Source organism: Paenibacillus sp. FSL L8-0435 (assembly GCF_037965655.1).
Classification (GTDB): Bacteria; Bacillota; Bacilli; order Paenibacillales; family Paenibacillaceae; genus Paenibacillus.
In genome coordinates, this window is record NZ_CP150185.1 from 5,305,276 (window position 1) to 5,362,946 (window position 57,671).

The following is a 57,671-nucleotide window of genomic DNA, read 5'->3' on the forward strand; positions in this document are numbered from 1 at the left end:
ACCTCTCTTTATTTCATGGTTTTATAGGTTCAATTGTACTGGTTTTCAGTAGATTGTACAGCGTTGCTTACAGAGCTTTTATTGACTTTTCCACTTGAATTTAAACCTTAATAACAACAAAGACCATCCTGTTAGATGGCCTATCATTTAATCCAATCTCATCTAATAATTTTCAATCGACAGTTCACCATACCCATAGTAAAATAATGGAATGCCTATTGCCATAATTCCAACATATGAAAGGATGATTTAAATGAGAGAGTACACAGTCGTTCCAGGTCCCAAAAATGTTCAAGTAAACCGAGGTGATACTCAGGCTGCTGTTAATTTATTTGCTGATATCATCAATCACAAAGCACAATCCGGATGGATCTATCAATCGATGGAGTCGCTAGCTGTCACCGAGAAGCCCGGTTGTCTCCAGCAACCTGTTACAACGCATCATTATATGCTGATTTTCTACAGAGAGATTTAATAATAGTACAACAATCATGAGAAACTCAGAATCTGAGGAACTGATATTTAATAACATGCCATCCGAAGAAGAACTTATTAGACTCTTACATACACATCATGAAGAAAACGACCCTCGAAGCAGTTTCTATATAAGAACTCATGTTATTCCAGAAATCGATTGGTTGAAGTCTTTGCTTAACGTTACACTTGCATTATTCGCAGGTCTAATCATCTCTATGATCTGTTTCTATCTCTTGAATCCATTCATTCCAGTATATGCTTTGCTAAGTGCCCAGATTGTTTTCATAGCAAGTATGTTATTCATAGTTCTACGACGTGTTAGAGTGATCCTGATATGGAGTATTAGAATTTATCAACGTTTTGCCCCCATTGAAGTGAGGAATAAATGTCGTTTTGAACCAAGCTGTTCTGTGTATATGATTCAAGTTATTGAGAAATACGGGGCGATTAAAGGTCTTTCCTTGGGCATTCGTCGTCTTCGTAAATGTAATATCAACGGTGGAGGATATGATTATCCATAAAGCCAAAAGGTCCATAGACAATCTATGGGCCTTTTGCTTTGGTTAACATTTCTGGCTTAAGCTAATATCCAGTAGTGACTGTGTCTCATCTTCCAACATGGAGGAAGCTATCATCCTGAAGTCTTCAGCCCCAATCTCAAAGTGACCTTTACGAAATGGAAACCCCCAATTGCGATTCCCGCGTGTAAAACTGAGTTGATCTAACAACGTTGCGATCTTTACTTCTCGACACGGAAGATAACGAAGATCTCGGCGAAAGGGTACAAATGATTCCGACATCTGATATTGGTATATCCTGTCATCGGTAATTTGACCAATAGCGGTAAAAGCCTGAAGTGGCTTGCCTGTTGATATGTCTGTGCGTGGAGAATAGTATATCATCCAGTCACCCGCGGACATTTGTCGCAACAGTGCTGACTTGCCATGGCACAGCTGCGCAAACCCTCCCTCTACGGCTACATTTACATGAGAAGCAGATACAACACCAATCCAATATCTGCTGTCCTGATTTGGTTTCATGAATACATCCCATTCCCTTCTCTCGTTTACATCTCCAGATTCGATATCAATCGATCCAATTGTAAAAAATGATGTCTGTAGTGCATCTCTATCAACAAAAACCACTCCTGAGCGTTTAGAGCGCCAAGCCTTGGATGACGTATTTTGTTGTTTACGGACGCTTGGTGTAGAACAGCTGCCGTGCTTCTCATCCGGTCCACTACCTCGTGAAGCCCATCGGTCAAGGACTCCATGCTCTCGGGTGGTTGCGGGGTGTACTGCGGGGAAGCAGGAACCTTAATTGGAACGGGAGGGAATTGTCCTAATTCGAACACTTTCCTACCCGGTTCTGTTTTTTCCTCCCCCAAGTTTAACGTCGAATCCCCGCTGTTCAAACACTGCTCAATATTATGCAGATGCAAGAAAAGCGCTGATTGAATCAAATGTACATACATCTGTCCAATGGACCATTCCTCTTCACTCTGTTTTTTATGTAAGCTCCCCATATCCAATTTGTTCAGTTCTGCCAAATATCGTTCTACTGCCGTTTCAAATGATGTCAATACTTCCGTTGTACTTCTCATCCTTCAACCCACTCCTCTTGATCTGTGATATATCAAAGTATAAAAAAACACTACTGACAGGTGTATGTCAGTAGTGTTTTAAGATGTTTTTGGCTACTTCCTTCATTCGGAAGCGTAAAGACTCCGGCTCCAAGACCTCGATATCTCCACCCCAGCCAAGTAAATAATGCAATATTTCTTCCGGGTAGCGGACACGAAAATGAAAAATGACACCTTCCTCTTGCTCCTCAAATGCATCCATATAAAAATGCAGGGCCTCCATAACTTTGTCAGCAATTTCAGGATTAGCCCGAATTAATACTTGTTCGTTACGGTCGTCAGGAGGTCGATAACTGTTCAGATCAAAATCTGGCGGCAACAGGAAGTGATCCTCCAGCACGGAAAGTTCAGTCATACGTGACAAACGAAAATGACGAATGTCTTGTCGCATATCGCAACGTGCGATCAACACCCAATTCTCCTGAACAAGTGAGAGGCCATATGGAGAAACCTCACGCATGTTATACCGATTGCCATCCGTTCCCGGCATTTTTTTCAGGTACATAAAACTGATTTTACGTTGATCCAGAATGGCATTACGTATCTGGTTAAGGTATGTTTTCACCCGCGCTCGGGTTAAAGGTTCAACCGTATGAAGCAGTCGCATCGTTTCCCGAACACGTGTGGATTCGTTACGAACGGATTCAGGTAAAATCGCTTCAATTTTGCGTTGAGCCGACTTAGCCTCCATCGCGTATTCTGTATCCAATCTCTGTTCGATAAAATCAGCTCCCATGAGCAGGGATACGGCCTCTTCCGCTGTGAAGCTTACCGGGGGCAAAAAATATCCTTCCATAAGGGAATACCCATGACCCGGAGCACCCATAATCGGAACACCAGCCTCACTTAATGCCTGAATATCTCTATATATTGTACGTACACTTGTCTCAAATTGAGCCGCTAAATCTTCTGCTCGTAACATCTTTCTTCGCTGCAACTCAAGCGTAATCGCAAGTTGCCGCTCCGTTTTGTTCATTTTCTAGCCCCCACCGTTTCATCATCCAAACCTAACTCATTCTATCACAGTAACTTGCCCTTTCGTTTCGTGAATTAAAGCTATGGAACGTCTTAAATACCATCCAAGATGAGATATTCTTAATCCAAAAAAAACTGATACCCCAAAAGGATATCAGTTTTTTTATCTGCTTTATATCTACTTTATCTGCTTTATATACGGTTAATTCTATTCGTTACTCCTTACACGTACATGGCCAGCAACAAGTTATAGATCATCGTCGCAGCTTCCGCTCGGGTCGTTTCACTTCCTGCACGAACCGTATGGTCCGTATATCCGCTCACAATCTTGGCCTGCACCGCTACATCCAGTGCTTCTTGTGCCCAAGATGGTGTCTGCGATGCATCGGTGAAACTTGGTTTAACGGATGTATTGTCAGACATTCCGGCTTGTGCATCTGAACTTATTTTCAGCGCATTCGCCATCATAACAGCCATCTCGGCACGCGTAATGGTCCGATCAGGCTTAAATGTGTTATCACCATAGCCTTTCACAATTCCGGCTTGCACGGCTGCGGCAATATCACCTTTTGCCCAGTCTGGCAGACTACCTTGATCTGCAAATGTCAGATCCGAATCCACGGACTTCAATGCCAGTGCCTTACTGAGCAACGTAACAAACTCTGCCCGTGTGATCTTCTTCGATGGTTGGAACGTACCATCTGTGTAACCTTGAATCACGTTCATGCCCAACAAACGATCTGCATAGTCGGAAGCCCAGTGTCCATTCAGGTCAGACAGATTCACCGGTGTGTAACTGGACACAACGAATGTACCCAGATGATTAACATTGGCCGTTATGCTTCCTGCTGCATTCATCTTGCCACCGATAAATACCCAGCTCTGACGAGCTTCATTATAATAGTAGATTGCAGGTTGGGTACCGTTAGGCAGATCTCCCGAATCCATATTCAGGCTCAATGCCGCCTGATCATTCAATGTTCTTCCGCCACTGCGGCTGATCTGTACAGCTTGTCCAAGTACATTCAGGGAAGCTGTATTCTGCAACTTGTCCTTGGCAACCACAGACACTTGCAGTGTATCCTTGGAACCAATGGCTCCCGATGGAACATTGAAATGCACGATGTCTTTCAAACCCGTTTGGACCGGCTGATTCGCTTCCACCTCTACCTTCACTTCAGTGGATGAATCTGACCCCGTTTCCGGATTGGTTGGTGTGGTTGGAACGGTAGGCGTTGTTGGAACGGTAGGCGTTGTTGGCACACTTGGTGTACTTCCTCCAGAACTCCCACCAGAGTTGCCTCCATTACCTCCACCTGAACCTCCGCCACCATTGTCTGAGCGGGCTTGTACAGTAACGGTACGGATAACTTCCTGAGCTGCATTACCAGCGATATCCTTTACGTTATACCGAAGGGTGTAGATCCCTGCTGCTTGTGTGTTCACCGTGCCATCCACCTGCACGGAACCAAGGATGCCGACATTATCAGAAGCCTGTGCTCCAGGCTCGTTGTATGTGTCTCCCACCTTCAGCGTCATCTGGCTGCTACCTTGCAGGGTGATGACGGGAATCTCACGGTCTATTTTAATGACCATAGGTAAAGTATACGTTTGTTCCAGATCGTCTGTTGCTCGGAATAAAAGGTTGTGCTCTCCCGGGTCCGTTACCTCCAAAGGTGTATTCTCTGTATATAGTTCGTACGTCTGCCCTCCATCACGAGACAACTCGATGATCGCGGAAGTAGCAGGCGCGTATACTGCGCTGGTTACACTAACCGTTACGGACTGGTTCGTCCATGTATCCGTGTGATACGGCTGGCCGTCAGCGGTTGTCATGTTGCTTTTTAACACCAGCGCCTGATTATTCGTGCCTTCCACAATGACAGTGAACGTTTTGGGTTGAGACTCCGTGCCACGTTGCACGGTTGCTGTCAGTTCCAATCGCTCATTATTGTCCGGTTGCGTTAGCAGCTTGCCCTCGTTATTCATTAGTTCCGGCTTGGAGCTGGACCAGCTAATCGTTGCACCATGTTTCCCTTCGACAGGAAGGGTGAGATCGGAATGGACCGCGTTCAGATCGCCCAGATCAATTGCTTGGAGCGTATCGGTTACAGCCTGTGCGTCACTGTAAGGTGTGGCACTCATGAAGATTGGGTTGGAGTAGAACCACAGATCGCGATAGTTGCTATCGTTAATTTGATTAAAACGGGTCGTTGCATCAGCTGTCGTATTTTTCGGATCAAGTTGTGGTTCACCATTTACAGTCTCACCTGTCACGTTCATGCCCAGATTCGTACCGCGCAGGCGGAAATACTTGTCCTGGTCTGTGGCTTTGATCTTGGTTGTGATGACATTATAACCTTCGGCGTCTGTCGTCCAATCGTTGGACGTGAAGGTAGCCAGCACTTTGGTAGTGTCGTTGGTGTCTTTGTTATATGCGGCTGTACCCTTCTGGGCCTTGGCTGTCACATCCCCAGCGATGAGATCGATGTGATCCACCACGGGTACTTGTCCAGCGGACGTGCCACTGTTGATTGGTTTTTCATAATTGTTGCTCGTGGTTGGACTCTTGAAGCGGATCTTCAACTCTACTTCATCGCCTTGGGTCACATGAAGGTCTCCGCCCATCTCAACCTGAGCACCCGCTCCGGAAGCTGTGAAGTCCAGTGCGTTGATCAGATCACCGAATACGGAAAATGATTTTCCCGAACGCAGTCCATCCAGTACTGCCTGCATGCCTGTGCCCTCAACCCACGAATAGGTCTTAGCATATTCGCCCGGAAAATAACCACTGGAATTCGTGCCAATCGTCTTAAAGTGGTAATCCGAATTGCCATAGTTCCAGAAGTGACGTCCTTCTCCCAGCAATGCATCCCATAGTCCGCCAACCTTGGCGACCATATAGTCTACACCGCCGTATGTGCGGTATTTGTATCCATCATCTGCGGTCGGATTAGCTACATTGTAGCTTGTGTTGTACCCTCCACGATCCGGTTCCATCTGGTTACCCAGCATACCTTCGATACCAAATACCACTTGTGGAGCCAGATCGTTGAACTCACGGAAGTCCGCGACGGTATATTTGTTTTTGCCGCGTGAAGGGTGGTTGATCATCGCATAACTTGTCGTTGGATAGTTCGTTGCGAGCCAATTGATAGCGGTTAGCGCATCCTGATGAGTCGTGTACGCACGCGCTCCGTTCTGATCCCATTTTGTTACGTCCGCCGCATTAAACAGGTTCGCAGCGCGATTCGTGAAACGGTATTCGAATTCCTTGGCAGCGTTCAGCGCTTCGGTTGAGTTTGGTTCATCCGTAAGAATCCCCACCCCAACGTGTTCATGTGTCGGCATGTCCCATTCGAAACCGGAGAAGATCGTTTTTCCTGCGTATTTGCCTGCATCCTGAAGGGCCTTGATCTGTGGTACCTGATATTCATTCATCCCTTGGGACATGGGTATTGGTCCACCCGAAATCTCTTTCCCGTTGTGATCTCGCTTGGATAACCGCAAATGATCCGTAAGCGCGATCCAGTCCAGCCCATATTTGGTTAAACCCGCGTCGAGCACGTTCTCCAGTGAAACCTGTGCATCATCGGACTCAAACGTATGTACATGCAAATCTCCCGTTTGCCAAGAACCTGTTGCCGAGCTGTTGATCGATGTGTTGTCCCCAGCATCTGCATACGTTATCGCAGCAGGGAAAGCCCCCATGACCATCCCTGTAGCCAAGGGTATAAGTGTAAGCATAGCGAGCACTTTCTTGCCTTTATTAATGAACAAAATCATCCCACCACCCGTTCTGAGTTGTTGTGTCGGGAGTAAATATAAGAGACTTTTGGGGGCAGGGTCAACGGCCTGGAAGCATGTATTTAAAATTTTACATATACCTGCATTCTTTCATATTCCGTTAAAGGTTTCTCAAGCTTTTTCTAACAGAGCCATGCTCTGTACTGCTCCAAATTAGGATATTGAATCTAGGATAATGCTGCAAATAGGAGGCGATACAAAATTCAGAGATTGTTCACGATTCAGGAAAGTTCCACCACTGCTGTGGATCATTAGGAGGAGAACTGGTGTAGCGGAATGATGAGATGGAGTAGATAGTGGATTTTGTAAAAAGATCAGGGTTGCGCATACGCTGAGTATAGAAAAAAGTACCCACGAACTACAGGCATAATATGCCATGAAGCCGCAGCTACTTTGGGTTAAGTGGGATTTTGTATCAGCCTTTACATCTTTACTTTTGTGAACTGGGGACGAGTTGTTTGTGAAATCCAAGTTATCTCCACTTTATATTCATACTGGAAAAATACGACACATAAGCCGATAATGTTGAAGATAGCTAACAACGCAAGGATCATTATTCATTGAAGGAGTTGCACACTTTTGAAAAGATTCTATCTAGGTTTTGGATTAACGATCATCATTATCATTGTACTATTATCAAGCACTACTCCAACAGAAGCAGCATCGAAGAAAGTAACCTTAAAATTATCAGATGGAGCGACGTACTATGGTGAAGTTTTAAACGGGAAACCTCATGGTAAAGGAACCGCGAGATGGGGAAAAACCGAAGTTTACTCTGGAGATTGGGTGAGTGGTACACGGCAAGGAAAAGGCAAGTATACATATACATTAGTTGAAGGTGGAGGTATCCCCTTTGAGGATTACAATGAATCTAATATGGGCCATGGAACAGGTGAATTCACTACAAAAACCTACACCGGATCATGGATTAATGGTACATATCATGGTAAAGGAAAAGAAATTACGCAATGGTTAGAAGTACAGTATCTTACTTCTGATGGCAAGGTTTACCCTGTACATGACCGTTACAACAACACCATTAACGATGGAACATTCAATCAGGGCAAGATGTCTCAGGGATATTACGCAATCCACTCTTCAGATACTGTCTCACTAGGATATACCGATCATACAACTACGATTGCTCTCAAAAATGATTATTTCAACGAAAAGTTAACCGGGGATAAGGACTTTTTTGACACGATTATCAATTATAAAAAGAAACACGGTTCTTCTGAAAAATATATTGGGATTAAACCATCCGAATTCTCCAAAGGTACATTAACTAGTGGCAAATTCTCGGGGGTTACGCATCTAATCGATTATAGTAATTCAGTTAGTTATTCTAAACAAGTCATAATGAACGATAACGTATTAAAAGAGAATCACATAACATCTGCCGTCTTTAATAAGGATCGCAAGAAAATCATTCATGAATTCCTGCAAGCTATTAGGCCCTATTCAGTCAAAATCAATACCATCTCTGACGAGATTATGTCATTAAAAGACATTAACTACGAGGAAATGATTCCCTAGGTAGTGGAGGTCACAAAATGAGAAAAAAGCGATGGATTGTGAGCATAGTCATTTTGATTATCATACTTTTCATGAGCGAATTGATGATGTTGTCCTCAGGAAAGGTTGGCGTTCTCAACATAACGCAGAGAGTCATTTCAGGTGCACCTCATGTTATCGTTCAAGGGCAGACACTGTCTTACCACGGTAAGGTTCATTGGGAGGATATCCAAAGTAGTATCGAAGAATATTCCGCAAGCGATGAAGGAACGGTCTTGTATAAAGCACTAGGCACCCCTGTCCCACCACCTTGGATATATGTGAGAACAGGAAACCATCAGGGTTTCCGATATAAAATCCCGCAGCTTCCCTGGAAACTATAAAATGATCTGGGAACTTCACGAGCGGACATCACCCAGATGTCCGCTTTTGCTATGAATTTATAGTCTCACTCGCTCAATGGTGACATGTCCTATGGTTCAGGTATCAAATACAATCCACACTATTGTTCCTCTCACTTTTCTTCCAATCCATTAAACTGCCTGAGCATGGCGGTGAAACGCCCCAGTTCCTTATCATCCCATCTGGATATACGGTCATAAAAAGCTGACTCCTTCTCCTTGAGGGCAGCGATCGTCGATTGTTGACCAAGTTCCGTAAGAGATAGTAACACCCCACGCCGATCTTCGGGGTCTGGCTCTTTGCTAACATATCCCGACTTTTCGAGTTGTTTGATTAATCGGCTGACCGAGCTGCGGTCCATTGCAGTCGCTTCTGCCAAAGCTGCGGCGCTTGTTGGGCCATAGGAGTACAGCCACCGAACCAGGTGAAAAGCGGCAGGTTGCAAGTCCGCATCAAAACGCTCGGCAGATCGAACGTTAAGCGCATGCGAAGCACTGATCAGTGCATGAATCTGCTCACCCAGCGCTAGCTCCAAGGTTGCTCTATCTTTGGTTTTGACTGGATTTTCACTCATTATTGTTAACTCCCTCTCCTCGATACATGAAAGTAGGCTTCCAGAAATATAGTTGACAAATATCAATTAATATTTATAGTTGATTTATGTCCATTATATATTTTCGAATCTATTCGTGTCAAAAGGAGATCTTCTTATGAAAACTAAACATCCCATTATTGTAATTACCGGAGCAACAAGCGGTTTAGGGCAGCTTGCTGCCATGGACCTCGCCAAACGCGGGGCACATCTTATACTCACAGCCCGAAGCAAGGAACGCGCTGAGGCTACCAGGTACAAAATCAAGAAAATCATGCCTTCTGCCAAAATCGAATTTTTCTATGGAGACTTGTCCTTACTGAGCGATGTAAAACGTATTGGGTTAGAGATTGCAGCCGCTTATCCGCGTATAGACGTACTTTTGAATAATGCCGGACTTCATGCTTTTGAACAGCGAGTCACTACCGAAGGATATGCCGAGATGATTGCCGTGAATTATTTGGCACCTTGGCTGTTAACGCACACCTTGCAGTCTTCCCTGATTCAATCCGGCCATGCCCGAGTCGTCAATGTTGCATCTGAAGCTTCGCGGAATCATGGCACACTGGTGTTGCCAGATGACTTAAGGGATATCACTCCTTTTACTGCACGCGGTTCCTCTCCAATCTATGGCAAAACCAAACTGCTCAATATTATGTTTACTGGTGAACTCGCCAGACAATGGCGCGGAACCGGAATTCGCGTAAATGCCTTGAACCCTGGCTTTAATGTTACGGGTCTTGGACGAGAGCTATGGTTTGCAAGTATGCTTGAACGCATGTTAACCTTTTTGCACATCGGCGACCCGCGCCGGGGTGCGGATATCATTACTCGGTTGGCTGTGGAATCGAAGTATGGCGAGGTTTCGGGAGGATATTTCAATGTGGGAACTGGAGCATCTATTGTTCCTATACATCCTGGCGGAGATGAGGCCATGCAAACCAGACTATGGATCGTTACGAAACAACTGATGAAAGATCACGGCGTGCTGGATTAATTGAACAAGAACAGGGGTGTTCCATAAGCCATAAACACAGCTAGGAACACCCCCTCCTTTTTTCAGTAACTTAGATTGCTGCAAATACCTTGTCAAAACCCGCTTTCGACTTAGCCAATATTTCACTCAAACTTAGATTCGATGCCGGTGCCAGTACTTCCTGAGCCACCACACCATTGTAACCAATCGCCTGCAGATTTCTCAGAAATCCACCCAGATCAATAACCCCTTCTCCGGGGTACAAACGCTCATAATCCAGTAATTCCTCGATCGGCAAATCATAAGCATCGTTGATATGCACATGAACAATCTGCTCTTTCTTCAGCTTCAAGAGATCTTCCATCGGTAAACCATTCGTATGCCAGTGATAGGAATCTACCAGTAAACCTACGTTAGGCGCATGGATCGTCTCAATCCAGTCCAGCGTATCTTCCACACGCCAGATAAACGGATTCTTCCATTGCGTCCGCAAATGATGGCAGCCCACAAACTCCAGACCCAACTTAATCCCGTAAGCATCCAAGATATCTGCACAGAGTCTCAAGCGTTTCGTAGCCGCCGCCATAAATTGCGCTGCCGGTTGATCCGTTGAGGGTAAAATATACGTGCAACAGCTGTAACAGTCCAGCGAAGCAGAAGCTTCTGCCATAGCGACCAACGATTGCAACCCCTCACGGAATTGTTCATCTGTCGTCCGCCACTCTACCGTCAGACCCGATGAACCGATGATCACCTGATTGCTTTCCAACAGATGTTGCGCCCGTTCTTTGCCATACGTTTCAATCAATGAGAGCGGATTCAAATCTACAGATCCGAATCCGTGCTTGGCCGCATCTGTAATATATTCTTCATCAGACTCGATGTTGCCCAGTCCCGCATTCGTTAACCCTCTAATCATCCCAATCTCCTCCTGTGACTCGTCTGGAATTGCAGCTTGTGTATCATTTTCTTTATCATTTTATAATAGCAGTACTCTCCGAAAAAGAAACCATCAAAAAAGAGCCGTAACAACGTTAATTTAACGTCATTACCGCTCTATCTTTTCTATCTCACGCTCTCTAACGTATACCGGTTACGTGGAATCTCAAGACCCAGATTCTCTCGGAGCGTCTCATGTTCATACTCCGTACGAAACAGTCCTCGTTCTTGCAGAACCGGCACAACTAGCTCCACGAAATCCTCCAATCCATTGGGTACCACGGTACGAACATTGAATCCGTCTGCCGCTTCGCCTTCAAACCATTCCTGAATCCGATCTGCGATCTGATCCGGTGTACCAATGAACGATGTACGTGGAGTGGATGCCAGCAATGCCACTTGGCGCAGGGTCAGCCCTTGTTCTCGTGCCTGCTGCTTGATCTTGTCTGTTGTACTGCGGAAGCTGTTGCTGCCAATCTCCCCGATCTCGGGGAAAGGTTCATCCAGGGCGTGCTGGGAGAAATCATAATGATCGAAGTAACGTCCCAGATAGTTCAGCGCATGATCAATACTCACCAGTTCGGCAATTTCCTGATACTTCTGCTCCGCCTCTTCCTCCGTTCTGCCCACAATCGGGCCGATGCCAGGGAAGATCAGGATATCCTCTGCCTTGCGTCCATAAGCCACCGCTCTTGCTTTCACATCGCGGTAGAACTCCCTTGCTTCCTCCAGCGTCTCATGTCCTGTATATACGGCATCCGCTGATCGGGCAGCCAGATCTTTACCAGATTCGGATGAACCCGCCTGAAAAATCACCGGATGACCCTGCTTCGAACGTCCCACATTAAGCGGACCCTGTACGGAGAAGTGCTCCCCCTTGTGATTCAGCGTATGCATCTTCGCAGGATCGAAGAATACACCCTGCTCCTTATCTCCGATAAAGGCATCGTCCTCCCAGGAGTCCCACAGGCCTTTGACCACATTCAGATGTTCTTCCGCAATTTCGTAGCGCAGAGCATGGTTCGGATGTTCGCCTTTGCCGAAGTTCAGTGCCGAGCCTTCCAGAGGTGAAGTGACCACATTCCACCCGGCCCTCCCACCGCTTAATTGATCCAGTGATGCAAATTGCCGCGCAACCGTGAAGGGTTCACTATATGAAGTAGACAATGTAGCAACCAACCCAATGTGAGAAGTTACACCGGCGAGTGCGGACAGAAGCGTCAGAGGTTCAAAGCGATTGAGAAAATGAGGATTGGACTTCTCGTTAATGAAGAGACCATCTGCAATAAAAAGCAGATCGAACTTCCCTTTCTCCGCGATACGTGCCTGCTTCTGGTAGAATTCCAGACTAACGCTCGCGTTAACGGGAATGTCGGGGTGACGCCAAAAGGAAATGCTGTTCCCTACGCCGTTCAGATTGGCTCCCAGTTTCAATCGTCGTTGTGACATATATATTCCTCCCTATTTCATTGTGAACGTTCACTTCTTCATATGTGTTCCGCCAGAGTCTACTGTCATACGCAAACCCGGTTTACCCGACTGTTTCACATCACTTACACGGACTGCCCAAGCCGCTCCCAGGAGTACAATCCCTGTAAATAGAAAAATAAACGGAATGCCGATCCATCCACCAAGAAAACCGCCGATTAACGGTCCCAGCACAATGCCGAACTGACTCGCGGTCTGACTCAGACTGACAGCCCTCCCACGAAAATCGTGATCAGCATACTTGATGATGAGCGCATTGAGCGCCGGATAAACCGCGGCAAAGAACAGACCATAGACAAATCGCAGGCTGCCAAAATAAATCAGATTCGTTGCTGTCATCTGCAGCAGACTGCCAATTCCACCACCAATCAGTCCAATAAACAGTGTTTTCTCGTATCCGATCCTGCCACCAATCTTCCCCCAACGCGGCCCCATAATAACCGTTGCCACACCAATGGCTGAGAAGACGATACCAGCACTAAGTGTTGCACTGCCGATATCTCCGCCAATCTGTACGACATAGAGCGTCAGCACCGGTTCGATAATGAGCACTGACGTTGAAACCAGCAAAATCAAACCGTAGATTCGCATCAACCCGGGAGTAGAAGCGGCTCTCTTCAAATCCCCCATGATCCTTGTTGGAACCACCGTACGAGTTAGCCGTGACTCCTTAACACCCAGAACCATCAAAGCCGCAAGCAACGTAATCACAGCCGATGCAATGAAGCATCCCCTCAGTCCAATCCAGTGACTTAATACCCCTCCGGCAAGAGGACCCAGTATTCCGCCCGCAGCGCTGGCCGTGGAGATCACGCCAAGTGCATAACCCACATGTTTCTCCGGAGTATTGGTGCCGATCAGTGTAATTGAGGCGGGATGAAAACCAGCCATGAGTCCCTGAAAGACCCTTACCGCGATAAACGTATACGGATCGTAAACAAAGAAATTAGCCAGATGCGCAATGCCTAGCCCAACGCCTGAACGCACCAGCATCAATTTGCTTCCATATCGATCAGCCAGCGATCCCCAGAAGGGTGCGCATAATCCACTGATCAGAAAGCTGATGGAGATGGAGATACCGGACCAGGCTTCCAGACCGGTATCGATCCCGAGATCATTTTGCAGGAATAGAGGAAAGAACGGAACGGATAGCGAGTACGCCATATGATTGAAAAACAGACCGAACCACAGAATATACAGATTTCGTTTCCATTGTGGCATCTTGGCTTCTCCATACTATATAATTCCTATATAAAAAGTAGGTTATTACCCATATTAGGGTACGACCACTGGAAAGTATAATAGAAAAGTTCAATAGACCCATTCAAGAATTAAATGAATGGGTCTATTATATCCAATCGCTGTTATCCCCAGATTTTTTTGATTCCCTTTTCTCAAGGGTATAATCCGCTGATAAGCCTATGCTTACGACGTAGCTTTCTTTCAGAAAGCTTTCAGGCGAACGCTTCGCTTTTCCAGGTTTTTTCTGCCCTCTCCGTTTCTGTGTAAAAGAATAGTTCAACTTATATAGATGTACAGTAAAAATTACTACACTTGGACCGACATAAACACATCGACCTCATCTTCACTGTCCAATATAAATCCAAATCGTTCATACAATCGGCGAGCAGGACTTCCCTGCAACACATTTAAAATAACACGTTTCCCCTGAATTTGATCCTTTTCCAGCAGCAATTTTAGTACCTGAGTTCCTATTTTCTGTCCCTGATAATCGGGATGTATGTAGAAATGTTCCAATAGATATGCCTCAGACTTGGGCTTCAATGCTACACAACCCAACATTGATCCTCCAAGTTCAATAATCTGTGTCTGGGCAGGGTCGAATGTATTCCGGAAACGTTCACGTACCTTCACATCATCGTACCTTCCCAGTCTGGTTAGATCATCGTACAGTACCAAGGCTCGCAAATCAGCGAGTTGCTCTTGGTCTGCCTGTACAGCTTGACGCATTGTTATTGGATTCATTTGTTGAATTCCTTTCCAGTGGAGACACGTTAATTTTTGAATGTCTTATCGCACTATAGAACACTAAAAATCATACCTTTGGCAGCTCACTTGAGCAACATCGGATTTTAGAACGTACTATTTTTTTTCAAACCTATTGAACTCCAAAAAAATAAAAAAGCCCAAAAAGGACGGTGCAGTCTTGCTTATACCAATAAGCGAACCCGCAGCCATCCCTTCTGGGATGTAGATTATTTAAGAGAACTACGAAACATGTGAAGCTTGTGCTGCATGTTGCAAGGCTTCCAGACCCAATGCTAGCGCACCACATAGGCCTGCATGCTGGCCCAATCCGGGCTGCACAATATATTGATCGATATGTTGCGTGATTGGGGCTGCATTCACATAACCATTGAGATTCCGCACTACCTGCTCCCGGATCATAGGAAACAGATGATCTTGCTGCATCACACCACCACCCAGGATGATCTTCTGCGGCGAATGAAGCAAGATGACCGTAGTAATCGACTCCGCAATATAAAAGGATTCGATCTCCCACGCCGGATGATCCGCCGGCAGTTCACTGCCAGGGATCTGCCAGCGAGCTTCAATGGCTGGACCTGCTGCCATTCCCTCCAGGCAATCGCCATGATATGGGCATAATCCATTAAAATGATCGTCTCGATGGCGTCTTGTCCGAATATGTCCACCCTCGGGATGTAACAATCCGTGGACGCGTTGGCCCCCTGCCACGAGTCCGACACCAACGCCTGTGCCAATCGTGTAATACACACAGTTGTCCAGTCCTTGCGCTGCTCCCCACGTCACTTCACCGAGCGCGGCAGCATTCACATCCGTATCCCATCCAAAGGGAACCGGAAATTCATGCTTCAAGGTTCCAATGACATTACAATTTCCCCACCCAGGCTTAGGCGTGGTCGTAATATAGCCATACGTGGGACTATCCGCTTGCAGATCAATCGGACCAAAAGAGCCTATCCCGATTGCTTCCACGTCTTTATCCTTGAAATAGTCGATAACCTTGGCAAGTGTTGTCTCCGGATGTTCTGTTGGAAAACTGATCCGATCTTCAATCTGTCCATGCTCATTGCCTACACCGCATACAAACTTTGTTCCGCCCGCTTCTATAGCTCCAATGCGCATCATTCTGGGCTCCTTTCCTTCATTCAATTAACCTTTAGCCTTGGTTGATGATATCTCATAGATATGAAGTGAAGAGAAGACCAGATCAGTATTTTCCGCATGAGCAGAGATGCCTTGGCAATCCGCATCCGGATAGATCAGATCCGTAATAACGGCCTGACCATCATTTGCAAATACCTCCACAGATGAATGATCTACGAAGATACGCAACCGTTGATTCCCATTCACCTCTTTTAACCCAGCTGTATGACGGCTCAGGAAAAGTTTATGAAAATGGCCGATGCCCGATCGACTACGATCAACATACACTTCACTTCGGATCGAATCTACACCAACGACCGTCTCATGATCTGCACCGCTTCTTAGTGCAAAATGGAACGACTGATCCTGAGCCCACTCTGCATGGATCTCATAGTTCACTAGTTGCAAAGCGTGCAACTGCTCACTCACTTGCTGAATTGAAGCATCCTGTAGGGACAATACTGGCTTACGGGCTTGCTCAAGTTCACGTGCAGGACGTTGAATCAATATAACTTCTCCCGCTCTTGTCTCCAGTGTCAACTCCCGGGCAATGGTCATCGCTCCACGGTAATTATTGGTTGGCGTCTGGTTGGCATACATCCAGTTGCTCATCCAGCCGATCATGAGGCGTCTTCCATCTTCCTCAGGAACGTCAGACCAACTAACTCCTGCGTAGTTATCCCGACCATAATCAATCCAGCGAACCGTATGGGATGCCTCGTCTGGGACAAATGTAGTTCCATCAAAATCTCCGGTAAAATATTGTGTTCTGGAGCCTTCAATAAAAGCAGGATCTGCACCGATGCTAACAAGCATCACCCATTTCTCCTGCCCTGAATCTCCATCCACTGCAAGGGGGAACAGGTCGGGGCATTCCCACACGCCATCGTGTGAACCAATCCCGGCGCCGAATTCACTACCTAGCGTCCAATCCTTCAGATTGGGAGAACGATACAGACATACCGTCTGACCACAAGCGATAATCATAATCCACTCCTTGGTCTGCTCATGCCAGAACACTTTGGGATCACGGAAATCGACAAAGGACTCATGCTTTAATACCGGATTACCCTCGTATTTAGTCCAAGTTCTGCCGCTGTCTTTGCTATACGCCAGGCTCTGGGTTTGTATGGCATCTTGGTTTTTAACTTCAAGATGATGGGTGAAAATAGCAACCAATCCTGGCTCACCCTCAAAGAATCCGGTCGTGTTATTCCAATCCACTACGGCACTTCCCGAGAATATAGTGCCATTCTCATCGGGGAGTAAAGCTATCGGAAGTTCCTCCCAGGAGATCAGGTCCCTGCTCACTGCATGGCCCCAGTGCATGGGGCCCCATGTGGTTCCATGTGGGTGATGCTGATAGAACAAGTGATACTCCCCATTGAAAAACACCATGCCGTTTGGGTCGTTCATCCACTTCTCTTTCGGTGAGAAATGGTATTCATTTCTGTAATCTTGTTTAAGAATTGTCGACATTATGGTTTCTCCTCCGTACTTTTCTTTATTTGTTGTTACGGTCATATCCCGCTTGTTTAATCTGCAGCCATTCTTGCAATCCAAGGCGATCCAACTCTTTCAAGTAAGCATCCCATTCCTGATCTATTTTCCCGTTCTGATACCATTCTGTACGCAGACGTAACACGTAGGCGAAGAGATCGGTCTCAATCGTGGACAATCGATCCAGTTCATCAATGGAGAAGAACACACTTGGATATACGTTCTCCGCTTTCATATGCGGAACCATAACCTTGTCGAGAAGTTCCATCCGCCAAGCCGCATCTTCCGGTTTGGTTGTGTATTTGTCATAATAACTGTCGAGAATGGCCAATGGTCCTGCAATACTGGTTTTTTGTCTGAGTTCCACGGGTGCAGATCCTTCCAGTGGAAGATGCTTCAGCATCCCTTTGGCTTCATCGAATTCAAAGATATTTTGCTGACTCTCGTCTCCATAGGTACCCCAGTTGTTCTGCACAGATTGGAGCGGATCGTACAATTGGTCTACCCACTTGGCTGTGGATTCGAGGTTTTTATTGCTGCTGGTAATGACCATGCGACCACGATCAAGTCCTATTCCGTTTGTTCTTGTGACATTGACCTCTCCGTTAGGCCCGGCAACCGGAGGCAGAACATCATACGTATCATTCATGCCTGTAATGTTAGCCTTATCCCATGTGAAGTACATGCCGTACTTGTTATCCTTGCCTTTCGCCAGGTACGTGTTCCAATCCTGTTGGTACGATTCGACATCCACGAGGCCTTCCTTAACCAGCTCATGAATGTATTTAACCGCTTCCTTGTAACCTTCATCAGCTGCCGTGAAGACCACTTTCCCATCATTGGTTACCACGGTATGATCCCAGTTCTCTCCGAGTCCAAATGCCGCAAAGAGAAATGTCAGATCTTCTCCGCCCGGTTTGTTAATGAAAGATAACGGAATTTCGTCGGCCTTACCGTTGCCGTTTGGATCTTGCGTTTTGAACGCGATCAATACTTCTTTCAGTTCTTCGGTTGTCGTTGGCATCTTCAGTCCAAGCTTGTTCAACCATTCCACATTAATCCAGGGCAAGTTATCCACTGACTGAATCCGTTGTTTGCCACTTCCGAGTTCTTCAATCCATGGGAATGAATAGATATGTCCGTCTGGAGCCGTGATCATGCTCTTGTATTCGGGAGCTTCCTCCAACACCTTTTTCAGATTGGGCATGTGTTGTTCAATCATGTCCTCAAGTGGAATGATCGCCCCGTCCTTCGCCAGTTTCAGGAGATCATAATCCCCGTAACCTGCATCAAAAATGGCATCCGGCAAATCACCGCTGGCGACCGCCAGATTTCTTTTTTCTGCAAACACATCACTCGTATAGTTCTTCCAGTTGATATGCACATTGGTTTTCTCTTCGAGTCGTTTGTTAATCAGCTTGTCGTTCGGATCAGCAGGAGCCAGCGGAGAGCTCTGTGTTATAAAATTCAATGTCACCTTGCCATCAGGGGATTGCGCCTCACTTGCCGCGCCGCCTCCACCTCCGCCACAAGCGGTTAGAAAGAGCATTGCAGATAACATGGAAATGGACGCCGTTGTAACGGCTTTTCTGGACTTGTTTACTTTTTTCATAATCATGACCTCCATGTGTTGGATTGGATCAACTTACTGTATCGCAGGCTGTTCACTATTTGAGGGAACCGACCATGACACCTTTTTCGAAATACTTCTGGAAGAACGGATACATGATGATGAGTGGCAGACTCGAAATGACAATCGCTGAGTATTTAATCATCTCGGAGAGCCGTTTCAGTTCCGCCATCGCGAGCTGATCACTGATCATGCCCGGTGCAGCCTGATTCTGAATCAGAATGGAACGCAGAACGAGCTGTAACGGATGCAGGTTCGGATTATCGAGATAGATCATTGCATCAAAATAGGAATTCCATTGCCCAACGAACGCATAGAGTGCAAGTACAAAAATGATCGGTTTCGACAACGGAATGACGATCTGGAAGAAAATCTTCATCTCAGAAGCGCCATCCACGTTAGCAGCTTCTTTCAGTTCTCGAGGGACTCCTTTGAAAAAGGTTCTGGAGAGAATGATGTTCCAGACGTTAACCGCTCCAGGGATGATGATCGCCCACACCGTATCAAGCATGCCGAGATTACGTATGAGTAGATACGTAGGGATTAATCCCCCACCGAAGAACATCGTAATGATAAAGATAATCATAAAAAATCCACGTCCCGCGAGTCTATCATCCGACAATGCATAACCTGCAAATATGGATACGGTCACGGTGATCAGTGCAAAAGAAACCGAGTACAATACCGCATTTGCAAACCCCCGGATCATGGCTGGATTGGACAAAATCATCTGATATCCGTCCAGACTCCAGTCCGATACATTAAAGGACAGTCCACGATTCAGTAGCACCGTGGGATCCATGAATGAGGCGATAACAATATAAATCAGGGGAACAACCACAACCAGTACAGCACAGGTGAGAAAGATGGCATTGAGTGTGAGGATCAACCGATCCATTCCCGTGTGTTTAACAACCATGGATAATACTCCTTTCCTAATAGAGGCCTTCGCCTTCATTCAATTTCTTCACAATCAGATTCACCGTCACCAGCAAAATCACATTGATAACCGAGTTGAACAATCCAACTGCCGCTGAATAAGCATAATCTCCAGACTGTAACCCCACCTTGTAGACATATGTGGCAATAATCTCGGAGGACGGCAGGTTCATGGACGTCTGCATCAGATAGGCCTTCTCAAATCCAATGGACATAATCCCGCCAGCTGCAAGGATAAAGACGATGGCCATAATCGGACGAATCGTTGGAAGATCAATGTGGCGAATACGCTGAAGGAGATTGGCTCCATCCAGATTAGCCGCATTGTGAAGCTCTGGATCAACATTGGCCAAAGCCGCGACGTATATGATGGAAGCCCAACCCGCTCCAGTCCAGATATCGGACAAAATGTAGATCCAGCGGAAATATTCCGGTTCAGACATGAACATGATTGGCTGACCTGTAATCCATGTGGCTAATTGATTAATTGGCCCTGTCGGTGAGAGGAAGATAAATAGCATACCCACAACAACGACAACCGAGATGAAATTGGGTGCGTATAGAAACAATTGGATATTTTTCTTGATGCCAGCTTTGCGTACCTGATTCAGCATGAGTGCCAGTAAAATGGGCACCGGGAAACTGAATATTAATCCCAAAAAGCTGAGTTTAAGCGTATTCATTAAAATGATATCGAAATTGGGTGAAGCTATAAATTTCTCAAAATGCTTCAGGCCTACCCAATCACTACCCATGATGCCTTTGATCGGACTGAAATCCTTAAACGCAATGATGGCTCCGTACATCGGAATGTACTTGAAGATAAGAGTCAAAATTAAGGCAGGTGCAAGCAACATATATAAAAAGTAATTTTTTTTGAGCTGCTGCAACCTGTGACCGCTTGTCGTCCTCACTTTCAGTACCCTTCCTTCGCCCTTTTTGCTGTCGGCTATGTTATCCAACACGATACCCCCGTTCATTCTAGAAGTTGACAATTGTTTTCAGTAAGGGCTTTCAATATTTACAATTGCCTATTTAATAATTTACAATTTATCAGGTTTCAACGGATTTAGTCAATACGTTTTGTAAAAAAATATTTGTGCATTTGATCATTTCATCTTTGCATTAATGTAACTAAAGAGGATTGAATTTGCATGTATACAGCACTGGATCGTTAATACCAGCCTAGATATTTCTATATCATTACTGTAATAGATCATCATTGTTACACTAGTTAACGAAACTTCTGGAACAATTATGAAAATAGAATTCACCTATCTAAATGTAAATGTAATTGTGCATTTGTGAAACAGAGATTGCTATTTGTCCCGTTCTATTATACATTTGACTTAGAGAAGAATATGGATGACTATTGATGATTAGAGGTGAAGCATTAGATGGCAAAGGAAAAAGTCACGATACAAGACATCGCTGATGCTTTGGGGATCTCCAGGAATACAGCTTCCAAAGCATTAAATGATAGCGGAAACATCCCGGATGAGACCCGAAATCGTGTAATTAAAAAAGCAATTGAACTTAAATATAAACAGTTTGCCTATATGGACAATGAGCATGTTCTAAGCAAGGCTCCGGGCAATATCGCCCTGTTAACTGAAAACCTGCCTAATACATCTCACTTTGGTTCGTTGTTAATCAGCGGTCTGGAGAAAAGAATCAGTGCGGAGGGATACAATCTCTCGATTCATATCGTGCGTGAAGACGATCAAGATACACTTACACTTCCCAACAATTTTGATATAGCCAAAGTAGACGGCATTATTTGCATTGAATTATTTGATCTGGAATATACACAGCTGATTACCGATCTGGGCATCCCCACCATCTTTATCGATTGCGCTTCCAACATATGTTATCCCGAATTCCAAGCAGATTTGCTACTCATGGAGAATGAACATAGCATCTACCAGTTAACCACAAAATTAATTGAGAGCGGCTACACAAGTATTGGATTCGTTGGAGATTACAATCACTGCAAGAGCTTTAATGAACGATGGGTTGGATATCACCGTGCTATGCTGGAGGCGGGGTTGCAGGTCGACCTGTCCCATTGCATCCTGGACAATGATCGCCTGTGTTTCTCCAAGCCAGGATGGTTGAACCAGCGAGTGGCCGAGCTGGCATCCCTACCTTCTGCTTACGTATGCGCTAATGACTTTATAGCAGTTGATCTGATCAGGGCGTTAAAAGATAGAAATGTCGCTGTGCCACAGGATATTGTGATATGCGGATTCGATAATGCACCCCAATCTCGAATTATTGAGCCAGCATTAACGACGGTTCATATTTATAGCAATGAGATGGGCATTAAGGCTGCGGAGATGCTGTTATCCCGGATTAATAGCCCGACACAGCCGTATCAGGTCTCACACATTGTGACCAAACCCATCATCAGGGAGTCCACACCAGCAATTATGGCCGATCATTCTCAGATGGTTCATAGTTCTGCAAAATAAAATAAACGTATGTCTCACGAGTAACAGCTCGTGAAGCATACGTTTTTTGGTGGTTTCGATTGGGTTGGATGAAAACTCTATCTTATCCATCGCGGCCTAGAAAAAAAATCATCTCGCGATTAGATCTCTTTCAAGATGCCTTTTACAAGTCCGATAAAGGTTGTTTTCACTTGCGCAGCCACTTCAATAACTTCATCATGACTTAACGGCTGATCCAGAATACCACAGGCCATATTGGTCAGACAGGAAATGCCTAGTACCTTCATACCGCCATGAATGGCAACAATGGCTTCAGGTACCGTCGACATCCCCACTGCATCCGCACCCATCGTACGAATCATGCGAATCTCTGCTGGTGTCTCATATGCCGGGCCACTCCACCATGCATAGACACCTTGTTGCAGGCCAACATTCTGTTCTTCTGCAACCTTAAGGGCAATGCTGCGCAGTTCGCGATTGTATACCTGTGATACGTCTGGGAAACGAACACCCAGTTCGGCATTATTCGGTCCCATCAACGGGTTATTGCCTACCAGGTTAATATGATCTGTAATGAGCATCAGTTGACCCGGCTCAAAGCTTGTGTTGATGGCTCCGCAGGCATTGGTGATAAGCAATTGCTCGACACCCAGCGCCTTCATGATCCGAACGGGGAAAGTCACTTCGTCTAGTGTAAAACCTTCATAATAATGAAGGCGGCCTTTCATCGCTACAACCGTTTTGCCCATCAGTTCACCAATAACCAATTCATTGGCATGACCAATAGCCTCCGATTGGGCGAAATACGGAATTTCTGTATACGGAATAACGGTCGCATTTTCAATCTCGTCCGCGAGCGCTCCCAGTCCGGAACCCAGGATCATGCCTACGGCAGGTTTGGTATGGATTCGGTTTAATATGTAATCTCTTGCTTCCTGAATATGTGCGGATTGATGCATAATGATATCCTCCTGATGATCTGAATTGAGTAACGAAAACTGAGTTAATGAGGTGTTACTCATCAAGTGTAATGAACAATGGTCTTGATGTAAATGGAAGCTGTTCTATATCCAATAAAAAAACGACCCTGTGTTCCAGAATCGTTTAAAAACATGGACATGTCCTAATCCAATGTATATTTGTTTCTACTTTTCATGTAATCAATTGTCATGATCAGCAACAGCATCAATGTAGCAAACATCAGCGGTTTGGCAAAAGTACCTTTTTCAAAAATATAATAACTAAATGTAAAATTTCCGGCAAAAGTAATTAAATAGTTTCGGATGTAATCCATCTTCTCATCTCATTTCAGGAAAGAATTTGGTTCACTATTTCTTCAACCCTATCATAAACTTCCATTTAAATCCATATTTTTATCATCCATACAAATCAACGCCTTAATCATGCACGAGATAGCCCTACTGTACAATCTATATGGAGTACAGCAAAAAACCGGCCACATCGTGACCGATTCTCTCCACTTCCCTGATGTTCAGGACATAGGGTTAATGATACGCCAAAATGATTCCTTAGGCTGCAACTGCTGATCAAAAACAAAGGGCCAGTTTTTGCGTCCGCGTACCGGGAAATGGTCTAACCAGGTATAATTGTCCGCTACTCCCCAGAACGTCACAGAGGTAATGGATGATTTATACTCACGGAACAAATTAAAGATTTCTTCATATCGACGCTCCTGTAGCTCAGCCATCTCCGAAGTTGGCGCAGTGAGGTCCGTTCGACGATCCTCATGACGAAACACGGACATATCCAGCTCCGTAACATGCAACTGCACATCCAGTGAAGCATAACGCTCAATAGCCATTCGGATCTCCTCAATCGAAGGACCATGAATATTCCAATGCCCCTGCAACCCAATCCCGTGTACAGGCGCTCCCTTGTCAAGCAAAGACCGAACCAGATTGTAGATCTTCTCCCGTTTGACCGGATCCGTCTCATTGTAGTCATTATAGAAAAGAAGGGCATTTGGATCAGCTTCATGAGCCATACTGAACGCTTGCAGCAAATAATCTTCCCCCACCAGCTCTAACCACTTCGTGTCCCGCATGAACAGGTCGGTCTTATCTTCAACAGCTTCATTGACGACATCCCACGCATATATTTGCCCCTTATACCGACCTACTACCGTATCAATATGTTGCTTCAAGCGAGATAATAATAGCTCTTTGGAAGCAGAAGCACCTGAGTTATCCTCAAAGACCCATTTCGATGTTTGATTATGCCAGACCAAGGTATGTCCGCGAACCGCAATCCCTTGGGCAACAGCAAAATCAACAATTTTATCCGCCGCCTCAAAATTATAACGATCCTCTTCCGGGTGAATTTCTTCAAATTTCATCTGATTTTCAGCCGTGATGCTATTGAAATGTTTGGCGATGAAATCCCCTTCGGACTGCAACATTCTGGTATGTACAGCAGCACCTATTTTGAACGTATTGGCATAAGCAGCATGTAGTGATGGAATTTCGGTTGGCATTTACAATTCCTCCCTGCCATTTTTTATCCATCATATCGTTTGTTGAATACGCTTACAATGAACAAATTATACTTCTTCCCCCTCATATTTAACTATTTATGATCCTCGGCCCTGTTCGCACAACAAAAACACCTCCACGTATGTTCCACTGCTCATCGCAACAGAACATTTCTCGGAAGGTGTTTTGTGATCGGATTTTCAGTTAAATTCAACTCATGTACCAAAGAGGGTATGAAGCGTTACAGCTTGTCCACCTGTAACAAGGTCACCTGTTTCACTGTGCATGCCGGGTTAATTTGCTCCTCGGACAGAATGTTCAGCTTGATGAGGCTTTTCAGCTTATGGTTGTCTACCTTGGATAACAATCGCCAGATGTCCGGGTCTGGAAGAGAAGCATACAGCTTCTGATCATCGTATTCCTTCCGGTTCTGAAGCACTGTTTTCACGGTGTAACCACCAACCTGCGTCTCATACACCCCTTGTTCTACACAATACGCGACAATCTCATCTCGTAGTACAGACAGCTTCTGCTCAATATCTTTTTGCTGCTGCTTCAGGTCAAAGTAAGTTTGTACTTTCTGCTCCATATCGATCACGCTCCCTACTATCATAGGTATGCGAGGATCGCTAGTTTAGGACTGGCTGTTTATTTTAATTAAAGAAAGTGGTCTTTCTATTACTTAATCGTATACTGTCTTCTTGTGTATCCCCGTATTACGATTGCAGCAGGTGTTCATTCAAATATGGATTATGGACAGCCATACTGTGAACCCTTTCCATTACATCTGGCCCCATGGGTACATCCCCAACGCGCTTTAACAGAATCCAGCGAAGACAAGCTATTGCTCCAAAAATCTGTTCCTCTTCCAGCGTGTACGTATAACTGGCAGAACGTGCAAATTGAGCGTGATACATCTCGCCGTAACTTTCCCCATTATAGATGGTGATCAGAAACACAGACCATGCCATATCGTATCTTGGATCGCCGTATTGCCCATTGGTCCAATCGATAATGGTGTAATAGTCGTCCATCTCAAGAATATTTCCCAGATTATAATCGCCATGAATCAAATGGTCCTGTCTGATCTGAACAAGCTGGATCAAGTTTACTAGAAGATCATGAATATCTTTATGTAATTCAATTTGAGGAAAAAAGTATTCAACAAAATTATATCTGGATATGTATTCTCCATCTTCTCCAGCTCCCACTTCATTCACAGGATAACGATGGACCTCCATTAATCGCTCAGCCAAATGTGTCAGTTTGGTTTGTGTTAATTGGGTAACGGGCTTTCCATCACAGCTCGTTAACAGCACTTGATTATCTTGCTCGTCTAATCCCCAACCGTAGGGTTTGGAAACACGAATTCCACTTTGATAAAGCTTGGACAATAATCGATATTGTCTGGCGATATCCGGTTTGGAATCCTTGTCCCAGACTTTCAATACGTACCGCTGATCTTCCGTTTCAATTCTCATCACACTGGCTTCCAGTCCAGGTGGCAAGGAAATGATCTGATACTCCTGTTCAATCACCTGCTGGATACGTTCATCCAGTTCTATCCAATTCATCTGGCTAAGTTGTATTGTCATCGTTTCCCCTTCTTCCGTGTTATGAACGCCTCTCCTGGTTAGTCAGGTATAATCAGGCCTTTGCCAATGACATTGGCGGATACCGGCTGCTTGCCCAATTCTCTCGCCCATACGGATAACTGTCCCATATGGTGAATCTCATGGGCGATCACATGTCGCATAACTTCTCCCCATGAATCTGTACTGGCCTTGCTGGCTGAGCGATGATCGATATAAGCTCTTTTTTCCATACTCGAATCCCAGGCTGTAACAAATGCCTCCACATCAGGACGTAACTTGCGATCCAATCGCCTTACCGCCTCAAGATTCTGGTATTTTGCAAAATCTTCTGCATCATCCGGTTTGCCCTGAAGCAACTGAAGCCAGCTCCACTCTACATCAATGATATGAAATAATGTTTCTAATATGTTGCCTACTCCGCCTGTGCGAGGCCGAATCAATTCTTCAAGCGATACATCTTCACACCACGCATACCATTGCTCACGTACCATCCAGTTATAACGAAAGAATGTTTCCATTGGTATATTCCCCTTTATCAGCATATTTTTCAGAGAGATTTGATCAATTCTGTATTGGCAAAGGTATCCTCCGAATGTTCAAAATCACCATAAATTCTACTAATCTGATTGAATCCGGATTTGATCCAGAAGCGTAATGCAGGCCAATTTTTCAGCGCTACGTTGATTCGAATTTCCTTGTAACCAAGTTCGGAAAATTGACGAGTCAACGCCTGAATTAATTCTTGTCCATATCCCTGCTTCTGGATCTCGCTCTGGATATATAAAAATTCGAGATAGATTGAATCCTCGGAGGGATACCCATGGTACACACTTAACAAACCAATATAGCGGTCATCCTCATTCGTGCGAATGGATTGAATTCGATAATTCTCCAGCCTGCCTCCTGGCGGAAGGTGGCCTTCTTCAAAACATTCTTTCACATAGTTCCGATCATGCTCTTGTCCATCCCATTGATGCAAGTACCGACTGGTCTCATATATGGACTCAAGTTCAGGAATATCAGATTCTTCCACATTCGAGACAATAAGTCGGTCTGACTTCCATTCTACTGGAAGTTGTTTCATCGTAATCACTCCATCTTTATATTCTATATAAAGTTGCACTATTGAATATTTACACTTACCACTCCGATGACAGAACAACCTTCCGATCGCTGTTATCCCCAGATTTTTTTGATTCCTTTTATGAAGTTAAAATCCGGGGATAAAGGCGAACACTCCGCTTCTTCAGGTCCTTTCTGTCCTCTCCGTTTTGTGTAAATATTCAGTTCAATTTATTTAGTTAATTTCTTTTTTATATACAAGATTACATGAATTCCTGCATAAATAAACAGGACATTGAACAAATATAGAAGTACATTTAAATAGATACCAGATATAAACCAGATTGTTCCCTCTGAATTAGCATAATGATAATCCGTAAAGAATCGGATCGGGAAACCATACTCTGTTCGAAGCGGTCCATCTTCAGTATGTAAAGTTCCAGGAATACATAGCATGGCTAATACAGCAAGCCAGGCTGATAGATTCATTATTCTTTTGTTAATCGTCAATACCTCTTCCCCCTAATCCTCCGGATCTTTTCCAAAGTACGTTCCCTTCAACTTTTGATCCAAAAAGTCTCTTAAGTCCTTTTGATCAAGTATATATTTCGAATCTCTATTAAATCTGCTTTTTGTGGATACAATAATCTGTTTCCGATTGTATTGAATTGTAACTTCAGCGTTATGCTTTAATCTCAAAGCAATTCCTGCACTAATACTTCCTGTGACATCATCTACTGGTATTTTGGCCGATTCCGGGGCTGCATTCAGCCAGCCGACTATACGGCTAATGTCTTCTTTACTTAACGTAACATTATCAATACTAACGTGTCCTCCACCGTCGCCTGTCCTGGTGTACACGACTATGCTCATCTCTGTGCTTATCACTTGATTTCTCGAAATCGGCTTATTTGGATCAGGGTTACTCGTGATTAGAAAATACAAAAACATGATTGCCGCACCTATGAAAAACCAGAATCGCCTACGTTTTCCTAGCATTACAGCGCATTCTTCGTATCCACCACGTTGGCAAACAGCCTCAGTACCGTATTGTGATGTTCAATAATCTGCTCCGCTTGAAGCGTCTTTGAATTCCATGTGCTGTGCGCATCTTGAACCAGATTGACCGTGTATCCCAGACTGTAGGCTCTGCGGCAAGTCGTGTCTACACATACCTCGGTCTGCATTCCCGCGAGTATCAACTCCGTCACGCCGTTTTCTTGCAATTTCAGATGCAGATTGGTTTCGTGAAATGAATCCGGTTTCTCTTTTTCGATCACAAGGTCACCAGCACTAGGTGTAATGGACGGATGAATGACCCATCCCGGAGTTCCTCGTTCCAGTGGACTGCCTGCCCCTTCGCAGTGCTGGATATATATGATGGAATGCCCTGCTTCACGGGCCCTGGCAATTAACACCTGGATCTTCTGAAGCAATCGTTCCCCCTGATATACGGGATCTGCTTCATCAAACATCGCTACCTGTACGTCAATGATGAGAAGTGCACAATGCGTTGTCATTTTGCTTTCCTCCTGACAAATCAATTTAATTCAACTCTTTTTTCTTCGTACCTTTAACAAAACTTCCAATCCCATATCAATCAGTACAAATAGGATAGCGGCAAGAACGCCAAATAAGGTCAGAACTAACGTCTCTTTGAAATCCAAGATTGCTTCTCCTGCGCCCATGACCAGATAATAGATGTACATGCCTAAAACTCCAGCACATGCATAGCCTAATATCCTCGTACTTAGATACAACACATGATTAGAGAATTGTATTCGGCTGAGCAGGTAGTCCAGCAATATCGATAAAGGTAGCCCGATCAACAGGATCAAGGGAGTCGCGTATACCAGATAAATAAGAATATAAAAATCAAAACTGTAGGATTCATTCATCGATATGAGACTTGCAGCCAAAGTAAAACAAATGATGGTTAGAACGGTTGTCATCAGCTTTCTTCCCATGTTCATCTCATCACTCCAATACAGTTATCTCTATTCATTGGATGTGCTCATGCGTCAGATTTTGCCGGTTGCCATCCGATATCTTGAGACCAACGATGCGCTCTCTGTAATATGCTCCACACCATTGGTCCTTTTCCTTCAACATATTTGGGACGCTGATCTTTATACAGTGACATAAGTCTGTGCTTTTCTTCTGCATAGTTCAAACAATCTTCTGGATGCTCCCTTAAATAGTCTCTGAACAGCAAGGTCATCTGCTCGGAGAAACTGCCTGCCTGTCTAACGTGTATATGTATCCTTCTGCTTCCGGGCACTTCCCGAAAGTAACGTTTAGTCTTATCTGGATTTTCTGCTCTGAATACAAATCCGACGGTTTCGATCTCACGTTTGTAGTCCAACAGATTCTCATAATTAGAAACAGATATTTGTATATCTATGATAGGTTTGGCGTCTATTCCAACAATTGAAGTGGACCCAACATGGTCAATCCGCACGGCCTTTTCTCCTAACGCTTCTCTTAATTTCGAACCCGTTTCGAGAAACAAATCACGCCATGCCGGATCATACTTTGCAATTCTCCATTGATCCTCCATACAACTCCTCCTTGTTATCTAATCAAGCTATATAATTAAATAACACGTTCTTTTAACCTTTTGTTACATGTAGATTATTTAGTGATGCCATATTGATATCATGCAAAATCATCATTGTTTATCCCTAGTTCTATTTGTTTTTGGGATTCAATCATGTATTCGTACACATCATCAATTTCTGTTATCCCTTTAATATTCTCTTTTAACAGTTCAATAATTAAATTATAATCACTCTCTCTCATCCTTATATCTTCCATATAGTTATCGTTATAGTCATTCATAAAATCTAATTTGTTCTTATAAAATCGAAATCTCTCCAAAACATATACTTCCTTAAGATTAATAAATAATGCTACAAAATCCTTAAAGTTTCTGGCAACTAAAGTTACTTGATTACCAAACGCCGTAGGTTGGATAAAGATAACCGGAGCTTCTTCCAAATCACTAATGGATCTGTTAAATGTGAAAAAAGCAAAATGGTCACCATCTGCCCCTGTTCTTCCAAATATGATGGCATCATCTGGCGTACAATAGTATCTATCATCATCATTGTTAAAACTAATATAAAACCCCACATAGTCATGAAGGGTCGCATCATGTTGTTTACGTAGTTCCTTATCTATTCGAACGATGCCTTCTAAGGATTCTGGCATTTTATAATGTACCTTCACGTTTGCATACCTCTCTTCTATTCGCATTTATTAATTTATCTATATTTTGACACAAATCAAAAAAAAGAGAAGGACCATTAGGTCCTCCCCTTCACTTCTTAATGATATTCACATTTGAAATTTGTAAACTCAGCTGAAGCATCTTGCCCGCTCGCGTATAACCCAATAAGTACACCTGTAAAACCTCCTGCCACCTCCGAAGAAAGGTATCTCGTCTGTGCCGTGCCCAGCAGAATCTCTTCACCATCTGTTTGAATCAGGAAACTGTAGCGTTCCTGACTTGAGCGGATCACCAGCGTTGCATGCTGTTTATTTCCCAGATCCACTTCATGTTCTATCGATTTGATATCACCGATATTTAGACGCTCGACCACCTTATAACCGTCCTGCTCCTGACGAATAGCCACTTCATAATGATGATTCTCATCCATGTAGATCGTGATGCCGGCTTCTCCAATCGTCAGACTAATATCAACTGAAATTGTTGCATTAAAGTCTTTTTGACGTAGCCCGATGAACGTCGGGGATGCCGGAACGTCCAGCGTTACATCGGTTCCTGTTAGCGTAAGCTTGTCTGATTCGAGCTGGTAATGCTCTGTATTTGGATGACGAAGATAACACCAGTCGAGGTTCCAGTCTGTATTTTCAAACGTATAATTCTTCTTATCCTGCTGGATCACCGTATCCGGGATACGATTGGTCTCAAAACTCGTCAGTGTTGTGCCTTCATGCCCGGCTGTAAACCATCCGTCTTCACCAAACGTAATTGGAGTCAGAAATACTTCTCGGCCCAGATGATGGTATGTAGCCCATCTGCCAATCTGTCGGAATCCCAGGTGAAAGAGCCACCAGTTCCCCCGATCATCCTGAACCACATCACCATGCCCTACTCCCTGGAGCTCATATCCGCCCAGATTACGGTTGGTTAGAACTGGATTTTTCGCATAGGCCTCGAACGGTCCTGAAGACGAAGTTCCCCGGGCATACGTTACCATGTGACCATACTCGGTGCCGCCTTCGGCTGCAAGCAGGTAGTAGTAACCGTTCATTTTATAGAGATGCGGACTTTCCAGATATCGTCCACCTGTTCCGTTCCATATCGAACGACTCGGGGTCAGTTTGCGGCCAGTTTCAATTTCAAGCTCACACTGAACAATTCCGCCAATGCCTTCATCATCCACCCCGTTACTCATAAACAAGGTTTTTCCATCTTCAAAATACAAATCGGGATCAATCCCGCCTTGATCCACATAAATAGGCTCAGACCATTCTCCGTAGATATCGTCCGTCCAGACATAGAAATTCTGATGCGTCGTATCATTCGTTGTGACCATATAAAAACGCCCGTTATTGTGCCTGATGGTTGGGGCAAATACACCCCCGGAGCTATTCACCGTCTCGAGCTGAATCTGGCTTTTACGAGTCAGGCAGTGACCAATCTGCTTCCAATTCAGCAAATCCTTGCTTTCAAAGAGCGGTACGCCCGGAAAATATTGAAAAGAACTACACACCATATAGTAGGTATCGTACACCTTAATCACACTAGGGTCTGGATAAAAACCTTTCACAACAGGGTTATTGTATTTCATTACTCCACTCCATCTCTTATTATAAAATTCACATATATAAGAATTCAACTTGGTAACAACTACAAAAATTAAACACCATCGGGCATTAACTTGCAATGAATCTGGATTGCATCTTGGAGTTAATTTCATTAAATTAATATATATGTGATTTTAGAAGATTGAGGGTAGGGAGTTGTAGAGATGATCAAAGCAAATGGGGAGCCCCAGTTCCTTCCTTTATATGAGGCGCTGGCAAGCGAAGTCAGATGGAGAATCATGGATATGATTGCAGATCGCGAAATGAATGTGAAGGATATTGCGGCAGCCCTAGAGCTTAGCCCCTCCATTGTCACGATGCATATTCGCAAACTGGAGGATGCGGGTCTAATTGGGAGCAGACGAGTTCGGATAAACGGAGGGACGCACAAATTATGTTACCTCAAGCAAAATCAGATTGAGATCGAGCTGCCATCCCCAAGCCAAACTTCACGAACCAGAGAACAGACGATAGCCGTGGGACACTACACTGCTTTTGATATTCACCCTACCTGTGGGCTAGGAACACTTGAGAAAGAAATCGGCGTATGGGACGATCCACGTTACTTCCTTGATCCTGAACGTGTTCACGCCGCTATCTTGTGGTTTGGGAAGGGCTATGTTGAATATAAAACACCTAACTTTGTACTACCGGATCAGACAACTGATGCTATTGAAATTTCGATGGAACTGGCGTCTGAAGCTCCGGGATTGCGAGATCATTGGCCTTCGGATATTCGTTTCACCTTCAATGGCATTTCACTTGGAACGTGGACAAGCCCTGCCGACTTTGGCAGAGCAGCACGCGGCAAATATACGCCGGAATGGTGGCATCGCAATGTGAATCAGTATGGATTATTGAAGACCATCCGCATTGATGCCTCCGGTACGTATATGGATGGTGAGCGGATGTCAGACGTTACTCTCGCGGATATTAAGCTTAGCGAACCGTTCTGGACGCTTCGCTTCACAGTTGACGAGGAAAGCCCCAACGTAGGGGGATTAACGATCTATGGTGCCGGTTTTGGTAACCATGATCAGGATATTGTTATTCGTGTATTGAGTTAATTCGGCTCACTGCACAGGAATCCATCCCTTTCCTGACCTGCAGGAGAGGGATACATCGGAAATGCTGTTCCTCAGCTAATTTTGAAGCACAAGCCTAATCAATCTTTACCCTCGTTCTTTCAACAGGTCCTTAATTTCCCTTAACTCTGATAATATTTCTTTGGTGTGCTGGCTATTTTTTGAGTTATCTATTCCAACTTTCACAACATAAATACCGAGGAACAGATACACCACCAACATAATGATCATTCCCATGTACATCTCTCCTTTCCAAATCAGAACACGTTCTACGAACGTTCACTGTCCCCTATATCCTCTCTCTCCAACTGATTTCCATGGCCTTCAAAATAAAGGGCAACCTTCATTGTGATTCCTCCTCAGGAATATACATCGTCTGAATCTCCTGCACACCCGGAATAAAGCCCAGATTCAGATACACGGACTCCGCATCATTTCCTTGCATCACATACAATCGTAGAACGGGATACTCACCCTTAAGCGCATTCAATGCTCTCTGTAACATCAGTGTAGCCAGACCTCTGCCTCTATAGGCCGGCCGAACCCCTATGCTGTATACGGCAGCCTGATTATCCTGCAGACAAAGACGACAGTTGGCAATAAGCTGCCCCGTTTCCTTATCGTATAAAAGTGTAGATGCCTGAGTTAGAATCTCATTCGTATAATTAGGGTCATCATTTGGAATAAAATCTGCGTACGTGGTATGTTTTCTTCGTGTAGCTTCAAGACTTCCTGCAAAACTCTCCAGGTCACATTGAGCAATCTCATCTTCATTCGCATATTTTCTATTTCCGGTTTCACTTTCAATAATCTCTGGACTCTTCACGGTTACCCTGCTGTCCCACTCGATCTCAAAATGATCTGTAGGCCGCTGCATCCAGCGACATCTGAACTCCACTGGCCAGAATCCAGCTCTTGCATATAGATCGACTTGGTCTGGAAGAATCTCAAAGGTCAGAATACGTTTGCTGCGATCCGACCACTGTAATAATTTATGCTTCAGAAGCTTCAATACCTCAAAGCACTGCTGGAATGGCGGGACAAAAAATAAATGATACATCCGGTTAGGCTCCATTCTCACGCCACCTATTTTGCTTTCACCTTTGTAAATCCAGTACGCACTGATCTTGGAAGAACTGAACTCTTCTTCTCTGAAAAATCCGACATAACGCATATCATAATAAACCGTGCAATATAATCCCCATTCGGCAAAATCAGCTTTGCGAATCGAATATTCATCCGACAGATCATATTGAAGAATATCTGTAGACCACTCAGTTAACCCCATACGTCATTCCTCCTTAATTCTAATTAAATGAAAAACAATCAAATCATTTTTCTATACGCCACCCCGTGAACATGAATTAACACCTGCTGTGCTTCCATACGTTCGAAGAAATCCAACATGTCCTTAAACGGATTCTCGAAATACGAAGACTACCAAGGAAAACCTCTAATGTCTGCCCTGTTTCTGTATTCTTGAACATACAGTGCTCGCCGTGAACATCAAAATACCAATTTCCCGTTAATTCTTCTTCTCCGTGGATTACATCCGCATTGGTCAGCAGATGGTACGCACCTGCGAGGATTTCCGCCCGATCAGGCTGATCGGTTTCCAGTATCAGTTGGTCGATCAATTGCCGCGCGATTTTTTTGGTACATATCCATCACAGCCAACAATTCTTCCGTAATTTCCTGCGTTATCGCCTTCATAATTTCAGATCCTTTGCCCTTTCCAATGAAGATGAACTGCCAGACCTTGCGGTTAGCAAGGATATAATAACGTATCCAAAAAGTTGAACCGTAAATACAATGGCGACAAACTCAACCATTATGCTGTTCGCTGCATTAAAATCATTCACAAGATCCACAAAGATCTTCCCAGGTCGGGATAATACATCCCACGAATTCCACCGATTAAATCTACCAATGTAGACCCCTATACTGCTCAATAGCAAAATAACACCGACAACCATCATACTAATGTACTTATTTATTAATTTGTTTAACATTTCGTGGATCTGAATGATCGAACAAGTCGAGAGCAGCAATCCGATGATCGCTACGGCAAACGTCAGGGTGAGTCCATACCAAAAATCAATATTAACCCAAAATCTAACTTCCCCTTGAGCATCAAAATATCTGAATGAATGCAGAATCTCCGTAAAAAGGTAGGCCGCATTGGGCAGAAAAAAGAGCCATACTCCATACATCAGCCCCATACATATCATGCTCGTTGTGGTTAATTTCTTATTAAACATGTATCTAATGCAGGATGAGATGATGAATGGTACCCATGCCAGGAACATATCCCAACTTAAAAATCGATACATATTCGTATCTGTTTGAGCACGTAAATACATCACAACACCTAGACAACATAAAGTAGCCACGAGCAAAGTAACGATGAGTCGGACATCTTGAACCGGATGTTTGTTATCTTTCATTTCTTTGCTTCTACTTCCTTTTCGTTGATGAATGTTATAAGTTATAAATACTTTTTAAATGCCTTGCTGGATTCTCCGTTGTACCCCAATTTTGTATAAAAGTGATGTGCTTCGTTTCTGGATGATCCGCTCGTAAGAAACACCTTCACACAATTTTTCTGCTCACATACATGCTCTATATGTTTCATCAATTCAGACCCATATCCCTTGCTCTGCACATGTTCCGTAATGATAACCCGCTCAACTACGCCGAATGGTCTATTTTCCACCAAAGCATCCAGACAAATATGTAAATGAGCCGTGCCGATCACCTGATCACCTATTTGATACACAAACAAAAAACTGTTTGGATTATTCCGAACCTCTTCAATCCGTTCTGCCAGTACCTTCGTGTTTAAGTTGTTTGGCAATAATTCTTTATACAACCTTTCGATAACTGCTGCATCTCTAGCTTCCGCTTCTCTTATCATCAAACTCCCCCTCCTTGAGGTTTATCCACTAAATTTTCTTGGTCAATATAATCTCCAAAGGTTGTGTATCGAGCAACAGAGCCCCAGCATCAACATACCCCAGCTTTCGATAGAAATGTTGGGCATGTTCGTCTGATTGCGTTGAAGTCATCACCGTATCAAAGCCTTGTTGCTTCATTAAATTTTCCCAGTGATGCACCACTTTTTTGCCATATCCGCCGTTTCGATAGGGTTCATCAATCCAGATCATATTCATGAAGGGAAGGTTGTCCCAAAAGTAACCGTACCTCATCCATCCAACTCTTGATCCCTCGTCCTCGTCCCATAGGATGAATATTTCTTTCTCACTAATCTTCGTTTTCACAAGTGGCTGATGGATATGCCGATCTCTTTCAATGATATAGTCATAGTCGGCTTCCGTTGCATATTCAATCTTCATTGGAATTGCCCCCTTCATTAACTACGTCCATCATAACCCAAAATGTGGTATATGCGAACAGTTCCTTCCTCTTTTTCTCCCATGCCAAAAAACCACGGTTTCCCGTGGCTACACCTGTTCTATTTTCCTCAATCCGTTGTTGATCCGCTGACTAATTGCCCCATGTACCATACAGCTTGCCGCGCAGATCGCCGCGCAACGGCTTGCGCCGAACAACTCGCATGCACCAATACAAAACTCGCGGTGTCGCCTACCTTCGGCCAGACTTGCTCCCCTTGTGAATCCAGTGGTGTAATCCCTCCTGTTACCCATGCCAAAGATTGAGACAAGGACAGTTCGTCACTATATCCGTACAGTTCTGCGAATCGTCCCGCTTTCTCAAGCATATCCCCATTGCCAAAAGGAGACCAATGATCCGTCAAGCTGTCTGTGGCCAGCTTCACGTTCACACCCATACGGCGGAGCATTGGAAGAGGCATCATCGTTCTGCCAATGGGCACCGTGGAAGCAATGCTCATCCCAAGCGAGGCCATTCGCTGCGCCATATCTTCTGCTTCCTGCTGGTCTGCGCCGCCGAACCAGAACGCATGACTTACCGTAACTTTACCCTGAAGCCCTGCGGCTTCGGTCAGATTCGCGAGTTCCAGCAGCGTTTGTTTGCCGGCCTGCCCGCCATCATGCAAATGAATATCGATGCCCGCCTGGTGCTGAACAGCCAGTTCAACCATGGCGTTCAGTGATTTCTCAATCTGTTCGTCCACCGTATGGGGATCAAGTCCGCCCACATGTGTTGCCCCTTCCTTCATCGCTTGGCCCATAAGCTCCACTGAATGGGAGCGAAGAAGTCCATGCTGCGGGAAAGCCACGATCTCGGAAGAGATTTTGCCCGAGAATGATTCCAGAGCCTGCCGCGTCGCTTCCAGTCTTTTCAAGCCACTGACAGGTTCAATATTGCAATGACTACGTACATGAGTGGAGCCGTACCCCTGGATCAAGGTCAGAATACTCTCCGCTTGACGCTGGGCATCTGGTAGCAGTTTGGGCAACAGAACCTTTTCTTCTTCGATACGTTCGAAAATACTGGAGATACGCTTAACGGCTCTCCACGGCCCATCGTAGTAGGTTTTATCCAGATGAATATGTGCCTCCTCGAACGAAGGTAACAGCAGAAGTCCCTTGCCATCTACTTGTGGTAGATCGCTAGACAACGGTTTGTTTCCTTCCACAATCTCCGCGATCACTCCATCTTTAATCCGCAGATGAGCGGAGCTTGTCCGTGTCCCCGTCACCTGTTCCCCCTCCCGAATATAACTCCGCTCCACAGTCACGTTTGTTAACCAATAAGCCTGTTTCATCATGTCTCCCTCTTTTCTTACCCGGCATTACGTCCCCCGGATACCGATTGATCTATGATCCATGGTACCATACGGTTTCACCGGGCAAAAATACGTAAAACGTTGGTGTTCCATATGCGGAACGTTTGTATTACGCTACATTATATACATGCAAAAAACAGGCACAATACGTGCCTGCCCCGTCCACTCACCTTAATCTTCTTGATTACGCGAGTCTATTAAAAATGAAACCGCGCATGCCCTCCATCGGTCACGCCTTCAATCTGTTCGATATCCAGCAGTCTGCGCTTCATCTCCAGGCCTCCCCGGAACCCGGTCAGCTTGCGATTAGCCCCAATAATGCGGTGGCACGGTAGCAGAACCGGAATTGGATTGGCTCCATTTGCAGCACCAACCGCTCGCACAGCCGAAGGTCTTCCAATCGCAGCGGCAATGTCACCATAGGTCCGAATTTCACCGTAAGGCACACGCCCTAACTCTCTCCATACCTCCTGCTGGAAGTTCGTTCCGATCAAGTCCAGTGGGATCGCTTCTGTATAAGTCATGGGCTCTCCTGCAAAATAGGACTGCAACCAGTTCATCATACCTGTTTGTTTCAGAGCATCCTCGTTCTCTTCCAGTTCCACGCCAGGTGCAACTTTTTGTATCCAGCCGTTCCAATCTTCCAATGTTTCGTTGGGCATAACCACTCGGCACAATCCCTGTTCCGTAGCGAGCAGCACCCATGGACGACCGTCCAACTGCATCGTGGTGTACATCAACTTATTTCTCATTCGTTTATCGCCCTCTCCCCGGTGGAATGCTTCAAGTTAGGACTAAGAGGTAACCTGCCTCTTCACCTTACGTTTCATACTGCGGATGATCTGCTTGCTCTCCGGATCAACGCGATAAGATTCCGTGATTTTCTGAAGTGCCTTATTATACGTAAAATCGTCCAAGGTATTATCCTTTAGATAACGCATAGTCACCTCAGGTTGTTTCACATAAGCCATTGAGATGGCCCAAGCCACTGCCATTTTCACATAATACGCCTCGTGTCTAATCTGATCCAATGCGGATAGAACCTGATCGATATATCGCTCATTCAGATAAAAATTCAACAGCATTACCACACCAAACCGGATTTCATATTCCTGATCTGATCTTAGATACGGCTGCAAGAACGCCCACATGGGCTCCGAATGGACCTTCGTATATTTCAGTCCCGCACAGAAGCTGTCACACACCGACCAGTTGTCAATCTTCGGTACAAATGTTTCAATAGCCTTTAACAGTTCGTCCAGATCAGCCTGTACATGTCCAATGACCATTGCTTGCAACATCACTTCTTCAAAATATTCATCCTCTGCCGTTTCCAGATACGTGCGCCAGTCCCCGGCGGCAAGCTGCTTGGCAATTTTTCGTAAGGCTGGCAACCTTACACCAAGTACATTCGTGATGTTGGGAATAAGTGCAGCCGAGAATTTCTGATACTCCGGCTCAACCATGCTGAGCAATTGTGTTCTGATATCTACTTCCACTAGCGCATGTCCTCCTCGTCTGTTGCTGTACAACAAGTATATCCTTGCAGCGAATGTTTGTAAGCCCATATCGAATGTTTGAGCAAGATTACAATATCATTTTGGGTATTCTCTTTTTCTCCATTTGTTTAACCGCCAACCTATTTCGTTTAAAAATATGAAGCTGACCGAATAGAAAGGAGTGTCGATATGAACGGACCTCATACCAAGAAAGATTTCTCCGTGGAGGAGATCACCGAACAACTCGTGCAACATGTACAATCCCAGAACCTTCCCGATTTCTATAAATTGGTGAAAGAACTGCATCCCTACGACCTCTCACTTGTATATAAAAAGTTCCCTGAAGAAGAAACCAATCGGTTTCTGCTCCTGTTCAAACCCGATGCTCTGGCGGATCTCGCCGAGACCTTGAAGCTGCACGAACAGATTCAACTGTTTGAACGACTTGGGCCGGAACGAACACTTGAAGTCATGCAGCAGATGGACAAAAGTGATCTGATTCGGTTCATGCACGATTTACCCGCCAAACGCAGAGAAGAATTGCTGTCCAACATGAATCTGGATCACTCTGCCATTATCCGATCCGTGCTTAATTACCCGCCGGAGACGGCAGGACGCATCATGACAGATCGGTACCGGACCCTGCTCTCCCACGAGACAGCAAAGGAAGCCCTACGGCAATCGCAAGGCACCATGCATATCTCCCCCTCCAGTTACCTCTATGTGACCGATGATGAAGGCAAACTGGTCGGTGTTGTGAGTTATCGATCTCTTGCCTTGGCTGACGATAAGACCCAGGTTGAAGAACTGATGACCCGGCGGGTGATCCATGCAACGGTAGATATGGACCAGGAAGAAGCAGCACAGCTTCTACAGCGTTATGAGTTTATTGCACTTCCGGTGGTGGATGAAAATCACAGGTTATGCGGTATCATTCAGATGGATGATGTCATCGATATTATTATGGATGAAGCCAGTGAAGATTTGGCCAAGATGGGGGGCGGCAGCAAGGATATCGACTTTGATACCAAACCACTTGTGGCCGTCACACGCAGGCTTCCCTGGCTCATATTGCTTCTCTTGATTGGATTAATCTCGGGAAGTATCGTGGATTTTTTCGAGGATACATTGAATCAGGTTGTAGCACTGGCATTTTTCATGCCGATGATTGCAGGTATGACAGGTAACACAGGAACGCAGTCTCTGGCTGTTGTGGTACGCGGACTGATCGGACGCAAACTCGACAAAGCCACCGTACTCGCACTGATTGGTCGGGAGATCAAGGTAGGCATAATGATTGGCTTGGTATGTGGATTGCTGATTACTGTCATCGCTTATTTCTGGCAAGGGGACTGGCTGCTGGGCGCCATTATAGGGGTATCTCTGTTCCTCACTCTTGTCATTGGTACACTGACCGGTACATGCATCCCGCTTCTGCTTAGTCGTTTCAAAGTCGACCCGGCTGTTGCCTCTGGCCCGTTAATCACCACATTGAATGATATCTTGTCCCTGTTTATCTATTTTGGCATCGCCACACGTTTCCTCGATGCCTTGATGTAAATAAGTTGGGCATACAGCAAAACAGACCTGATCCTGAGATCAAGGTCTGTTTTTTCATTTTATCCAGTGTTACGCTGATCTTTTATTTTTATTATAGATATCAAACGCTACAGCGAGCAGTAGTACCAATCCCTTAATTCCCTGCTGCCAGTCAATACCGAGACCAATCAGGGACATCCCGTTATTCAGCACACCCATAACCAAACCACCGATGATGGCACCAAATACCGTACCTATGCCCCCTGAAGCGGAAGCACCACCGATGAAGCAGGCCGCAATGGCATCCAGCTCGAAGTTGGTACCCGCTCTTGGCGTAGCTGCATTCAGACGTGCGGCGAAGATCAACCCGGATACCGCGGCAAGTGTACCCATGTTTACGAAAACCCAGAAGGTTACCTTTTTTGTTTTGACCCCAGACAGACCTGCGGCCTTCTCATTACCTCCAAGCGCATACACATGCCGTCCCATGACAGTACGATTCATAACGAAGGAGTACACAACGATCAGGACAAACAGCAGGACCAGGATATTCGGAATACCTGCATAACTTGCGAGTACAAACGTAAACAGATTTGTCACAACAGCCACCACAATCAACTTGAGCAAAAACAGTCCCTGTGACACGACTTCAAATCCATATTTTCGCTGGGAACGGCGTTCCCGCAGTTCATTGACAATGTACCAAACGGTGAGCACAAGACCCACAATGATAGATACCAGACCAAAACCTGAGAATTGAATGTCCGCCAGGAAGCCAGAGCTTATTTTCTGGAAACCACCCGGGAAAGGAGAGATCGATTGCCCCTCCAGCACGATCATCGTCAAGCCGCGGAACAGTAACATCCCTGCCAGCGTCACGATAAATGCCGGAATCCGCACATAGGCGATCCAGAAGCCTTGCCATGCACCGATCAAAGCTCCAACCAGCAAGGAAGCGATGACTGCAAGCCAAGCCGGAAGCTGCCAATCAACCATCATAATCGCAGCAACGGCACCAACAAAGGCTGCAATGGAACCAACAGACAGGTCAATATGCCCGGTAATGATGACCAGCACCATTCCGATCGCCAGCACCAAAATGTAACTGTTCTGCAAAATCAAATTTGTAATATTAATCGGCTTGAGCAACAGCCCGCCTGTAAGTACCTCGAACAAAAGCATAATCACAACCAAGGCAATAATCATGCCGTATTGACGGATATTATTTTTGAACAGTTTTGTTATCATTTCCATGCTTGCCGCCTCCAGACTTGGTCATATATCTCATCAACGTTTCCTGCGATGCTTGCTCCCGGCTGACTTCACCGGTGATTCGTCCGGCATTCATCACATAGATCCGGTCACACAGGCCAAGAACCTCCGGAAGCTCGGATGAGATTACCAGTACACCCTTGCCTTCAGCAGCAAGCCGATGAATGATCGTATAGATTTCGAATTTTGCTCCCACATCAATACCGCGGGTAGGTTCATCCAGGATAAGAATATCTGGTCCGGCAAAAATCCATTTGCTGAGCACCACTTTTTGCTGGTTGCCTCCACTCAGATTACCGGTCTTCTGCAAAATACTTGGTGCTTTGATGTTCATGCTTTTCTTCATCTTTTCTGCTACCAGTACTTCTTCACGCTCGTTCACTACTGCGTTTCGCGTCAGCTTGCTCAGACCCGTCAAGGAAATATTGCGCTTGATGTCATCCATCAGAATGAGTCCGTATTCCTTGCGGTCTTCTGTCACATAAGCAAAACCGTTCTGAATAGCCTCTGTGACAGTATTGTTGTGGATCGGTTTACCATTCTTAATGAGTTGACCCGAAATATTCCGGCCATAGGATTTGCCAAAGATACTCATGGCAAGCTCGGTACGCCCAGCGCCCATCAGCCCGGCAATACCTACAATCTCACCACGTCTGATATTCATATGGATCTGATCCAGTACTTTCCGCTCGGCATGATGTTCGTGATATACCGTCCAGTCCTTTACCTCAAGGATAACTTCACCTATGGTGGCATGACGCTCCGGATAACGGCTGGTGAGATCACGTCCTACCATTCCGCTAATAATCCGGTCCTCCGTCACTTTTTCCTTCTTCATATCCAACGTCTCAATCGTCTTGCCATCCCGTAAAATGGTCACGGAATCGGATACCTTGGATACCTCATTCAGCTTGTGTGAGATCAGGATACAGGCGATGCCCTGTTTCTTGAATTCCAGCATCAATTGCAGCAGGTTTTCACTGTCGTCCTCGTTCAACGCAGCGGTTGGCTCATCCAGAATAAGCAGCCGCACCTTTTTGGAGAGCGCTTTCGCAATTTCGACCAGTTGCTGCTTGCCTACCCCGATGCTGGATACCAGCGTGTTTGGATTTTCGCTCAGTCCCACCTTCGAGAGCAGTTCCCGTGTACCTACAAAAGTTTCCTTCCAGTTGACAATTCCTCTGCTGGCACGCTCATTGCCCAGATATATATTTTCCGCGATTGAAAGGTAGGGAATCAGGGCCAACTCCTGATGGATAATGACGATTCCCAGATCCTCGCTCTGCTTAATATCCTTGAACTCACAATTTTTGCCCTGAAATAAAATGTCACCTTCATACGTGCCATGTGGATATACACCACTCAACACCTTCATCAACGTAGATTTACCTGCGCCATTTTCACCACATATGGAATGAATTTCGCCTTCACGGACTTTCAGATTGACATTTTCCAGCGCTTTGACGCCAGGAAAGGTTTTGGTGATGTTTTTCATTTCCAGAATGATTCCGGCCATGGGATGTGCTCCTTTCATTTATTATTTCAGTCCGATTTCTTCCTTCGTGTAATACTGTGTACCAACGATATCCTGCTCCACATTTGTACGGTCCACTGAGATCGGATCCAAGAGATACGCCGGAACAACCTCAATTCCGTTGTTATATGATGTTGTATCATTAACTTCCGCCTGTTTTCCTTGCAAAATACTATTGGCCATCTCTACCGTCTTCTCCGCTAGCTTCCGTGTATCCTTGAACACCGTCTGCGTCTGTTCCCCGGCCACAATGGACTTGATTGAGGCAAGTTCTGCATCCTGTCCTGTAATAACGGGTAGCGGCTTGTTCGAAGTACCGTAACCAATCCCTTTCAAGGATGAAATGATACCAATACTGATTCCATCATAAGGAGATAATACTGCATCCAGATTATCACCCGAGTAATACGCACTCAGCAGGTTATCCATCCGTGACTGGGCCAGTGCCCCGTCCCAGCGCAAGGTCGCAATCTGGGCCATCGTCATCTGCTTGCTGCGTACCACCAGTTTGCCGGAATCGATGTACGGCTTCAGCACAGACATCGCACCGTCGAAGAAGAAATAGGCGTTATTATCATCAGGAGAGCCACCAAACAGCTCAATGTTATACGGTCCTTTTCCATCCTTGAGTCCAAGCTTTTGTTCAATGTAGGAGGCTTGAAGCACACCCACCTTAAAATTGTCGAACGTGGCGTAATAGGTTAAGTATGGCGTATTGCGAATGAGCCGATCATACGAGATCACTTGTATCCCTTCGTCATGCGCTTTCTTGATTACATCCGTTAATGTGTTGCCATCCACGGACGCGATGACCATCACATCCACACCTTTGGTGATCATGTTTTCAATCTGTGAAATCTGATTTTCGACCACATCCTCAGCATACTGAAGATCGGTTTTGTACCCCTGCTCCTGAAACAGACGGACCATGTTCTCCCCGTCTCCCACCCATCGTTCTGATGATTTGGTTGGCATCGATATACCGACATATCCCTTGTCTTTGCTGCCTGGACCACTCTCTGCCAGATTGCAGGCCGAGAGCATCAAGGTCATCACCAGAAGCCAGATGAGCATTGCTCCTTTTTTCATATGAAGTTCCCCTTTCCTCACGTCATACGGTTCTGAATGAGTTATAAGATAACGCTTACAATGCATGTAGTGCATCCTGTTGCTTGCTGTTCCTGTCTGAGACTAATGGTAGCATTCGAGATGCCGCAAGGTCTTTGCACGTTTTGAACCTTTTTTATAAAAATTCAACTTTTGATGGAAACGCTTAAAATACAAGTGTGACCCATGAGAAACCATACCAGAATCAAAAAAAGACATGCTCCACTTCGCTTCACACGAAGTAGAACATATCCATCTCATTTATCACACGTCTGAATGAACAACTGTAATGCGATATTTAATTCGCGGAAGGATGATAAGCTGTCCCCCCGTTCTTTCGATACTGCACTGGTGAAATGCCCATTGTTTTCTTAAACGCAGTGCTGAAATAATGCTGGGTATCATAACCTACACGCTCAGCTATGGTGTGGATCGGCAGTGTTGTTGAGTCCAACAGCTGTATAGCCTTGCGAATGCGAGCATGCGTGACAAGCGTGACAAAGGAATCATTCAGCTCTTTCTTCAGCACACGACTAAGATATACAGCAGATACTTGTAGACGGGAAGCGAGCGATTCCAGCGTCAGTTCCCGATCGGCATACTCTTCGTGAATAAGTTGTCTTGCCCTGCGCACCAGAGGCGACAACTGCACTTCCCCGTAAACCCGTTCACGGCAATGACGGTACGTATCGGGCGTTTCTTCCAGTGTCCCTGCATGTGTCGCCACATGAGCATGAATGGCAATATTCAGGCAAGAACTGATCTGTTGTTCCAATAGAGACTCTATTTCTTCAGGAGCTTCCTGCCACAGACACATGCCGATCAAGCCGCTTACGTCCCGAAACAGGACATGTGGCACGTCCCCCAGCAGTTCACTAATTATATTTTCCACTGCAAACAGAAACAACTGACGATCATTCTCTCTCAGTATCGTCTGACGAGCTTCAGCGGCAGGCCAGCGTACGACCCCGATCTGCACAGGTGGGACGGCGGGCAGCCGTAAAAACACAAGCTGCTCCGTCAGATCCCTTCCTTCAGCCTGCCCCTCCAGCCACTCCAGCATAAATCGCTGGCGAAGCAACGGGATATTACGTTCAATCTGATGAGCTGCCTGTTGTACATATGCCGTCCTCTGGTGCTCTTCAGTAAGTCGCTGATGCAATCGCTCAAGTGCAGCATATAATTGTTCTGCTTGCACAGGCTTCAAGATGTAATCCTCTACGCCAAGACGAACCGCCTCCTGCGCATATGCAAATTCATCATGTCCCGAGATGATCAGGTAACGACAGCCCGGGCACTTCTGCTGAAGGGCACGGATTAGTTCGATACCGTTCAGGAATGGCATATTCATATCAACGAGAACAATATCCACACCCAAGTCAGCCGCCCGTTCCAGCGCTTCCTCGCCATCTTCCGCTTCACCAACAACCTCCATCCCAAGCGTTGCCCAGTCAATGGCATCTCGAATCCCCTCACGAATGATCGGTTCATCATCAGCGATGAGCACGCGGTATTTCTTCGCCACATCGCTATCCTGCGTAATCTCCATTACCGTGGCTGAAGCGGGTGTCTCATCTGTTTCAGTGGAAGTTGTCACGGTCGACTTCATGAATTTTCCCATTCACTCTCCTGCCTCTCTTCGTTATTGATTTGCTTGGTTGGTGGGAGCTCCCGCATCAACGGATGAATGATGGTCACACTCGTTCCTTCACCTTCCTGGCTCTCCAGCACAATACCGTACTCGTCACCAAAGGACAGCCGGAGACGGGCCTGCACATTCAACATTCCATAACTTTTGCCTGTCATCCCAGGCGAAGACGCTTCCAAACTGGCCAAAGGAGCTTCGAGCAGCTGTTGCATCTCGGCAAGCCGTTCGTTGGACATTCCTGCTCCATTATCCTGAACGGTCAGCAGCAGTCTGTTATGTTCCAATCTGGCCTCCACCCGAATGTGTCCCGGCCCACGTCTGCCCTTGATTCCATGATAGATTGCATTCTCTATTAGGGGCTGAAGCAGCAGCTTTAACACAAAAAGGTTCCGCAGATCCTCTGGAATATTCAATGTATACTGAAGACGATCGCGGTATCGTGTCTGCTGAATTTGCAGATAGCTGGTCATATGCTCAATCTCGGAATGCAGCGGAATGTAATCCTGTCCTTTACTAAGCCCTATGCGAAATAATCGAGATAACGCGCCTACCATGCCGGATACATCTTCTGCACCCTCTTTGCGTGCCATCCAATGAATCGTATCCAGGGTATTGTACAAAAAGTGTGGTTTGATATGCTCCTGCAAACTTCGCATCTCAGCGTCACGCTTCTGCCGCTCCCGCAATTCATTAAGTGATATCAGTTCTCGAATCTGTGCCAGCATTCGGTTATAACTGTTGCCAAGCATGCCAATCTCGTCAGCGCGATCACTCCAGCGGCCTGGTCTGAGATTGCCGGTCTCCGCCCTGCGCATGTAGGACATGAGCCGAAAAATGGGCTGAGCAATGGAACGGGAGAACCATAAAGAGGCGCTCAGGCCAAACAAACACACCACAAATACAAAGCTAACCACGTAAAACTGGATTTGGCGTACTTCGGATATCGAGTCTCTTGTGGGAAATACCCCTACCGTTCTCCAACCCGTAAAGGTAGACGACTGATACATGAATAATAACGTTCCACCTTCTGTATCGGCGGTAAATGTTCCACTCTCACCGGAGGGGAACCAGTCTGTGGGAATGTGTTCTATTAGCGGGTGCTCCGGCTTGTATACACTTTGACCTTCTGCATCCGTCACCATCACATAACCGGATTTCCCCAAGGTTACATTACGGGCAGCCTGAGAGACGGACCTTAGTTTAAGATCAATCATAATAACGCCCCGCACACGTCCTGACGCTTCATCCGTTATGGAGCGTGCAACCGATACAATCTCATCATCCTTGTACCGTACATGTGTCGTGAGATTACGGTCTTTCGGCTGACCCAATACCATGAAGATGCCCGGATTGGCCGAAGCTTTTTGGTACCAATTTTCCTGGATCAGGCTCTGTTCCGCTCGGGGATACATCTCGTTGCTAATATAGTCACCACTTGCATTGACGAGAACGATCCCGGCGATTTCAGGATACAATGTTGTGAACCCCTGCAAGGTTTGTTTGATGCCATATAACCGATTTTGCTGTGTTTCGGTAATTGTGTCCATGTCCATCGATTCGATGCCTGCATCATCATTCGGTGGCATTTTGTCGTTCATAAAACCATCAATATCCGGGTCAAATGCAATCAGATAGGTCATATTTTGCAAATTCTCCATTTTGCTGTTCAGAGCTTCATTCACTTTGCCAATCAGTTGCATGGTATGCCCTTCAACCTGTCGCTCAACTACCCGCTCCACCGTCCAGTTCACAAGCAACCCAAGTCCTACGGAAGGTACAATGGCGAATAGCAGAAAAAGCAGCATCAGCTGGTAGCGAAGGGGCATATTACGCAAGCGTAAACGCCGAATCCCGTTCCTGAAAGTTGAGAGAATCGCTCTCCTGCTCCAATGCCCTGGACTCTTAAAATCCTCCTTGTTATTTGGCATAGTAATCATCCACATCCGAGCGTGTCACCACAGAGATGCCTGTGTCCACCATCACGGGAAGCGGTGCATTTTCACCGGATGAAGATGGGGCAGGAACCGTTAACTGGTGATGTAGATGGAACAGATATTGGAGTGACCAATATCCCATATTCCAGGTTCCCTGTGCAATTGTAGCTGAGATCGTACCGTTCTTGATCATATCCAATGTAGCCTTATTTGTATCAAACGAAATAATCTGCAACGGATGTCTGTCCCCGGCAGTTTGAACGGCTTCCCCCGCTCCTGCCCCTCCGGTAGCTTCAGTCACAAAAATACCCGCCAGCTCGGGATGTTCCTTCATCATTCTCTGTGTTTCGTCTCTGGATACCATCGCATCGCCGTGTCCGTCTGCAACTTCAACAATCTGCATGGAAGGGTATCTCTCCTTGATCGTATCGCGGAAGCCCTTCGTGCGCTCTTCATGATTTTGTTGTCCGGGCAAGGTTAATACCGCGACCTCTCCCTCACGACCCAGCAGTTCAGCCATTTTATCGGCAGCCATTACACCCGACTTGTAATTATCTGTCCCAAGAAAAGAATAGGCCTGGCTATCGGGTGCATCCGCGTCAAATAATACAACAGGGATATCTGCGTCGATTGCCTTGTTAATCGCTGGAACTAACGATTGAGGATCGATTGCAGATATAGCAATGCCTGCGGGTTTACGAGCGATAGCCTGCTCGATTACCATGGTCTGCTCCTTCGCATCATACCGGGTAGCCCCGCGATATTCTACGGTCACGCCAAGCGCATCCGCGGCATCCTCGAAGCCTTTGAGCGGGCTCTTCCAATACTCCAGCCCGGACTGGAATGTAATCATGATATACGTCTCTCCGATATCACCGCGCAGCCCCCGGTCCTCCCAAGAACTGTTTACCTGACTGGTGTATTCGAATCTCAACACATACAACGCAAATGCTGAGATTAGCAAAATGTAAACAAGCAACATTTTTTTCATTCCGTTCACTTCCTCAAGTTGTCTGATCACCTTGTACTTCGTTTAAATTGTAAACGCAATCATTCAAAAAGAAAACTCCCCCTTATCTTTTAAAAGGAAGCTCCTGTTGCTAACGGTGTACCTGCTGCAATAATGTACTATATGGTTTCTCCCTCTAGACGTATGATCATGGAACTAAACTACAACCTGAGGAGAGCATCATCACTATGAATCTTGCATCTTTTTTAATCTACTGCATCGTCGTTACATTCACCCCCGGCCCCAGCAATATCGTAATTCTTTCTTCCGTACAACATGTTGGGGCACGTCAAACGATGCAATATGTGTGGGGAGCTACGCTGGCATTTGGTCTGCTGCTTACCGCTTCAGCTTTTCTTAATCAGCTTCTTGCGGGAGTGTTGCCCGGAATTCTGAAGGTGATGCAGATTGTCGGCGGCCTGTACATGGTGTATCTGGCGTACCAGATCTACAAGATGGGTACCACGGAGGATGCACCAAAACAAGTTACCGGATTTTGGAACGGTTTCATCATGCAATTTGTGAATCCAAAGGTAGTCTTGTTTACTTTCACTGTCATTCCAAGTTATGTATTGCCCTTTTATCAAAGTTCATTTTCTTCGTTCCTGTTCGTGGTGTTAATTACCTTCATTGGATTCCTGGCCTATTCCAGTTGGGTTGTTTTTGGCACGGTTTTCAAAACGTTGCTGAATCGCCACCAGAAAATACTAAGTATTCTCATGGCCCTTTTTTTGTTATACTCAGCCATTATAGTATCCGGATTAATCTAAAGCTTGGGAGGTGTGCTGCATGGAACGATTTAACTATAAAAAGTCGCAAGACGTGCTGGCACTATCCGCCAGCTTTACTGATTTTGCATACAAAAAACATTGCCATGAAGAGTATGCGGTTGGCGTAACCCTGCGTGGCATTCAACAATACAACCTGGACGGACAATATCAGGCGTCTCACCAAAATGGTGTCATGTTGTTCAACCGTGAACAGTCCCATGATGGAAGTTCCTATGATAAGGCTGGCATTGACTATGTGATGCTGTATTTGAAGCCGGAATTGGTAGAGGAGATTATAGGCAAAAAGGAATTGTGTTTTGGAAGTCCCATCGTCTATGATCCCGAGCTTGCCCGTAAGATCCTGATGCTGAACGACGCCGTTCAACTCAGACAGGACGAAGCCGAGTGCAGCGAACGGGTCTTCGATCTGGTTCACCTTCTGGCTCAGAAGGAAATGGACACCAAGCTCTGGTTGCCTCAGGACAGTCTGGTTCGAAAAGCCAAGGAAATCATGTTTTGCAGCACCGAAGATGTGCTCAAGCTGGACAACCTAAGTTCCGAATTTGGCATGTCCAAGTTTCAATTTATCCGTGAATTCAAGGCACATGCAGGTATATCCCCCTACCAGTTTTTCTTAAACTGCAAGGTGGAGCGTGCCCGTCAATCCATCGAAAAGCAGAAGGACGTATATACTGCTGTTGCCGATTGCGGATTTGTTGATCTGACCCATCTGAATCGTCATTTCAAACGGGTATTTGGTGTCACAGCTTATGAATACATGTTGCAGTTAAACTATAAAAGATGAACTAAAGAATATACACTGGCCACTCCGATGACAGAATAACCTTCTGATCGCTGTTATCCCCAGATTTTTTTGATCCCTTTTTATAAAGGGAAAATCCGGGGATAGCGTATGCTTCCGATGTAGCTTTCTTTCAGAAAGCTTTTAGGCGAACGCTACGCTTCTTCTGGTTCTTTCTGTCCTCTCCGTTTTGTGTAAATGTTTAGTTTAATTTATATAGTTTCATCGGATCGATAGTTCCAGCTCCAATTGGATACAATTTTGACGCCACTCCTGAAAATCCCCGTATGGAACGCGGATGTACCTCAACGTTCTTACGGGGATTGGCTTCTTTTTTCGTTGGGCACTCAGATTCTTTTCTTTCGTCTCCATATCCACACGACTGCCAACGCTGCCAATAAAATGACTCCACCATATAATATGAGTTGGATATATTCACTTCTCCCATCGGTGGTTTCTCCAAAATCTTCTTTACTTACAAGCTTGCCCGCACCCAGCAATTTCAGATCGTCTCCGGCTTGTTCAATTGGAACATTGCGACTGCACAGATTCGTATGAAGCTTATGATCCACTTCATATTGATAAGCATAGATCAGGTAGGATTGATTCTTTTCAAATTGAATGCCACAGGACTCAGAACCACCGTCACTCGCGAGAATTTTCATCTTTTTGGCATTAACCCCCTTCCATGCAGTATCTACATCAAAGGTATACTCTCTTAAGATGCCATCATGCTTCGACTGTTGAGAACGTCCCTTCTTCACCACTTCTCCTGTAAATACAGTTGTGTTTGTCTTCAATCTCTCTTGAACATTACTCTCGACACAACTGCAAGCATACACTTTCTCTCCGGGAAATAGAGCTAACCCAGACGTAACCAACAGTAAGACCAACATGCACATCACCAACCGTCGTTTCATTCCGCCCACTCCCCTATTAGATTCTCTGCTCAAACAACCGTGTTAAGGTTACATATTTTTATTGCTGCAATAATTATTGTAAAATTATAGCACAATACCAATATGGCTATGATCGCATTCGCAGACACAATCTACAAAATCAAACATCGCGGAGGAACTGAACATTTGATGCAAAACTGGAAAAGAAACGTCTCATTCCCGTTGCTCGTTGCAGCGTTATGCATGATCGCTTTTGTAAGCATCGCCCTGTCCATCAGCGACAACCAGATTCATCGATTTGATGATACCTTAATCGGATGGATTCAGGGGTTGGAATCCCCTGGTATGACACAATTCATGCACCTTTTCACCTGGATCGGCAGCGAAATGCCAGTGGTCTTCATTACCATCATCGCCATGATTGTGTTATACATTTTCCTGCGACACAAACGCGAACTGCTCTTCCTGGCTTGTGTGATCGCAGGTTCAACCCTGTTAAATGCATTGCTCAAGCTGGTATTCCAGCGTGCCAGACCTACCATTAACCGAATCATTGAAGTGAGCGGTTATAGCTTCCCCAGTGGGCATTCTATGGCAGCATTTAGCCTGTATGGTGGACTGGCCTTTCTAATCTGGAAACATGTACCCACCGTCACTGGACGTGTACTGATGATTATTGCCAGCGCCGTATTTATACTGACCATTGGGATAAGTCGTATCTACTTGGGGGTACATTATCCAAGTGATATTGTCGGCGGATACTTCTTAAGTGGTTGCTGGCTCTCCACATGCATATGGTTTTATCGGCGGCATTTGGAACGCATGTCCCAACTGCAAAGCAGAAGACTGGCCTAGGCGGCCCGCTGTTGTACTACACAAAGAAATACCCGGCTTTCCTTAACTGAAGGATAGCCGGGTATTTCTATATTCATTATAGTAGTCCTGAACTCGTTCAGATACATGAATCCGCTTGTCCCATTTAAGCGAACAGACGGATCTGTTTTTTTTTACACCAAATTATAACTCTTCACCATTGGATTCGATAACTTTTTTGTACCAGTGGAAACTCTTCTTCGGTGTTCTGCTCAAGTCTCCGTTACCGTCGTTGTCTTTATTGACATGAATGAAGCCATAACGCTTCTTCATCTCTCCAGTGGATGCACTAACCAGGTCGATACATCCCCACATGGTGTAGGCAATCAGATCTACGCCGTCAGCTACCGCTTCTTTCATCTGCTCAATGTGACCTTTCAAATAATCAATGCGATAGTCATCTTGAATGGTGCCATCTTCCTCTACCACATCAACAGCGCCCAGACCGTTCTCAACCACCATCAGTGGAATCTGATAACGATCATACAGATGATTCAGCGTGTAACGCAGTCCTTTTGGATCAATCTGCCAACCCCAGTCGGAGGCTTCGAGATATGGATTTTTGATACCGCCAAGCAGATTACCTTCTGCTCTCTCGAGGGACTCGTCTGCACTTTCAACCAAAGACATGTAATAACTGAAGGAGTAGAAGTCTACGCAGCCGTCACGCAGGGTCTGTTCATCATCTGGTTGCATCTCGATCTGGATGCCTTCTTCGGCGAAGAAACGTTTGGCGAATCCAGGATACGCTCCACGAACCTGAACATCACCGCAGATCATGTTGGAGATTTGGTCTTTCTTCTGTGCGAGCAACATGTCGTCCGGGTTACATGTGTTTGGATAGGTTGTCATGAAAGCGACCATACAGCCGATCTGAAAATCAGGGTTGATTTCATGTCCCAGCTTCACCGCTTTGGCACTGGCAATGAATTGATGATGTAATGCCTGGAAACGAGTCTGTGGATCATCCACTCCGTCGACCAGTGTCTCTTTACCTTCAAACAGAATACCTGCAGCCATATAAGCACCCATCGGCATCGTCAGACAGTTGATTTCGTTGAACGTTAGCCAGTATTTGACCTGATCCTTGTATCGATTAAAGAGGGTTGTACAATAGCGGATATAACAGTCGATGACTTCACGGGAAGCCCAGCCATTATACTTCTGTGTCAGACCAAATGGCGTTTCATAATGGGAGATTGTTACGAGCGGCTCAATATTGTATTTTTTCAACTCGGCAAAGACGTTATCGTAGAACTGCAATCCCTCTTCGTTTGGCTCCAGATCGTAACCGTTCGGATAGATCCGGGACCAGTTGATGGACATGCGGAACATTTTGAAGCCCATCTCTGCCATCATGGCAATATCTTCTTTGTAATGTCCGTAAAAATCAACCGCTTCATGGCTCGGATAATACGTGCCCTCTTCCAATACAGGCGTAATCCGGCGTGGAATCGTGTGAGTTCCCCCTGTCATCATGTCCGACGTGCTTGGCCCTTTGCCACCCTGGTTCCATCCACCCTCGAATTGATTGGCAGCCGTTGCGCCACCCCAGTAAAATCCTTCTTTCATTGTCATGACCAGTTCCTCCTTCATATTTAACTCATTTCGATATAAAGTGCTTGATATTATGCGAGTAGCCGTTCCGGTCACGAATCGTTCTTCTGATCGCTGTTATCCTCGGATTTCTTTTATTCCCATTTCTAAATGGAAAAATCCCATGATAAATGCGAACACTTCGTTTCTTCAGAATCGATATCGTCCCCTTCACTACTTCGCAATAAATGAAGAACAAATTATAAGACTGAGTCAAAATGTCTTGGTAAGACTTTTACACCAGTGTACCACCCATACCCTGACACCTATTGTCATGGTATAATAAGAGCATGGAAAATAACCGACTATTTCGAATGTTGCTTTTGTTATTGGAGAAAAAGAAAGCCACCGCACCCGAACTCGCCCGTATGTTCGAGATTTCTGTACGCACGGTGTATCGTGATATCGATCGGTTGAGTGCTGCGGGCATTCCCGTCTATACAACGACCGGCAAGCATGGCGGTATCCATCTGATGGACAACTATGTCATGGACAAGTCCCTGTTGTCAGAAGAAGACCAGAATGAAATTTTGATGGGACTATACAGCATCAGTGCGATCCCCCATCTTAACAGTGCCCATATGCTCCAACGGTTAACCGCCCTTTTTGATCACAAGCTGGATTGGATCGAATTCAATTTCTCACCATGGGGCAGCATCCCTCTGCAGGAGAGAGAACTGTTCAATCAGGTGAAGCAGGCTATATTAACGAATCAACTGATTACGTTTCATTATGTTAATTCGGATGGTGAGAAGAGCATTCCGACCGTGGAGCCACAGAAACTTATATTCAAAAACAGTACATGGTACTTCAAAGGCTATATTCATGATGATCCTGAGCGGAAAGAATTCGAGACATTCAAAATGAAACGGATCACCCAATTGAGTTTTCTAACGAGAAAACACGATCACTCTGTTACTGCCGGATCAAACGACCCTGAATCAGAAGCAGCTCCTGTCCTTACTCCTCTTACACTCTCGTTCTCCAGCAATATTGCATACCGAGTGTATGATTTTTTCGAACCCTCCCTCATTAAAAAAGAGCCTGATGGCAGGCTCCGTGTTTCTCTCGAACTGAATGTAGGGGAATGGCTCTACTCCTTCCTGCTGTCGTTTGGTTCCGAGCTGACCGTAATCGAGCCTGTTCATGTTGGACAGGAATTGCTCAGACGTCATATCAAAGCTGTTGAACATTTGCAGAACGTCATGAACAAACTTCCCAACAATGAATGATATAATATAGGCCTATACAACTTTTGATCACAGCTGACTCTCCGTCATCCATCTGACCGAAGGAGGTTTATTCATGCAAGACATTAGACGCAACAATGTGGAACGTTTCAAAGGTTTTGGTACGTTATACGATCAGAACCGACCAGCTGCTCCCACTGAAGTGGTGGATATTCTAACGACATATCTTGGCAGCACACCGCGTATGGTCGCAGATATCGGTTGTGGCACTGGCTTATCCTCGTGGATCTGGCTTAATGAAGCTGAACGTATCATCGGCTTTGAACCCAGCGATGACATGAGGTCTGTAGCTGAATCCAAGTGGGAATCTGCCGGGAAGCCGGATAACCTGCGGTTTGTGTCCGGCTTGTCTCACGACCTCGGACTACCAGATGGCAGTGTGGATGTGCTGACCTGCTCGCAATCGTTTCACTGGATGGAGCCGCAACCCACACTACGCGAGTTTGCACGTGTACTTCGTACAGGGGGCATATTTGCAGCCTACGATTGCGACTGGCCGCCAATGTTAGACTGGCAGTTAGAACAAGCCTATCTGCAGCTGAATAAGGAAGCAGATCAACGAGCAGCCAGTCTGGCTCCCCAGAATAGTCAGGCACACAAATGGAGCAAGGATGGGCATTTGCAGCAGATTCAGCAGTCCGGGCTGTTCCGATATGTTCGGGAAATCGTATTTCATCACCACGAGACTTTCACAGCCGATCGATATGTCAATCTCGCCCTGAGCCAAGGCGGCCTGCAAACGGCGTTGAAGCTCGGAGCGGATGATCTATTAACAACTGCTGACGAGTTCAGAGCGCTGGCTAATCGTGTATTCGATGGAGAATCCAGAAAAGTACTCTTTTCTTATCGCATGCGCCTTGGTATTGTTTGAAAACCGTTCGTTGCTTGCCTCTCTCATACATACCAAAATGAAAAAGGAGGTCCTACACGTCATAAACATGATCTGCAGGACCTCCTTTTGTCTACATCCTCAGGAGGAGAATAAGTCACTTAATTGTCGCTCCTGTACATTCAATGCCAACACCAATTTTGTTGGGTCTTGTCTTGAATAGATGACGTTAATGATATGACCTTGCTGCACCTGCGGCAGCGCAGATGACAAAATTTCTTTTTGCGTTGTAACATTGAAGGTTTCACCGTTCGTCTTTGTTATACTGAGTTTGAGCTGAAGCTTGATCTTACTACTACCTCCACTCCCAAGTGGAGTGACATCAAGGATCTTGGCCATCGCTTTTTCCCCTGTTCTTGCAATATCCATCATTTCAGGTGATACGCCTTGCTGTACCATCTTTTCATCCAGCAATTGCTGCATATCTTCCTGTGATAATTGCCCCTTCATATCAATCCCTACCTTGCACTCATCCTTTACAGAGACAACTAACGGAATAAAACTGCCCGGCTGAAACTGTGCCATGGAAGTCAGCGGAATGACGGCTTTCATCTCGGTATCGTATTTCTCGCGCCCCTTACGCGACACCGTCAGACCCAATCGAACCTCAGGCTGTTCATTAATATACGTCCCCGTCTGTTGTATAGTCTTAATGACCCCAACTGCGGGTAAACCTGTCTTCACTCGACCTACGCCAAAAATATTGCTCAAAATCGCAGGAACAAAGATCAGTGCAAACCCGGCAAAGATCGCCGGAGTGTAC

Annotated in this window: 58 protein-coding genes (1 of these 58 running past the window's edge); 13 read left to right on the forward strand and 45 right to left on the reverse strand. The window is 45.5% G+C overall.

The features are described from left to right. Positions 1–253 precede the first annotated feature (253 nt). Together NST33_RS23610 and yidD are read left to right on the forward strand one after the other, a co-directional pair. Positions 254–475, forward strand: coding sequence for a hypothetical protein (locus NST33_RS23610; protein ID WP_100529170.1), 222 nt, complete (start codon positions 254–256; stop codon positions 473–475). 16 nt (positions 476–491) lie between these two features. After that, a complete protein-coding gene (gene yidD, locus NST33_RS23615) occupies positions 492–998 on the forward strand; it encodes a membrane protein insertion efficiency factor YidD (RefSeq protein WP_339305323.1) in 507 nt (168 codons plus the stop codon). 42 nt (positions 999–1,040) lie between these two features. Here yidD and NST33_RS23620 read toward each other — a convergent pair whose 3' ends face one another. From NST33_RS23620 to NST33_RS23635, 4 genes are all read right to left on the reverse strand, one after another. Further along, on the reverse strand, positions 1,041–1,517 hold the full coding sequence (locus NST33_RS23620; RefSeq protein WP_339305325.1) for an EVE domain-containing protein: 477 nt from the start codon (positions 1,515–1,517) through the stop codon (positions 1,041–1,043). A 26-nt stretch (positions 1,518–1,543) separates the two neighbouring features. Continuing rightward, on the reverse strand, positions 1,544–2,080 hold the full coding sequence (locus NST33_RS23625) for a DinB family protein (protein ID WP_339305327.1): 537 nt from the start codon (positions 2,078–2,080) through the stop codon (positions 1,544–1,546). Positions 2,081–2,147: 67 nt separating this feature from the next. Beyond that, the gene (locus tag NST33_RS23630) at positions 2,148–3,095 is read right to left on the reverse strand and encodes a YafY family protein (protein WP_339305329.1); all 948 of its coding nucleotides are present in this window, start codon (positions 3,093–3,095) and stop codon (positions 2,148–2,150) included. Positions 3,096–3,316: 221 nt separating this feature from the next. Continuing rightward, entirely contained in the window at positions 3,317–6,874 is a 3,558-nt protein-coding gene (locus NST33_RS23635) for an S-layer homology domain-containing protein (protein WP_339305331.1), read from the reverse strand. A 606-nt stretch (positions 6,875–7,480) separates the two neighbouring features. Here NST33_RS23635 and NST33_RS23640 point away from each other — a divergent pair. Beyond that, positions 7,481–8,437 (forward strand): hypothetical protein, encoded by a 957-nt coding sequence (locus tag NST33_RS23640; RefSeq protein ID WP_339305333.1) that lies wholly within the window; start codon positions 7,481–7,483, stop codon positions 8,435–8,437. A gap of 71 nt (positions 8,438–8,508) precedes the next feature. Next, a complete protein-coding gene (locus tag NST33_RS23645) occupies positions 8,509–8,799 on the forward strand; it encodes a hypothetical protein (RefSeq protein ID WP_339305334.1) in 291 nt (96 codons plus the stop codon). A gap of 131 nt (positions 8,800–8,930) precedes the next feature. Here NST33_RS23645 and NST33_RS23650 read toward each other — a convergent pair whose 3' ends face one another. Beyond that, positions 8,931–9,392, reverse strand: a complete 462-nt coding sequence (locus NST33_RS23650) for a MarR family transcriptional regulator (RefSeq protein ID WP_339305336.1) — start codon at positions 9,390–9,392, stop codon at positions 8,931–8,933. 136 nt (positions 9,393–9,528) lie between these two features. Here NST33_RS23650 and NST33_RS23655 point away from each other — a divergent pair, with 136 nt between their 5' ends. Beyond that, positions 9,529–10,407, forward strand: a complete 879-nt coding sequence (locus NST33_RS23655; protein ID WP_339305338.1) for an SDR family NAD(P)-dependent oxidoreductase — start codon at positions 9,529–9,531, stop codon at positions 10,405–10,407. A 70-nt stretch (positions 10,408–10,477) separates the two neighbouring features. Here the strand turns inward: NST33_RS23655 and NST33_RS23660 are convergent, their stop codons facing one another. The 9 genes from NST33_RS23660 to NST33_RS23700 all read right to left on the reverse strand — a co-directional run bounded on the left by NST33_RS23660 (position 10,478) and on the right by NST33_RS23700 (position 20,889). Further along, positions 10,478–11,305, reverse strand: a complete 828-nt coding sequence (locus tag NST33_RS23660; protein ID WP_221824622.1) for a sugar phosphate isomerase/epimerase — start codon at positions 11,303–11,305, stop codon at positions 10,478–10,480. 146 nt (positions 11,306–11,451) lie between these two features. Then, positions 11,452–12,774, reverse strand: coding sequence for an LLM class flavin-dependent oxidoreductase (locus NST33_RS23665; RefSeq protein ID WP_339305340.1), 1,323 nt, complete (start codon positions 12,772–12,774; stop codon positions 11,452–11,454). Between the two features lie 30 nt (positions 12,775–12,804). Next, positions 12,805–14,034 (reverse strand): MFS transporter, encoded by a 1,230-nt coding sequence (locus NST33_RS23670; protein ID WP_221824626.1) that lies wholly within the window; start codon positions 14,032–14,034, stop codon positions 12,805–12,807. Positions 14,035–14,361: 327 nt separating this feature from the next. Next, a complete protein-coding gene (locus NST33_RS23675; protein WP_339305342.1) occupies positions 14,362–14,799 on the reverse strand; it encodes a GNAT family N-acetyltransferase in 438 nt (145 codons plus the stop codon). 243 nt (positions 14,800–15,042) lie between these two features. After that, positions 15,043–15,942, reverse strand: a complete 900-nt coding sequence (locus NST33_RS23680) for an ROK family protein (protein ID WP_221824786.1) — start codon at positions 15,940–15,942, stop codon at positions 15,043–15,045. A gap of 27 nt (positions 15,943–15,969) precedes the next feature. Then, positions 15,970–17,442 carry a glycoside hydrolase family 32 protein gene (locus tag NST33_RS23685; RefSeq protein ID WP_339305344.1) on the reverse strand — a complete coding sequence of 491 codons (1,473 nt, stop codon included), beginning with the start codon at positions 17,440–17,442 and terminating at the stop codon, positions 15,970–15,972. A gap of 25 nt (positions 17,443–17,467) precedes the next feature. Next, positions 17,468–19,075, reverse strand: a complete 1,608-nt coding sequence (locus NST33_RS23690; protein WP_143760332.1) for an ABC transporter substrate-binding protein — start codon at positions 19,073–19,075, stop codon at positions 17,468–17,470. 55 nt (positions 19,076–19,130) lie between these two features. After that, positions 19,131–20,012, reverse strand: coding sequence for a carbohydrate ABC transporter permease (locus NST33_RS23695; protein ID WP_036617174.1), 882 nt, complete (start codon positions 20,010–20,012; stop codon positions 19,131–19,133). Between the two features lie 16 nt (positions 20,013–20,028). Continuing rightward, the gene (locus NST33_RS23700; protein ID WP_223200008.1) at positions 20,029–20,889 is read right to left on the reverse strand and encodes an ABC transporter permease subunit; all 861 of its coding nucleotides are present in this window, start codon (positions 20,887–20,889) and stop codon (positions 20,029–20,031) included. 540 nt (positions 20,890–21,429) lie between these two features. On the opposite strand from NST33_RS23700, the gene NST33_RS23705 reads away from it, so the two are divergent. Beyond that, positions 21,430–22,506, forward strand: a complete 1,077-nt coding sequence (locus NST33_RS23705; RefSeq protein WP_339305346.1) for a LacI family DNA-binding transcriptional regulator — start codon at positions 21,430–21,432, stop codon at positions 22,504–22,506. Positions 22,507–22,625: 119 nt separating this feature from the next. On the opposite strand, the gene NST33_RS23710 is transcribed toward NST33_RS23705, so the two are convergent. From NST33_RS23710 to NST33_RS23775, 14 genes are all read right to left on the reverse strand, one after another. Continuing rightward, positions 22,626–23,444 (reverse strand): purine-nucleoside phosphorylase, encoded by an 819-nt coding sequence (locus NST33_RS23710; RefSeq protein ID WP_062835781.1) that lies wholly within the window; start codon positions 23,442–23,444, stop codon positions 22,626–22,628. Between the two features lie 164 nt (positions 23,445–23,608). After that, positions 23,609–23,779, reverse strand: a complete 171-nt coding sequence (locus NST33_RS23715; protein ID WP_339305348.1) for a hypothetical protein — start codon at positions 23,777–23,779, stop codon at positions 23,609–23,611. A gap of 198 nt (positions 23,780–23,977) precedes the next feature. Continuing rightward, positions 23,978–24,979 (reverse strand): endo-1,4-beta-xylanase, encoded by a 1,002-nt coding sequence (locus tag NST33_RS23720; RefSeq protein ID WP_339305350.1) that lies wholly within the window; start codon positions 24,977–24,979, stop codon positions 23,978–23,980. A gap of 239 nt (positions 24,980–25,218) precedes the next feature. Further along, positions 25,219–25,566: a hypothetical protein gene (locus NST33_RS23725; RefSeq protein WP_339305352.1), complete on the reverse strand. Its 348-nt coding sequence runs from the start codon at positions 25,564–25,566 to the stop codon at positions 25,219–25,221. Between the two features lie 127 nt (positions 25,567–25,693). Continuing rightward, positions 25,694–26,572 (reverse strand): aminoglycoside phosphotransferase family protein, encoded by an 879-nt coding sequence (locus NST33_RS23730; protein ID WP_221824641.1) that lies wholly within the window; start codon positions 26,570–26,572, stop codon positions 25,694–25,696. A 38-nt stretch (positions 26,573–26,610) separates the two neighbouring features. Next, positions 26,611–27,090 carry a DinB family protein gene (locus NST33_RS23735; RefSeq protein WP_339305355.1) on the reverse strand — a complete coding sequence of 160 codons (480 nt, stop codon included), beginning with the start codon at positions 27,088–27,090 and terminating at the stop codon, positions 26,611–26,613. 29 nt (positions 27,091–27,119) lie between these two features. Next, the gene (locus tag NST33_RS23740; RefSeq protein ID WP_339305357.1) at positions 27,120–27,656 is read right to left on the reverse strand and encodes a GNAT family N-acetyltransferase; all 537 of its coding nucleotides are present in this window, start codon (positions 27,654–27,656) and stop codon (positions 27,120–27,122) included. A gap of 209 nt (positions 27,657–27,865) precedes the next feature. Next, positions 27,866–28,144, reverse strand: coding sequence for a hypothetical protein (locus NST33_RS23745; RefSeq protein ID WP_339305359.1), 279 nt, complete (start codon positions 28,142–28,144; stop codon positions 27,866–27,868). A 12-nt stretch (positions 28,145–28,156) separates the two neighbouring features. Next, entirely contained in the window at positions 28,157–28,585 is a 429-nt protein-coding gene (locus NST33_RS23750) for a hypothetical protein (protein ID WP_339305361.1), read from the reverse strand. Between the two features lie 47 nt (positions 28,586–28,632). Next, positions 28,633–29,154 (reverse strand): cysteine hydrolase family protein, encoded by a 522-nt coding sequence (locus NST33_RS23755; protein WP_339305363.1) that lies wholly within the window; start codon positions 29,152–29,154, stop codon positions 28,633–28,635. Between the two features lie 30 nt (positions 29,155–29,184). Further along, positions 29,185–29,607: a hypothetical protein gene (locus tag NST33_RS23760; protein ID WP_339178638.1), complete on the reverse strand. Its 423-nt coding sequence runs from the start codon at positions 29,605–29,607 to the stop codon at positions 29,185–29,187. Between the two features lie 41 nt (positions 29,608–29,648). Further along, entirely contained in the window at positions 29,649–30,194 is a 546-nt protein-coding gene (locus NST33_RS23765; RefSeq protein ID WP_339305365.1) for a GrpB family protein, read from the reverse strand. Positions 30,195–30,292: 98 nt separating this feature from the next. Continuing rightward, positions 30,293–30,865 (reverse strand): hypothetical protein, encoded by a 573-nt coding sequence (locus tag NST33_RS23770; RefSeq protein ID WP_339305367.1) that lies wholly within the window; start codon positions 30,863–30,865, stop codon positions 30,293–30,295. Between the two features lie 98 nt (positions 30,866–30,963). Continuing rightward, entirely contained in the window at positions 30,964–32,454 is a 1,491-nt protein-coding gene (locus NST33_RS23775) for a glycoside hydrolase family 43 protein (protein ID WP_339305369.1), read from the reverse strand. 180 nt (positions 32,455–32,634) lie between these two features. Between NST33_RS23775 and NST33_RS23780 the strand changes: the two genes are divergently transcribed. After that, on the forward strand, positions 32,635–33,537 hold the full coding sequence (locus NST33_RS23780) for an ArsR family transcriptional regulator (RefSeq protein ID WP_221824657.1): 903 nt from the start codon (positions 32,635–32,637) through the stop codon (positions 33,535–33,537). Positions 33,538–33,642: 105 nt separating this feature from the next. On the opposite strand, the gene NST33_RS23785 is transcribed toward NST33_RS23780, so the two are convergent. From NST33_RS23785 to NST33_RS23820, 8 genes are all read right to left on the reverse strand, one after another. Beyond that, positions 33,643–33,792 (reverse strand): hypothetical protein, encoded by a 150-nt coding sequence (locus NST33_RS23785; protein WP_165790026.1) that lies wholly within the window; start codon positions 33,790–33,792, stop codon positions 33,643–33,645. Positions 33,793–33,898: 106 nt separating this feature from the next. Then, positions 33,899–34,843 (reverse strand): GNAT family N-acetyltransferase, encoded by a 945-nt coding sequence (locus tag NST33_RS23790; protein ID WP_221824658.1) that lies wholly within the window; start codon positions 34,841–34,843, stop codon positions 33,899–33,901. Between the two features lie 421 nt (positions 34,844–35,264). Next, positions 35,265–36,002 (reverse strand): DUF1361 domain-containing protein, encoded by a 738-nt coding sequence (locus NST33_RS23795; RefSeq protein WP_221824660.1) that lies wholly within the window; start codon positions 36,000–36,002, stop codon positions 35,265–35,267. Between the two features lie 41 nt (positions 36,003–36,043). Then, complete coding sequence (locus NST33_RS23800; RefSeq protein WP_221824663.1) at positions 36,044–36,472, reverse strand: GNAT family N-acetyltransferase; 429 nt, start codon at positions 36,470–36,472, stop codon at positions 36,044–36,046. A 28-nt stretch (positions 36,473–36,500) separates the two neighbouring features. After that, positions 36,501–36,911 (reverse strand): GNAT family N-acetyltransferase, encoded by a 411-nt coding sequence (locus NST33_RS23805; protein ID WP_339305374.1) that lies wholly within the window; start codon positions 36,909–36,911, stop codon positions 36,501–36,503. Between the two features lie 128 nt (positions 36,912–37,039). Beyond that, positions 37,040–38,266: an amidohydrolase gene (locus tag NST33_RS23810; protein WP_221824788.1), complete on the reverse strand. Its 1,227-nt coding sequence runs from the start codon at positions 38,264–38,266 to the stop codon at positions 37,040–37,042. Positions 38,267–38,484: 218 nt separating this feature from the next. Beyond that, positions 38,485–39,039: a methylated-DNA--[protein]-cysteine S-methyltransferase gene (locus NST33_RS23815; protein ID WP_221824667.1), complete on the reverse strand. Its 555-nt coding sequence runs from the start codon at positions 39,037–39,039 to the stop codon at positions 38,485–38,487. Between the two features lie 42 nt (positions 39,040–39,081). After that, positions 39,082–39,786 (reverse strand): DNA alkylation repair protein, encoded by a 705-nt coding sequence (locus NST33_RS23820; protein ID WP_221824669.1) that lies wholly within the window; start codon positions 39,784–39,786, stop codon positions 39,082–39,084. Between the two features lie 189 nt (positions 39,787–39,975). On the opposite strand from NST33_RS23820, the gene mgtE reads away from it, so the two are divergent. Beyond that, positions 39,976–41,346, forward strand: coding sequence for a magnesium transporter (gene mgtE, locus NST33_RS23825; protein ID WP_221824670.1), 1,371 nt, complete (start codon positions 39,976–39,978; stop codon positions 41,344–41,346). A 69-nt stretch (positions 41,347–41,415) separates the two neighbouring features. On the opposite strand, the gene mmsB is transcribed toward mgtE, so the two are convergent. The 6 genes from mmsB to NST33_RS23855 all read right to left on the reverse strand — a co-directional run bounded on the left by mmsB (position 41,416) and on the right by NST33_RS23855 (position 49,811). After that, positions 41,416–42,579 carry a multiple monosaccharide ABC transporter permease gene (gene mmsB, locus NST33_RS23830; protein WP_036674453.1) on the reverse strand — a complete coding sequence of 388 codons (1,164 nt, stop codon included), beginning with the start codon at positions 42,577–42,579 and terminating at the stop codon, positions 41,416–41,418. Then, positions 42,548–44,113, reverse strand: coding sequence for a multiple monosaccharide ABC transporter ATP-binding protein (mmsA, locus tag NST33_RS23835; RefSeq protein ID WP_047844003.1), 1,566 nt, complete (start codon positions 44,111–44,113; stop codon positions 42,548–42,550). Before mmsA ends, mmsB begins: the two co-directional genes overlap by 32 nt. Positions 44,114–44,134: 21 nt before the next feature. After that, positions 44,135–45,220 carry a multiple monosaccharide ABC transporter substrate-binding protein gene (gene chvE, locus NST33_RS23840; protein ID WP_221824672.1) on the reverse strand — a complete coding sequence of 362 codons (1,086 nt, stop codon included), beginning with the start codon at positions 45,218–45,220 and terminating at the stop codon, positions 44,135–44,137. A gap of 316 nt (positions 45,221–45,536) precedes the next feature. Beyond that, entirely contained in the window at positions 45,537–46,787 is a 1,251-nt protein-coding gene (locus NST33_RS23845; protein WP_339185442.1) for a response regulator, read from the reverse strand. A 56-nt stretch (positions 46,788–46,843) separates the two neighbouring features. Next, on the reverse strand, positions 46,844–48,712 hold the full coding sequence (locus tag NST33_RS23850; RefSeq protein WP_339178670.1) for a sensor histidine kinase: 1,869 nt from the start codon (positions 48,710–48,712) through the stop codon (positions 46,844–46,846). Between the two features lie 91 nt (positions 48,713–48,803). Continuing rightward, entirely contained in the window at positions 48,804–49,811 is a 1,008-nt protein-coding gene (locus tag NST33_RS23855; RefSeq protein ID WP_124116413.1) for a substrate-binding domain-containing protein, read from the reverse strand. A 206-nt stretch (positions 49,812–50,017) separates the two neighbouring features. Between NST33_RS23855 and NST33_RS23860 the strand changes: the two genes are divergently transcribed. Beyond that, positions 50,018–50,599: a LysE family transporter gene (locus NST33_RS23860; protein ID WP_221824677.1), complete on the forward strand. Its 582-nt coding sequence runs from the start codon at positions 50,018–50,020 to the stop codon at positions 50,597–50,599. A 19-nt stretch (positions 50,600–50,618) separates the two neighbouring features. Then, positions 50,619–51,404, forward strand: a complete 786-nt coding sequence (locus NST33_RS23865) for an AraC family transcriptional regulator (protein ID WP_339305386.1) — start codon at positions 50,619–50,621, stop codon at positions 51,402–51,404. Between the two features lie 344 nt (positions 51,405–51,748). On the opposite strand, the gene NST33_RS23870 is transcribed toward NST33_RS23865, so the two are convergent. After that, the gene (locus tag NST33_RS23870) at positions 51,749–52,321 is read right to left on the reverse strand and encodes a hypothetical protein (protein ID WP_221824679.1); all 573 of its coding nucleotides are present in this window, start codon (positions 52,319–52,321) and stop codon (positions 51,749–51,751) included. A 168-nt stretch (positions 52,322–52,489) separates the two neighbouring features. Here NST33_RS23870 and NST33_RS23875 point away from each other — a divergent pair, with 168 nt between their 5' ends. Beyond that, on the forward strand, positions 52,490–53,155 hold the full coding sequence (locus tag NST33_RS23875; RefSeq protein ID WP_221824790.1) for a phosphatase PAP2 family protein: 666 nt from the start codon (positions 52,490–52,492) through the stop codon (positions 53,153–53,155). Between the two features lie 162 nt (positions 53,156–53,317). On the opposite strand, the gene NST33_RS23880 is transcribed toward NST33_RS23875, so the two are convergent. After that, positions 53,318–54,751 (reverse strand): glycoside hydrolase family 1 protein, encoded by a 1,434-nt coding sequence (locus NST33_RS23880; protein WP_339178678.1) that lies wholly within the window; start codon positions 54,749–54,751, stop codon positions 53,318–53,320. Between the two features lie 308 nt (positions 54,752–55,059). Between NST33_RS23880 and NST33_RS23885 the strand changes: the two genes are divergently transcribed. Together NST33_RS23885 and NST33_RS23890 are read left to right on the forward strand one after the other, a co-directional pair. Continuing rightward, a complete protein-coding gene (locus NST33_RS23885) occupies positions 55,060–56,001 on the forward strand; it encodes a YafY family protein (RefSeq protein WP_339305388.1) in 942 nt (313 codons plus the stop codon). Positions 56,002–56,074: 73 nt separating this feature from the next. Beyond that, positions 56,075–56,890 (forward strand): class I SAM-dependent methyltransferase, encoded by an 816-nt coding sequence (locus NST33_RS23890; RefSeq protein WP_237177000.1) that lies wholly within the window; start codon positions 56,075–56,077, stop codon positions 56,888–56,890. 99 nt (positions 56,891–56,989) lie between these two features. Here NST33_RS23890 and NST33_RS23895 read toward each other — a convergent pair whose 3' ends face one another. After that, positions 56,990–57,671, reverse strand: the 3' portion of a protein-coding gene (locus tag NST33_RS23895; RefSeq protein WP_339308765.1) for a hypothetical protein. 113 nt of this gene lie beyond the right edge of the window; the window shows 682 of its 795 coding nt (coding positions 114–795); its start codon lies beyond the right edge, outside the window; its stop codon occupies positions 56,990–56,992.

Coding starts and splice junctions, on each gene's coding strand:
- NST33_RS23665 (WP_339305340.1), bottom strand. CDS start 12,774: ATGTCACAACGACGATTGAAACTGGGAGCCAATCTGAACGGCGTAGGG.
- NST33_RS23685 (WP_339305344.1), bottom strand. CDS start 17,442: ATGTCGACAATTCTTAAACAAGATTACAGAAATGAATACCATTTCTCA.
- NST33_RS23775 (WP_339305369.1), bottom strand. CDS start 32,454: ATGAAATACAATAACCCTGTTGTGAAAGGTTTTTATCCAGACCCTAGT.
- NST33_RS23660 (WP_221824622.1), bottom strand. CDS start 11,305: ATGATTAGAGGGTTAACGAATGCGGGACTGGGCAACATCGAGTCTGAT.
- NST33_RS23725 (WP_339305352.1), bottom strand. CDS start 25,566: ATGGAGCAGAAAGTACAAACTTACTTTGACCTGAAGCAGCAGCAAAAA.
- NST33_RS23690 (WP_143760332.1), bottom strand. CDS start 19,075: ATGAAAAAAGTAAACAAGTCCAGAAAAGCCGTTACAACGGCGTCCATT.
- NST33_RS23675 (WP_339305342.1), bottom strand. CDS start 14,799: ATGAATCCAATAACAATGCGTCAAGCTGTACAGGCAGACCAAGAGCAA.
- NST33_RS23805 (WP_339305374.1), bottom strand. CDS start 36,911: ATGAAGATTGAATATGCAACGGAAGCCGACTATGACTATATCATTGAA.
- NST33_RS23655 (WP_339305338.1), top strand. CDS start 9,529: ATGAAAACTAAACATCCCATTATTGTAATTACCGGAGCAACAAGCGGT.
- NST33_RS23695 (WP_036617174.1), bottom strand. CDS start 20,012: ATGGTTGTTAAACACACGGGAATGGATCGGTTGATCCTCACACTCAAT.
- NST33_RS23645 (WP_339305334.1), top strand. CDS start 8,509: ATGAGCGAATTGATGATGTTGTCCTCAGGAAAGGTTGGCGTTCTCAAC.
- NST33_RS23630 (WP_339305329.1), bottom strand. CDS start 3,095: ATGAACAAAACGGAGCGGCAACTTGCGATTACGCTTGAGTTGCAGCGA.
- NST33_RS23845 (WP_339185442.1), bottom strand. CDS start 46,787: ATGGAGATTACGCAGGATAGCGATGTGGCGAAGAAATACCGCGTGCTC.
- NST33_RS23670 (WP_221824626.1), bottom strand. CDS start 14,034: ATGCCACAATGGAAACGAAATCTGTATATTCTGTGGTTCGGTCTGTTT.
- NST33_RS23625 (WP_339305327.1), bottom strand. CDS start 2,080: ATGAGAAGTACAACGGAAGTATTGACATCATTTGAAACGGCAGTAGAA.
- yidD (WP_339305323.1), top strand. CDS start 492: ATGAGAAACTCAGAATCTGAGGAACTGATATTTAATAACATGCCATCC.
- NST33_RS23680 (WP_221824786.1), bottom strand. CDS start 15,942: ATGCGCATTGGAGCTATAGAAGCGGGCGGAACAAAGTTTGTATGCGGT.
- NST33_RS23765 (WP_339305365.1), bottom strand. CDS start 30,194: ATGGAGGATCAATGGAGAATTGCAAAGTATGATCCGGCATGGCGTGAT.
- NST33_RS23865 (WP_339305386.1), top strand. CDS start 50,619: ATGGAACGATTTAACTATAAAAAGTCGCAAGACGTGCTGGCACTATCC.
- mmsB (WP_036674453.1), bottom strand. CDS start 42,579: ATGGAAATGATAACAAAACTGTTCAAAAATAATATCCGTCAATACGGC.
- NST33_RS23700 (WP_223200008.1), bottom strand. CDS start 20,889: ATGTTGCTTGCACCTGCCTTAATTTTGACTCTTATCTTCAAGTACATT.
- mgtE (WP_221824670.1), top strand. CDS start 39,976: ATGAACGGACCTCATACCAAGAAAGATTTCTCCGTGGAGGAGATCACC.
- NST33_RS23610 (WP_100529170.1), top strand. CDS start 254: ATGAGAGAGTACACAGTCGTTCCAGGTCCCAAAAATGTTCAAGTAAAC.
- NST33_RS23815 (WP_221824667.1), bottom strand. CDS start 39,039: ATGAGAAATAAGTTGATGTACACCACGATGCAGTTGGACGGTCGTCCA.
- NST33_RS23850 (WP_339178670.1), bottom strand. CDS start 48,712: ATGCCCCTTCGCTACCAGCTGATGCTGCTTTTTCTGCTATTCGCCATT.
- NST33_RS23715 (WP_339305348.1), bottom strand. CDS start 23,779: ATGGATTACATCCGAAACTATTTAATTACTTTTGCCGGAAATTTTACA.
- NST33_RS23880 (WP_339178678.1), bottom strand. CDS start 54,751: ATGACAATGAAAGAAGGATTTTACTGGGGTGGCGCAACGGCTGCCAAT.
- NST33_RS23755 (WP_339305363.1), bottom strand. CDS start 29,154: ATGACAACGCATTGTGCACTTCTCATCATTGACGTACAGGTAGCGATG.
- NST33_RS23885 (WP_339305388.1), top strand. CDS start 55,060: ATGGAAAATAACCGACTATTTCGAATGTTGCTTTTGTTATTGGAGAAA.
- NST33_RS23750 (WP_339305361.1), bottom strand. CDS start 28,585: ATGTTTTTGTATTTTCTAATCACGAGTAACCCTGATCCAAATAAGCCG.
- NST33_RS23730 (WP_221824641.1), bottom strand. CDS start 26,572: ATGACAATACAACTTAGCCAGATGAATTGGATAGAACTGGATGAACGT.
- NST33_RS23780 (WP_221824657.1), top strand. CDS start 32,635: ATGATCAAAGCAAATGGGGAGCCCCAGTTCCTTCCTTTATATGAGGCG.
- NST33_RS23875 (WP_221824790.1), top strand. CDS start 52,490: ATGCAAAACTGGAAAAGAAACGTCTCATTCCCGTTGCTCGTTGCAGCG.
- NST33_RS23650 (WP_339305336.1), bottom strand. CDS start 9,392: ATGAGTGAAAATCCAGTCAAAACCAAAGATAGAGCAACCTTGGAGCTA.
- NST33_RS23620 (WP_339305325.1), bottom strand. CDS start 1,517: ATGAAACCAAATCAGGACAGCAGATATTGGATTGGTGTTGTATCTGCT.
- NST33_RS23785 (WP_165790026.1), bottom strand. CDS start 33,792: ATGGGAATGATCATTATGTTGGTGGTGTATCTGTTCCTCGGTATTTAT.
- mmsA (WP_047844003.1), bottom strand. CDS start 44,113: ATGGCCGGAATCATTCTGGAAATGAAAAACATCACCAAAACCTTTCCT.
- NST33_RS23855 (WP_124116413.1), bottom strand. CDS start 49,811: ATGAAAAAAATGTTGCTTGTTTACATTTTGCTAATCTCAGCATTTGCG.
- NST33_RS23860 (WP_221824677.1), top strand. CDS start 50,018: ATGAATCTTGCATCTTTTTTAATCTACTGCATCGTCGTTACATTCACC.
- NST33_RS23870 (WP_221824679.1), bottom strand. CDS start 52,321: ATGAAACGACGGTTGGTGATGTGCATGTTGGTCTTACTGTTGGTTACG.
- NST33_RS23735 (WP_339305355.1), bottom strand. CDS start 27,090: ATGGAAACATTCTTTCGTTATAACTGGATGGTACGTGAGCAATGGTAT.
- NST33_RS23705 (WP_339305346.1), top strand. CDS start 21,430: ATGGCAAAGGAAAAAGTCACGATACAAGACATCGCTGATGCTTTGGGG.
- NST33_RS23890 (WP_237177000.1), top strand. CDS start 56,075: ATGCAAGACATTAGACGCAACAATGTGGAACGTTTCAAAGGTTTTGGT.
- chvE (WP_221824672.1), bottom strand. CDS start 45,220: ATGAAAAAAGGAGCAATGCTCATCTGGCTTCTGGTGATGACCTTGATG.
- NST33_RS23710 (WP_062835781.1), bottom strand. CDS start 23,444: ATGCATCAATCCGCACATATTCAGGAAGCAAGAGATTACATATTAAAC.
- NST33_RS23720 (WP_339305350.1), bottom strand. CDS start 24,979: ATGCCAACCGAAATTCCATCACTACATGCTGCTTATGCCAATACGTTC.
- NST33_RS23790 (WP_221824658.1), bottom strand. CDS start 34,843: ATGGGGTTAACTGAGTGGTCTACAGATATTCTTCAATATGATCTGTCG.
- NST33_RS23760 (WP_339178638.1), bottom strand. CDS start 29,607: ATGAACATGGGAAGAAAGCTGATGACAACCGTTCTAACCATCATTTGT.
- NST33_RS23740 (WP_339305357.1), bottom strand. CDS start 27,656: ATGAAACAACTTCCAGTAGAATGGAAGTCAGACCGACTTATTGTCTCG.
- NST33_RS23795 (WP_221824660.1), bottom strand. CDS start 36,002: ATGAAAGATAACAAACATCCGGTTCAAGATGTCCGACTCATCGTTACT.
- NST33_RS23810 (WP_221824788.1), bottom strand. CDS start 38,266: ATGAAACAGGCTTATTGGTTAACAAACGTGACTGTGGAGCGGAGTTAT.
- NST33_RS23800 (WP_221824663.1), bottom strand. CDS start 36,472: ATGATAAGAGAAGCGGAAGCTAGAGATGCAGCAGTTATCGAAAGGTTG.